This is a genomic window from Caulobacter sp. CCG-8, from assembly GCF_037402475.1.
GTDB lineage: Bacteria > Pseudomonadota > Alphaproteobacteria > Caulobacterales > Caulobacteraceae > Caulobacter.
Window position 1 is genome coordinate 111,816 of the sequence record NZ_JBBEUD010000010.1, and the last position, 57,671, is coordinate 169,486.

Here is a 57,671-nt window from a genome sequence, read left to right on the forward strand (position 1 = left end):
GGCTATCATTTCGTCAGCGGCGCGCTGATGAACACCCTGGCGCGGACGGGGCGGATCGACCGGCTGTCCAGCGGGCGCTGCCACTCGGATGACTTTCCGGCGGTCAAGAAGCGCATCGCCCGGTTCATGGCGGCGGGCTTCATCGCCCTGAAGGCGTGAAGCCCGCGCACCGTCAGGCCGCCCCCACGGCCCCGCCGGCCCGTTCTTCGCGTTCGTTTCGGGCGAAGATGCGGGCCAGCCACAGGAAGAGCGCCACCGCCAGCACGTAGAACGGCACCAGGGTGTAGAGCGCTATCTGCAGCGAGTTGTGCGGATGGCTGGCGCGGAAGAAGTCGCTGGCCGCGCCCACATAGGTCGGGCCCAGGCCCAGGCCGATGAAGTTCATCACCAGCAGCAGCAGGGCGCCGGACATCACCCGCTGCTCGGGCCGCACCTCCTGCTGCACCAGGGTCACGGCCGACGACAGGTAGAAGTAGTTCAGGAAGGTCGGGCCGCACAGGAAGGCCAGGGCCAGGGGCCAGGTCGGGGCCCAGACGAAGCCGATATAGAAGGGGATGGCCAGGGTCAGCGAGATGACCGGCGCCATGGCGTAGGCCACCTTGGACTTCTGGGTGAAGCGGTCGATCACCCGGCCCGAGACGAAGATCCCGGCGCTCATGCCGATCCCCACCACCAGGGCGTACCACAGCGCCACGTCGTGCAGGGCCATGCCCTTCTCGCGCATCAGGAACAGGGTGGTGAAGTTGCCCAGGCCGTAGGTGACGAACTGGGTCGCCCCGCTGCCCAGGGCGGCCAGCACCAGGGTCGGGCGCGAGAAGAACATCTTCAGCGTCGACCAGAAGCCGGCCTTCACGGGAGCCGCGCCGGCCGCGCCGTCCAGACCGCCGCGCGGCGGCTCCTTGACGACGAACGGCAGGATGGCCGCCGTCACGACGCCGATCACGCCCAGCACGATGAAGGCGTGGCGCCAGTCGAAGGCCGCGGCGATCGCCGCGCCGAAGGCGATGCCCAGCGCCGCCCCGATCGGCGGGCCCAGGTTGTAGATGCCCAGCGCCGTGCCGCGCCGGCCCGGCGGGAAGTAGTCGGAGATGATGGCGTAGGAGGGCGGCACGCCGCCGGCCTCGCCGAAGCCGACCGTCATCCGCGACACGGCGAACTGCGCGTAGTTGGCCGAGAGCCCGCAGGCCGCCGTCGCCGCGCTCCAGATGCCGCAGGCCAGGGACAGCACCGCCACGCGGTTGGTGCGGTCGGCCAGCCAGCCCACCGGGATGGCGATGAAGCAGTAGAACATCGCGAAATAGAGGCCGCCGATCAGGCCCAGCTGGCCGTCGGTGACGTGCAGGCTGTCCTGGATCGGCTTGGCCAGGATCGACATCAGCTGCCGGTCCAGGAAGTTCAGCACATAGACGAACCACAGCACGGCCAGGACGACCCAGGCGCGGCCGCCGACGGCGGTCGGGCGCGCGGGCTCGTCGATCTGGCGGGGGGAGGGCGAAACGCTCATCGGCCGGCCGCCGGGCGTCGTCGGCCCACCTGGACCTGGGGCGCGCGGACGGGGCCGCCACGCGTTGCACGGGTGATCTTCAAAAGGTTTCCTCCCAGCCGCCGTTTTTCGAGCTTGGCTTTCCCCGAGCATGCGCTCAAAAGGGATCGAAGATCAAGTTCACACGCATGAGAGTGAACATTGACAGCGGGCGGACTCGTCGGGCACGCTGGGTCGCAGCGTCGGCGCCAAGGATCGACGCCTGAAACGGGGAGGAAACATCATGCAGGCTGGGAAAAGGTCCATGGGTTCGCGCGTCCGCCGCGCTCTGGTCCCCGTGCTTTCGGTCCTCGCGCTTTCGGCTCCCCTTTCGACCTTCGCGGCGCCCGCCCTGGCGGCCGCGCCCGTCGTCCAGGCGCCGGCCGGGGCGCTGCGCGGCGTCGAGCAGGACGGCCTGCGGGTGTTCAAGGGCGTGCCCTACGCCGCCGCTCCCGTCGGCGCGCTGCGCTGGAAGCCGCCGGTCGCCGCCCCGGCCTGGAGCGGCGAACGCGACGCCCTGGACTTCGGTCCGGTCTGCTACCAGCCCAAGCCTCGTCCCGGCGGCATCTACAGCTCGACCCTCAAGGCGATGAGCGAGGACTGCCTGTCGCTGAACGTCTGGGCTCCCGATAACGCCAAGAAGGCCCCGGTGCTGGTCTGGATCCACGGCGGCTCGCTGATCGGCGGGGCCAGCAGCGAGAGCATGTACGACGGGACGGCCCTGGCCAAGCAGGGCCTGATCGTCGTCTCGATCAACTACCGCCTCGGCGTCCTGGGCTACATGGCCCACCCCGAGCTCAGCGCGGAGTCGCCCGACCACGTCTCGGGCAACTACGGCCTGCTGGACCAGATCGCCGCCCTGAAGTGGGTGAAGGCCAATATCGCCGCGTTCGGCGGCGACGCCTCGAACGTCACCATCGCCGGGGAGTCGGCGGGCGGCCTCAGCGTCATGTACTTGATGGCCTCGCCGCCGGCCCGGGGGCTGTTCCAGAAGGCCATCGCCCAGAGCGCCTACATGGTCTCGACGCCGCCGTTGCGCGAACCGAAGTACGGCCACGTCCCGGCCGAAGCCATGGGCGCGGCCACGGCCGGGAAGCTGGGCGCCAAGAGCCTGGCCGACCTGCGGGCCATGGACGCCGAGACCCTGACGACCGCCTCCCTGGCGGCCGGCTTCCAGACCTTCGGCGCCGTCGACGGCAAGGTGCTGCCCAGCCAGCTGGTCGACGCCTTCGACCGCGGCGAGCAGGCCCACGTGCCGGTCCTGGCCGGGTTCAACAGCGGCGAGATCCGCTCGCTGCGCTTCCTGGCCCCGCCGCCGCCCGCCGACGCGGCGACCTACGAGAAGACGATCCGCAAGCGCTACGGCGACCAGGCCGACGAGTTCCTGCGGCTCTATCCGTCCGCCGACCTGGCCGAGACCATGCTGCTGGTCCCGCGCGACGCCCTCTACGGCTGGACGGCCGAGCGGCTGGCGGCCAAGCAGACGGCGATCGGCCAGCCCGGCTACTTCTACCTGTTCGACCACGGCTATCCGGCGGCCGACGCGGCGGGCCTGCACGGCTTCCACGCCAGCGAGATCCCCTACGTCTTCGGCACGGCCAGCACGACGCCGCCGGCCTGGCCGAAGAACCCGAACACGCCCGCCGAGGCCAAGCTGTCGGCGGCCATGACGCAGTACTGGGCCTCGTTCGCCCGCGACGGCGTTCCCAAGGCGGCCGGCGAGCCCGCCTGGAAGCCGTACGGCAAGGACCGCGCCTACATGGCCTTCGCCGAGACGCCCCAGCCGGGCGTCCACCTGCGGCCGGGCATGTACGAACTGAACGAAACCGTCATGTGCCGCCGACGGGCCCAGGGCGACACGCCGTGGAACTGGAACGTCGGCATCCTGGCGCCGCCGCTTCCCGCCGCGACGCCCCAATGCCGCTGACCCTCCGGGCCGACAACCAGCTTCGATGAATAGAGTACCGATGATCGACGGTGATATGCAGGCGTTCGCGTTGACGCTGGACAAGTTCCTGGAGCACGCCGCCAAGTGGTGTCCCGACGCCCAGGTGGTGACCGCTAGGGACGGCGGGGCGATCGACCGGATCGGCTATGCCGACCTGCTCGTCCGCAGCCGCAAGGCCTCGGTCCTGCTGGCCGACCTGGGCGTGCGGACCGGCGACCGCGTGGCCACCCTGGCCTGGAACAGCCAGGCCCATGTCGAGGCCTGGTACGGCATCATGGGCATGGGGGCGGTCTGCCACACCCTGAACCCGCGCCTGACCGCCGAGCACCTGGCCGCGATGGTCGTCCAGTCCCAGGCCCGCGTCCTGATCGCCTCGGCCGATCTGGCGCCGCTGGCCGGCCAGATCCTGGAGCGCGTGCCCGGGATCGAGCACCTGCTGCTGATCGACGCCGTGCACGGGACGGCGGCCCAGGGCCGGGGCGTGCTCATGGAGCCGCTGCTGGAGGCGGCGACGGGCGAGGTGGCCTGGGGCCAGTTCGACGAGACCGCGCCGTGCGGCCTGTGCTTCACCTCCGGCACCACCGGCGCCCCCAAGGGCGTGACCTACACCCACCGGTCCAGCTTCCTGCATACCCTGCGGGCCCTGCAGGCCGATGTTATGGCGATCTCGGGCGCGGACACCGTCCTGGCGGTGGTGCCGATGTTCCACGCCAACGCCTGGGGCCTGCCGTTCGCCGCCCCCGCCGTCGGCGCCCGGCTGGTCCTGCCCGGACGCCAGGCCGACGGCGCCAGCCTGGCCCGGCTGATCGCCGCCGAGGGCGTGACCATCGGCGTCGGCGTGCCGACCGTCTGGCTGGGCCTGGTCGAGCACCTGGAAGCGGTCGGCGGCGAACTGCCGTCGCTCCAGCGCATCATCGTCGGCGGGGCGCCGATGGCCCCGGCCCTGATGGAACGCCTGGAGCAGCGCCTGGGCGTGCGGGTGCAGACCAGCTGGGGCATGACCGAGCTGTCGCCGTCGGGCACGGTGGCGCCGCTGAGCACGCTTTCCGAGGCCGCGGTCTCGGGGCGTCCGGCCATCGGCATGGACCTGCTGCTGACCGACGCGGACGGCGTGGCCCTGCCCCAGCAGCGCGACGTCGAGGGTCACCTGCGGGTGCGCGGGGCGGCCGTGATCCAGCGCTATTTCGGCCACGATGCGCCGGCGACCGACGCCGACGGCTGGTTCCCCACCGGCGACCTGGCGCGCATCGACGCCCAGGGCAACCTGATGATCACCGGCCGGGCCAAGGACCTGATCAAGTCCGGCGGCGAATGGATCAATCCCGCCGAGATCGAGGCGGTGGTCGGGGCCCTGCCCGAGGTGTCGCTGGCCGCCGTCATCGGCCGGTCCGACCCCAAGTGGGGCGAGCGTCCGATCCTGCTGGTCGAGACCCAGGGCGAGGTCAGCGACGAGGTCCTGCTGGCCTCGCTGCGCGGCCGCGTGGCCCCGTGGTGGGTGCCGGACGCGGTCTACCGCCTGCCGCGCATGCCGCTGGCCGCCACCGGCAAGATCGACAAGATCCGGCTGCGATCCGAGTATGGCGGCGGGTGAGGATGCGGCCTTCGCACTTGCGAAGCTGCGCTGCAGCATAATATACTCACTAACATCAGAATAAACGAATGCGAACGGGAGTTCGCCAAGTCGGGGAGACAATTCGATGTTGCTGCAAGGACGCGTCGCGATCGTAACCGGTGCGGGCGGCGGCTTGGGCCGCGCCCATGCGCTGTACCTGGCCAGCCAGGGCGCCAAGGTGGCGGTCAACGACCTGACCCAGGAGGCCGCCGACCGCGTGGCCGCCGAGATCGTCGCCGCCGGGGGCGAGGCGATCGGGGTCGCCGCCTCGGTGACCGACGAGGCCGCCGTCGGCGCCATGGTCGCGCGGGCCAAGGCCGTATGGGGCCGGATCGACATCCTGATCAGCAACGCCGGCATCCTGCGCGACAAGAGCTTCGCCAAGATGGACCTGGCCGACTTCCGCCTGGTGGTCGACGTCCACCTGATGGGCGCGGCGGTCTGCGCCAAGGCCGTGTGGGAGACGATGCGCGAGCAGGGCTACGGCCGCATCGTGATGACGACCTCGTCGTCGGGCCTCTACGGCAACTTCGGCCAGGCCAACTACGGCGCCGCCAAGATGGCGCTGGTCGGCCTGATGCAGACCCTGGCCATCGAGGGCGAGAAGTACGGCGTGCGGGTCAACTGCCTGGCCCCCACGGCCGCCACAGGCATGACCGAGGGCGTGCTGTCGGAAGAGAGCCTGGAGCGCCTGAACCCCGCCCTGGTCAGCCCGGGCCTGCTGGCCCTGGTCCATGACGACGCCCCGACCCGCGCCATCCTGTGCGCCGGCGCCGGCCACTTCGCGACGGCCAACGTCACCCTGACCGACGGCCGCTACATCGGCGGCGGCGCCGACGCGGGCGAGCAGGTGATCCGTCAGTGGGACGCCATCAGCGACCGCGCCGGCGAGATCGTCCCGGCCTACGGCTTCACCCAGGCCGAGCGCGAAGTCGCCAGCGCCGGCCTCATGGCCAAGGCCGTGGGGGTGCGCTCGTGACGCGCGACGCCGTCATCGTCTCCACGGCGCGCACGCCGATCGGCCGCGCCTATCGCGGGGCGTTCAACGACACCCCGTCGACCGTCCTGGCCGCCCACGCCCTGACCAACGCCGTCCAGCGGGCCGGCGTCGCGCCGGACGAGATCGAGGACTGCATCCTGGGCTGCTCGCTGCCGCAGGGCTACCAGGCCACCATCGGCCGCATGGCGGCGCTGCGGGCGGGCTTCCCGGTCACCGTTTCCGGCATGACGATGGACCGCCAGTGCTCGTCGGGCCTGATGACCATCGCCACCGCCGCCAAGCAGGTCATCGTCGACCGCATGGACGTGATCGTGGCCGGCGGCGTGGAGTCGATCTCGCTGGTCCAGACGCCGCAGATGCGGGTGGACCAGGATCCCGGCCTCGTGGCCCTGCATCCGGACGCCTACATGCCGATGCTGGACACCGCCGAGACGGTCGCCGCCCGCTACGGGATCAGCCGCGAAGCCTGCGACCTCTATTCGCTGGCCTCGCAGCAGCGCGCCGCGGCCGCCCAGGCGTCCGGTCGTCTCGACGCCGAGATCGTGCCGATGACGGCGACCATGAAGGTCGTCGACAAGGCCACCCAGGCCGTCTCGCATCGCGAGGTGACCCTGGACCGCGACGAGGGCGTGCGGCCCGAGACCACGCTAGAGGGCCTCTCCGCCCTCAAGGCCGTGCGCGAGAACGGCGTGGTCACGGCCGGCAACGCCAGCCAGCTGTCGGACGGCGCCTCGGCCTGCGTGGTCATGGAGGCGGGCCTCGCCGCCAAGCGCGGCCTCCAGCCGCTGGGCCGCTATGTCGGCATGGCCGTGGCGGGCACCAAGCCGGACGAGATGGGCATCGGTCCGGTCTTCGCCATCCCGCGGCTGCTGGAGCGTTTCGACCTCAAGATCGACGACATCGGCCTGTGGGAGCTGAACGAGGCGTTCGCCTGCCAGGTGCTGTACTGCCGCGACCGCCTGGGCATCCCGGACGAGCGGCTGAACGTCGACGGCGGCGCCGTCGCCATGGGCCACCCCTACGGCATGTCGGGCGCCCGGATGGTCGGCCACGCCCTGCTGGAGGGCAAGCGCCGGGGCGCGCGCCACGTCGTCGTCACCATGTGCGTGGGCGGCGGCATGGGGGCCGCCGGACTGTTCGAGGTTCTGTGATCTGAGGGGGCGCTTCGGCGCCCCTTCTTTTTGCCCCCAGTCTTTTTCCAAGAGCGCGACACGACGCTCGTCCAGGGAGGGATACCGATGAAGGCTCTGTCCAACCTGCTGCTGGGCCTGGCGGCCCTGGCCGCCGCCCATGGCGTCGCCATGGCGGCCGCGCCCGACCCGACCGTCCAGCATCCCGACTACGCCGATCCGGCCCTGTGGCTGTGCCGGCCCGACCTGCGGGACAACCGCTGCAAGGTCGACCTGGACGCCACCGTCGTCGCGCCCAGCGGCCGGCTGACGCTCGAGCGCTACGTCCCGGCCAAGGACCCGAAGATCGACTGCTTCTTCGTCTATCCCACCGTCTCCAACGACGCCGGCTGGATCTCGGACTTCTCGCCCGACGCGGCCGAGTGGGACGACATCAAGGTGCAGTTCGCCCGGTTCGGATCGGTCTGCCGCCAGTTCGCGCCGCTGTACCGCCAGGGCACCCTGCGCCGCCTGCGCTATCCGGCCGGCGGCGCCAAGCCGGTGGGCGAACAGCCGCCACCCGGCTTCGGCGGCTATGCCGACGTGGTCGACGCCTGGAACTGGTACCTGGCCCACGAGAACCACGGCCGGGGCGTGGTCCTGATCGGCCACAGCCAGGGAACGGCCATGCTGACCCGGCTGATCGCCGAGGAGATCGAGGGCAAGCCGGTCCAGAAGCAGCTGGTCTCGGCCCTGCTGATGGGCGGCCTGGTCATGGTCCCGCCCGACAAGGACGTCGGCGGCTCGTTCAAGTCGGTCCCGCTGTGCCACGCCGACACGCAGATCGGCTGCGCGATCACCTATGTCACCTTCCGCGATCGCCTGCCGCCGCCCGCCGTCTCGCGCTTCGGCAAGGCCCGCGACGGTCTGCGGGCCGCCTGCGTCAACCCCGCCGCCCTGGCCGGCGGCAAGGGGCAGCCGGAGTCCTACTTCATCACCAAGGGCTTCCTGAACGGCTCGGGCGGCGACATTCCGCCCGAATGGGTGCGGCCCATGCGGCCGATCCCGACCTTCTTCGTCAGGACGCCGGGCCTGGTCACCACCGAGTGCGTCCGCAGCGGCGACTTCGACTACCTGGCCCTGCACGTCAACGCCGTGCCCAGCGACCCGCGCACCGACGAACTGGGCGGCCAGATCATCCGCCACACGGGGGTGGACCTGTCGTGGGGCCTGCACCTGATGGACGTCGACCACTCGATCGGCACGCTGATCCGGATCGTCCGCAAGCAGGGCGAAACCTGGGTGGCCCAGGCGCCGAAGGGCTGAGCGTTTCGTCGAACCGTCACGCAGGCGTCACGCGTCTGTCGTGACGGCCCCTTAGCCCCGCCCAAACGCAAAGCGGGGCCTGGAATCATGTTCGATCATCTTCGCCTGGCCGCCGCCGCATCGGGCCTGGCCCTGGCCATGGGCATGGTCTCGCCGGTCCAGGCCGGCGTGGCCGCCCTGCCGCTCCGGCAGAACGGCGGGACCTGGGCGTCCGGCCACGTGCAGGGCGTCGCCGTCGATGTGAAGGGCGGCTACGTCTATTACTCGTTCACCAACCTGCTGGCGAAGTACGACTTCGACGGCAAGCTGATCGGCACGCTGGTGGGCTGGACCGGCCACCTGGGCGACCTGGATTTCAACCCCGCCGACGGCAAGGTCTACGGCTCGCTGGAATACAAGGAAGACAAGGCCTTCTACATCGCCGTGATCGACGTGGCCCGGCTGGACCGGATGGGCGTCGAGGCCGGCTCCAGCGAGATCTTCCGCACGGTCTACCTGCCCGAGGTGGTCAAGGACTACGCCGCCGACCTGAACGGCGACGGCGTCTTCGAAGGCGACGACGGCAAGTTCAAGGGCGACGTCGTCGCCTCGCCCGATCATCGCTACGACTGCTCGGGCATCGACGGCGTCAGCTTCGGCCCGGCGTTCGGCCAGGTGGACGGCAAGCGCTATCTGACCGTGGCCTACGGGGTCTACGGCAACACCAGCCGCACGGACAACGACCACCAGGTGCTGCTGCAGTACGACGTCGCCGACTGGGCCCGCTACGCCAGCCCGCTGACCGAGGCCGCCCCGCACCGCAACGGCCCGGCGGCCGTGCACGGGAAGTATTTCGTGCGGACCGGCAACACGCGCTACGGCGTCCAGAACCTGGCCTATGACGAGACCCAGAAGCGCTGGTTCATGGGCGTCTATCTGGGCCAGAAGCCGACCTTCCCGAACTACGGGCTGTACGCGGTCGAGGCGCGCGGGAAGCCCGTGAGCGGCGACCTGGTCGGCGTGTCCGGTCCGGACGGCAAGGGCTGGGAGCAGGGCGCGCTGCTGCCCCTGGCCGACGACGGGCTGAAGGACGCCGCCACCGGCGTGCGCGGCTGGAACCAGAAGGCCGACGTCGGCCTCCAGCCGGTCGGCCACGGCCTGTTCTACCTGGCGGTCAACGCCAGGATCGACGGCAAGCAGACCGCCGACCTCACCCTGATGCGCTGGACGGGCGACGCCCAGACGCCGTTCGTCCCGGCGACGGCGGAGGAGCGCGACGCCCTGGCCAAGGCGACCGCGCCGTGACCGCCCCGGCGCCACCGAAGGTTGGAGCGGCCCCGCGATCGTCCGTGAGCGTGCGGAAAGGGCCGAGTGTCACAATTGGCGGCTAGGCAGGGGACGGATTTCAAGCGGCGCCGTCCTGTCGTTCCCGACGGCGGGCCGCTCGGCGCAATATCCAGTCAGCGGGTCAGGAATGAGCGACGCCGACAGGCAAAGAACACGGTGGTTCCTGCGGCACATCCTGCCGCACGAACCCGCGCTCAGGGGGTGGCTGTCGCGCAGCGCGCCGCCGGGCGTCGATCCGGGCGACGTGATCCAGGAGGCCTACACGATCCTGGCCGAGCTGGAGAGCGTGGACGGGATCGTGCATCCCCGCGCCTACCTGTTCCAGGTGGCGCGCTCGGTCATCGTGCGCCATGTCCGCCGCGCGCGGATCGTCCCGATCCACACGGTCGACGACCTGGAGCGGCTGGAGCATGCGGACGAGGCCGCCTCGCCCGAGCAGCACACGATCGATCGGGACGAACTGCGCCAGCTGGCGCACGCGATCGCGGCGATGCCGCGCAAGACCCGCGAGGCTTTCGTCCTGCGCCGGGTGAAGGGCTTGTCCCAGCGTGAAATCGCGGCGCGAATGCGGATATCCGAGAACACCGTCGAGACTCACATTTCCCGCGGCATCTCGTTCTTGATTGATTGGTTCGGGCGTAGCGGAAACAGGCGGCCTCAAACCTCTAGGACTTTGGATGCGGAGATTGCCTCGCTAGATGGCCGAACGAGACACCAGTCGAGACATTGATCAGGCGGCGTCCGACTGGACGGCGCGGCTGGATCGTGGGCCGCTGACTTCGGGGGAGGAAGACGCGCTCCAGGCTTGGCTGGGTGGGGATCCACGCGCCAGGGGCGCGCTGCTGCGCGCGCGGGCCCTGTCGATGTTCAGCGAGTCGGCCCAGGCGCTGGGCGAGGACTTCGACCCGGCCGCCTTCGAGGAACCCGGGCCGCCGCGCTCCAGGCGCCTGTCGCGCCGCCAGGCCCTGGCCTGGACGGGCGGGGCGGCGGCCGCGGCCTCGCTGGTCGCCCTGGGCGTCGGCATGCCCGCGGCCGGGGCGGTGATCAGCACCGAGCGGGGCGAGATCCGCCTGGCGCCGCTGAAGGACGGCTCGACCGTGCTGCTCAACACCGAGACCAGGATCCGCGTGAAGTACAGCGCCGGCGAGCGCCTGGTCACCCTGCTCAAGGGCGAGGCCTATTTCTCGGTGGCGCGCGACGAGAAGCGGCCGTTCATCGTCGAGGTCGACGGCCGTCGCCTGAGCACCGCCCAGGCGGGGTTCCGGGTCCGCAAGCTGGGCGGCGATCCCGTCGACGTCCTGGTCAACCAGGGGCAGGTCGAGGTCGCCCCCCTGAAGCTGGCGGCGCCCGCCGACCCCGTGGCGCTGACGGCCAACACTCGGCTGGTCCTGTCCGATCCCATCGGCGGCCGGTCCGTCGCCGAGCGGCCCCAGGCCGTCGGGCCCGAGGCGGTCACCCGCGAACTGGCCTGGCGCGAGGGCAAGCTGGCCTTCGAGGGCGAGACCCTGAAACAGGCGGCCGACACCTTCGCCCGCTACAGCGACACCCGCATCCAGGTCCGCGATCCGGACCTGGCGCGCGAGCCGGTGACCGGCCTGTTCGCCGCCAACGACCCCGTCGGCTTCAGCCGGGCCATAGCGCGGGTGTTCGACGCCCGGCTCGAGCAGAAGGGCGACGAGGTTGTCCTGACCCGCGATCCGTCCCGCGCGACCGGGAGCCACTGAACGGGCGTCGACCAAGAAGTTTTTGTTACAAAATAGCGGAAGCCCCGGCCTGACGGCTCTCAACCGCGAACGTCGCGACCAACGCGACGATTGGGGGCTACCGCCAATGAATTCCCGCTACTCCGTCCTCGCCTGTGGGGCCGCCGTCGTCGCCCTGGCGATCGCCGCGCCGGCCTGCGCGCAGGACCGCATCTTCGACATTCCCGCCCAGTCCGCCGTCCGCGCCATCCCCGAGCTGGCGCGTCAGGGCCAGGTCCAGATCGTGGCGCCCGCCCGCCACCTGGAAGGGATCATGACGCCGGCCGTGAAGGGCCGCATGGACGTGCGCACGGCGCTGAACCGCCTGATCGCCGGCACGCCGCTTCGCATCGATTCCGACGACGGCCAGGTCATCACGCTGAAGTCGACCATCCAGGGCGCGTCCGACGCGACGCCGCAGGCGACGGGCGTCGGCGGCGTGCGCGGCCGCATCCTCAACACCGCGACCGGCGAATATGTCCGCAACGCCGAGATCCGCGTCGAGGGCACGAACATCGTCGCCTATTCCGAGGACGGCGGCGACTTTCGGCTGACCAACGTGCCGGCCGGCGACGTCACCCTGGTGGTCAAGTACACCGGCCTGGAAGAGACCCGCGCCGTGGCCAACGTCGCCGCCGGCCAGATGGCCACCGTAGCCTTCGAGCTGCGCCCGCAGTCCTACGCCGCCCGCGACGGCGAGGTCGAGGCGATCACGGTCGCCGCCAAGCGCGAGGGCCAGGCCGCCGCGATCATGGAGCGCCGCGCCTCCACCAACGCCAAGACCGTGGTCGCCGCCGACAACTTCGGCGCCCTGACCATGGGCGACGTCGGCGAGTTCATGAAGAACATGCCCGGCCTGTCGATCGACTACACCGAGGTGGACGCCACCGCCGTCCGCATCGGCGGCCTGGACCCCAAGTACTCGACCTTCACCACCGACGGCGCCCGCATGGCGACGGCGACCTCGAACAACAACAACGGCCGCCAGAACTCGTTCGAGCAGATGTCGATCACCGGCATCGACTCGATCGAGCTGAACAACACGCTGCAGGCCAGCATGGACGCCGACTCCCCCGGCGGCGCGATCAACATGCGCAGCAAGTACGCCTTCCAGCGCAGCAGCCGCCTGCTGCGCTTCCAGCTGGGCGGCGTCGCCACTTCGGACTCCAGTCTGGAGCGCAAGTACCTGCCGGACGACGAGAAGCACGCCTCGATCTATCCGTCAGGCCAGATCGGCTATGCCGACGTCTTCCTGGACGGCCGCCTGGGGATCGCGCTGAACGCCAGCTACAACGCCAACTTCGTCGAGCAGGACCGTATCCAGACCGACTGGTCCTACCTCGCCAACGGCCGGGTGCTGCCCTACCAGGTCATGTGGCGCCCGGGTCCGAAGCTGACCCACCGCAAGGCCGCCAACCTCAGCGTCGACTACAAGCTGACCGACCAGTGGGCGCTGAGCCTGCGCAGCAGCTACTCGTTCTACGACGTCGAGTACTTCAACCAGTACACCTACCTGATCTTCGGCACGGCCACGGCCACCCAGGCGACGGCGGCCTCGACGCCCACCCACATCGTCGTCAATCCGAACGGGACCAACACCCGCCTGCACACCCAGTATTCGCACCGCTACGCCGGCACGCCCTCGTGGCTGTTCGCCCCGAAGCTGGAATACCGCGGCGACACCTGGGAGGCCCTGCTGCGCGGCAGCTATTCCAGCTCGGAGTTCAATTTCCGGGACAATTCCAAGGGCTTCTTCCAGCGCACGGACAGCTACCTGACCCGCATCGGCTTCACGCTGGATCGCGCGTCCACCGATTCCAACGACTGGACCCTGCAGCAGACCGCCGGCCGGTCGTGGAGCGACCCGACCAGCTTCAATCGTGACGACGACATCGGCAACAACATCCGCACCGCCGAGTCCGACGCCCAGAACCAGATGTACGGCGTGAATCTGGACCTGAAGAAGAAGCTCGAGATCGGCTCGGTCCAGCTCAAGGTCCTGGCCGGCGCGACCTACCGGACCAACGTCTGGAAGACCAACGAGGGCGCGTACCAGCAATTCCAGTACATCGGCCCGACGCACGACCTGACCCAGAAGGCGCCCGAGGCCGTCATCCCCTGGACCCACTACTACAATTTCGAGATCCAGGGCTTCGACGCCGGCAACCTGAACGCCCAGAACTGGCGGGCCGACAGCAACTACGCCGTCTACGACATCTACAAGGAGCACCCGGACTACTTCGCGCCCGACCTGGCGGGCAACCTGAAGCGCCGGCTCGACAACAACAAGAAGGTCGGCGAGACGGTCAACGCCGCCTATTTCGAGCTCCAGCCGCGCGTGGGCAAGGCCCAGTTCGACCTTGGCCTGCGCTATGAAGGCACCGAGACCGACGCCCGGGTCGCCGATGTCCGCAGCGACAAGGAAGTGAAGGCCGCCGGCCTGGATCCGGCCACCGTGCCGGGCCTGCTCTACAAGTACCGCAACGGGACCTACGCCACCCGCAACGGCGAGTACGACGACTGGTTCTGGAGCGGCGGGGCCAAGTACGACTTCACCAAGAAGCTGGTCGGCCAAGTGGCCTTCAGCCAGTCGATCCTGCGTCCCGACTACGGCAACCTGGGCGGCGTGGTCTCGGTGGACGACACCAACCTGATCGTCACCGTGCCCAACCCGCAGCTGAAGCCCGAGCATTCGACCAAGTACTTCGCCAGCCTGCAGTACTATCTGGAGCCGTCGGGCATCATCGGCGTGTCGGCCTACCAGCTGGAGGTCAAGGACATGCAGGTGACCGGCTACGAGTTCTCCGATCCGACCCAGGTCGGCTACAGCCCCGACGACTATCCGGGCTATCGCTACCGCAGCGCCACGAACCTGCCGGGCGTCAGCATCAACCGCGGCGTGACGCTGGAATACGACCAGCAGATGACCTTCCTGCCCGGCGCGCTGCGGGGCCTGGGCCTGCGCGGCTCGATCACCAAGATCGATCCCGACGGCGAGCGCGTGAACATGCCCAAGACGGCCGCCAACTGGGGCCTGCGCTACAGCTACGGCAAGTTCGACGTCCAGCTGACCGGCAACGCCCAGGGCAAGTACCGGACCAGCGCCCTCAGCGCCACGCCGGCCACCTCGCCCAACGGCGTCCTTTACCACGACGCTCGCGAGCTCTGGAACGTCAGCGCCAGCTACAAGATCAACAAGCAGTTCGAGGTCATGCTGGCCGGCCGCAACATCTTCAACGCGCCGGACGTCATCTACTCCAACGTCCGCGACCGGGTGCAGCAGTACAGCATCTACGGTTCGATGTGGAACGTCGGGATCAAGGGCACCTTCTAGCCCCTCCCGCCCCTGGCGTCGGCGGTGCTCCCCTGCCGCCGACCCAGACTGGCCGCGCGCGCCCGAGGTGCGACGCGCGCGGCCGCCTTCTCCTTGCAAGCCATCCCGGGAGGCCCGCCGTGGTCCTGAACATCGATCGTCGCAGCCTCGTCCTGGGCGCCGGATTGGGGCTGGGCGCGCTGGGCCTGTCCGCCGGCCGGAGCCTGGCCGCCGTGATGCTGGGCGCCACGGGCTTCACCCACGCCGTGGCCAGCGGCGAGCCGGGGCCCGACGCCATGCTGCTGTGGACGCGCTATGTCCCGGCCACGAGCGACAACACGGTGCGGCTCGACGTCGAGCTGGCGCTCGATCCCGACTTCGCGAAGGTGGCGGCCGGCGGCGTGGTGCGCACCGGGGCCTACCGCGACTGGACCGCCAAGATCACCGTCGACGGGCTGAAGCCGGGGACCGTCTACTGGTACCGGTTCGTGGCCCCCGACGGCGCCCGCTCGCCGGTTGGCCGCACCAAGACCCTGCCGGTCGGCGAGGTCCCGCGCTTCAAGCTGGGCGTGTTCTCGTGCTCGAACCTGCCGGTCGGCCTGTTCAACGCCTACGGCCACGCCGCCGCCCGGCCCGACCTGGATCTGTGGCTGCATACCGGCGACTACATCTACGAATACGGTCCGGCCTCGATCAAGGAGGGCGATTGGGCCGAGGGGCGCCGCGAGCAGCTGCAGCCGTCCAACGAGATCCTGACGATCCAGGACTACCGCCTGCGCTACGCCTGCTACCGCGCCGATCCCGACCTGCAGCGGCTGCACCAGATGGCGCCGATGGTGGCCTTCTGGGACGACCACGAGTCGGCCAACGACAGCTGGGAGGGCGGGGCCCAGAACCACCAGCCGGCCGCCGAGGGCGACTGGAACGTCCGCCGCGCCGCCGCCATGCAGGTCTATCGCGAGTGGATGCCGGTGTCGGACGAGCCTTGGAAGGCCTATCCGATCGGGACCCTGGCCACCCTCTACCGCACGGAGTCGCGCCTGCTGGGCCGCACCAGGCCGGCCGACATCGGCGCCGCCTTCCGCGCCGCCGACCCCGACGCCGCCCTGAAGGCGTTCCGCGACGGGCCCTGGCAGGACCCCTCGGCGACCATGCTGGGCTCGACCCAGGAGAGCTGGCTGGCCCACCAGCTGAAGGCCAACGCCCGCGCGACGGCCTGGCAGCTGGTCGGCATGGGCACGATCCTGGGCCGCACGGTGATGCCGCAGGACGTCCTGGACTGGCTGCGGCCGGAGGTCTCCGAGAAGAAGGTCGCCGGCTATCGCAACGACATCCGCGCCGCCAAGCTGGACCTGCCCATGTGGATGGACCGCTGGGACGGCTATCCCGCCGCCCGCGCACGCCTGTTGAAGGCGGCCCAGGCGGCCGACGCCGATCTGGTGATGCTGTCGGGCGACAGCCACAACGCCTGGGCCTATGCGCTGAGCCAGGACGGACGCCCCGCCGGGGTCGAGTTCGCCGGCCACAGCGTCACCTCGGGCGGCGCCGAGGGCGATCTCGGAGCCGATCCGGCGGTCGTCGCCCGAGGCTTCGTCGCCGCCAATCCCGAGCTGAAATGGGCCGACACCAGCCGGCGTGGCTACATGATGATCGACCTCACGCCCCGGCGCGTGACGGGCGAGTGGCTGTTCATGCGGACGATCAAGGCCCGCGACACCGCCGTGGCCGACAGCCACCGGATGTCGGTCGAGCGCGGCCGCCGGGCCTTCGGCTAGGCCCGGGCCCTTCGGGGGCGATCGACGTTCGAACCCTCTCCCAACAAATCGTCATCCCGGGCCTTTGCCCGGGACCCCTCTATCCGCCGCAGGCGCGGATGGGTGGCGCGCCAGCGCGCCAAAGCGCTTCACGTGCGAGCTGAACCAGGGGTCCTGGGCACAAGGCCCGGGATGACGACAACAGGGGATGAAACCCCAAGGCCGCTAAACCTGCATTCGTCCTACCGCAGCGCCGCAACCTTGCCGCCGCCGACCATGGCGCCCTGGGTCGCGGGCGGGCCCTCGGTGCTCAGGTGGGGCTCCGGATTCCAGTCCAGGGTGAAGTCCGGCGACTGGGTGATGTACTTCAGCGACGACGACCCGTCGCCCCGCTCGTTCGACGGGATCGTCTGGATCGTCAGCACGGCCCCCGTGAAGGTCAGGTCGTAGTTCGCCGACAGGGCCAGCGTGCCGCGGGTGATCCCGTAGCCGCCGGGCGTTTCGCCGGCGTCGCGCGCCAGGGCGCCGGTGAAGGCGTCGCCCGCCACCAGCGAGCCCGCCGTGACCTGGTAGGTCAGGGCCGGATCGGGCTGGCCGAACTGCTTGGACAGGGCGTCGGCCGACACCGCCACCGAGCGGCGCAGGATGTCCAGTCGGCCGGTCCCCGAGACGAAGGCGTAGTTGGAGTCGGAAGACAGGGCGGCCAGGTTCGCGGTCAGGACGTAGGTCCCGGCGTTCTTGCTGGTGGCGCCCACCACCAGCGGGGCGCCGGACCATGTGACGGCGTCGGCCGCCAGGTCGCCGTTGACCAGGCCGGTGATGCCCGTCGAGATCGTCGGGATCGTGCCGTCATAGGTCATGGTCAGGCTGTTGGGCGTCACCGTCAGGGTCGGCTGGTAGGCGTAGACGAGGCGGTTGCCGGCGTTGGGCGTCACGGCGAACCGTTCGTTGAAGAAGTCGTACGCCGAACCGTAGAAGCTCTTTCCGGACAGGCCGTTGAAGCTGTTGCCCGCCGTCGAGCCCTGGGCGTTGCCGACCGCCTGGGTGTAGATCAGCCAGCGCCCGGCGGCGTTGCCCGCGGTCACCGCGTCGGCCCCCCGGGCGTTGGTGAACACCCCGTCGGACACCAGGGTCACGGCGTCGCCCGTCCCGTCGCCCCGGACCGTGCCGCCGGCGGCGAGGGTCATGCCGCCGTGCGAGGTGAGGGCCACGCGCCCGGTGCTGAACACGGCCCCGGTCACGGTCAGGGACCGGCCCTCGACCAGCCTCAGCACGCCGCCGCCGGTGTTGTTGAAGTCGCCCAGCTCGGCCACCTGGTTGAAGGCGCCGAGGTCGGCGCCGCCCACCGACGAGCCCTTCAGGGTCTTGGCGGTGATCGTGCCGGTCGAGACCTGGCCGATCGCGCCGTCCGACCGCAGGTCCACCGTCTGGCCCAGGGCGTTGACCGGGCCGTAGATGTCGTAGGCGGTGGCGGCGTGGAAGGCGAAGCCGCCCGACGCGACATTGACCGCGCCGAGGTAGTCGATCCGGTTGTCGCCCAGCAGGACGACGCCGGTTCCCGCCGTGACGTTCAGCGCGTTGGCGTCGAAGTTGCCCTGCTGGGTGATGTCGGTCGCCGCGTTCAGGGTCAGGTCGCCGCCGACATTGATCCAGTAGGGGGTGACGGTGTCGCCGAAGCGCAGGCCGCCCGCGGTCGAGGTCACCGCCAGGTCGCCGCCGACATCGGCCCAGACCAGCCGCGTCTCGCCGCCGCCGGTCACCTGGGCGTCGTCGCCCGCCGTCAGTTGCTCGAGGGTCAGAGGGCCGTTGGCGACCTTGACGGTCGCGCCTCGCGCCGCGTCGACCGTCGTCAGGTTCGCGCCGGTGATGTGGTCCAGATTGACGTCGACCCGGCCCGTCGCGCCGGTGACGTCGACCGTGGTCGCGCCGGTCGAGGTGACGAGGTTGGCGGCCGTGATCGCGCCCGGCGTCGCGGCCCCCAAGACGGCGTCGCCGTCGTAGGCCTTGACGATCACCTGCATGGGGCCCGCGCCGTTCATGATCGCCCCGCCCAGGCGGGCCGTGCCGAAGTCCGTGGCCCAGACCCGGGCGGTCGTCCCGGCCTGGATCAGGTCCACGTCGATGCCGCCGTCGATGCTGGTCGCCCCGACGAACTGCGGCCCGGTCAGCGTGCCCAGGTGTCCGCTGCCGACCTCGGCATAGATGTTGCCCGTGTCCACGGTGATGTCGCCGCCGTTGACGACGCCGTTCACGAACAGCTGGACGGCGCCGCCGTAGTGCAGGGTCTTGCCGGTGAAGTCGAAACCGCCGACCCGGTCGTTGATGGCCCAGGTGCCGAGCATGGACCCCTGCGGCGTCAGGGCGGCGTTGGCGAAATCGCCGCCGCGCAGATTGTAGTTCCCCCAGACGTCGAGGCTGGTGGCGACGTTCACCAGGCCGTTTCCGCCCTCCAGGGTCACGAGGCCGTCGCTCGCGACCGTGTCGAGGGCGATGCCTTCACCCGTCACGACCACCCGGCCGTCGTTCAAGCCGCTGCTCGCGCTCAGCTGCGCCGCGCCGGTCACCGCGCCGTCCGAGGCCAGGATGGTCAGCCAGTGGTCGGCATGGATGGCGGCGGTCCCCAGGTCCAGGTCGCCCAGCCTGTCGGTGATGCTGACGTCGTGGATGAGGCCGCTGGACAGGGTCGGGGTCAGCGCGTCGCCCAGGAAGTCGTGCGCGGCGATCGTGTAGTCGCCGCCGCTGATGGTGGTGAGACCGGTCTCCAGCGTGCCGTCCGCGGCGTCGAGGCTGACGTTGTAGCCGAGCACCTGGTCGATCTTCAGGTCGCCGCTGGTCAGGACCACCGTCGCGGCGCCCGTGGGGCTGGCGGAGACCAGGGCGATCGGGTTGCTGAGCGCATTGACGTTGACCACGGCGTCGCCGCCGTCGGAGACGACCTGCAGTCCGTCCGGAAGCGGTCCACAGCCGCAGCCCGCGCCCGAATTGGCGGCGGTGAACGCGTAGTTGTCGGTGACGATCGAGTTCCGGTCGTCGGCGCCGAAGGTCGCCTTGCCCGTGCCCGACGCGTAGACCAGGATGCCGTCTGTCGCCTCCGCGCCCCGCAGCGTCGCGTCGCCGCCGGCCTGCACGACGACCACGCCGTCGACGCCGGTGGCGCTGGCGCGGTTGACCAGGACGTCGCCGACCAGCGCCTGCGCCGCGACGCCCAGGTCGTCGCCCCGCGCGTCGTCGATGAAGATGTCGCCGTTGAACGCGACCGCCTGGACCAGGACGCCGGCCTGGGCCGACTGGATGTCGACATTGCCGTCGTAGGCCGCCACGTTGATCTGGCCGTCGGCCTGCAGCGACCCGACGTCGACCGTGCCGCCGATGACCGTCAGGTCATCGCCGCTGGAGATCTCGATGGCGGCCGTGCCGTCGATCAGGCCGTTGGCGCCGATCTGCACCGGGCCGTCGCCGTGGACCGTGCCCTCGATCGTCACCGTGTCGCCGCCCAGGTTCACCTCGTCGTCGCTGGTGACGGCGCTGGTCGAGGTCAGGTGCAGCAGGCCGTCGCCCTCGATATCGACCAGGCCGGCGCCGTGCACCGCGCCGGTGATGGTCAGGTCGTCGCCGCCGGCGCTGTAGAGCTCCACGTCGCCGTTGTTCGCCGTGGCCGAACCGACGGTCAGGGCGCCGTCCAGTGCCTCGACATAGATGTTGTTGCTGTTGGCCGTGATCGTCCCGAACGCGGCCGGGCCGGTGTTGATCGTCACATCGACGCCTTCGCCTTCCAGCGAGGTGATCGCCTCGCTGGTGTCGAGATAGGCGTGCGCGTCGCCGGTCGTCGACCGGATGGTGGCCGCGCCCGTGCTTCCGCCCGTGCGGCTGAACACGTTGTCGGTGGTGATGCTGGTGTAGTCGTCGGCGCCGAGGATGGCGTCGCCGGCGGCGACGAGGCTGAGGTCATGGCCGGCGCCCGAGCCGGTCAGCACGGCCTTGCGCAGGATCGCGCGACCCCCGATCGACCCGATCTCGATATCGCCGCCCGCCGTGGCCGAGGCCACGTCGATGTCGCCGTCCCCGAAGATGCCGACGCGGCCGCCCGCGACGACGTCGCCCACCGTGATCGTCCCGCCGACGTCCAACGAGAACATGTCGCCGGCGTGCAACGTCCCGCCGGAGTGGGTGAGGTCGCCGCTGGAGACGAAGAGGAGGACGCTTCCCGCCGAGTCGATGTCGTTGCTGACGTCGAAACCGTCGGCGTCGCGGATCGTGACCGCGCCGCTGGTGGTGTTGTTCACGACACCCAGGCTGGTGAAGGTGTTTTCCTGGTTCAGCGTGACGCCGGTCGCCGCCGTGACGTTCAGGACATCGGCCGAGATCACGCCGGCCGACTGGCTGATGGCGCCGTTGTCGGAGATCAGCGACACGTCCCCGCCCGAGGTGATGTTGCCGGTCAGGGTGAAGTTGTTGACGTCGCGATAGGTGAAGCTGCCCGTGCCGCTGTTGCTGGCCCCCAGGCTGGTGATGTTGTTGATCTGGCCCAGGGTGACGCCGGTCGCCCCGTTCAGGGTCAGGGTGGCGGCGGCGACCGAGCCGCCGCTCTCGGTGATCGCGCCGGCGGTCGAGGTGAACGAGGCCGTGTTGTTCGCGGAATAGAGGCCGCTGAGGTCGAAGCTGCCCGCCCCGCTGATCGTCAGGTTGCGGCTGCCGAAGGCCCCGGCCACGGTCGCGGTGGTCCCCGCCTGGATCGTCGTGTCTCCTGCAGTGACGCCGCCGCCACGGCTTTCGGCGGACAGCACGTTGACCGAGCCGTTTGTCGAGCGCACCAGCACGTGGCCGTCGTCGCTGCCCCCCGAGTATCCGCCCCACAGGTTGGCGTTGCCGGCCAGGACGTTGCCGCTGGTGGTGGTGATCTCGAGATCGTCGCCGGCGATGGCGTAGGTGGTGACGGTGGCGTTGCCGGTCGTGGCGGTGACGAAGAGGTCGCGCCCGGACTGGCCGGTCGTCAGGCTGGCGCTGGCGCCGCTGACCGTCAGGTCGCGGCTGGAGTCGCCCGAGCCGAGCGTCCCGGCGGAGGCGGCCGCCGCCTGGATGGTGATGTCGCCGGCCTGCGTGCCGGTCCCCTGGGTGACGGCCGAGCCGACATTGACCGCGCCGGTGGTCGAGCTGGCCAGGACGTGGGCGTCGTCGGCGGCGCCGACGCCCGTGGACTTCAGGGTGGCGCCGGAGGCCAGGACGGCGCCGCCGGCCGCCGTGATCTCGACATCGTCCCCGGCCGTGGCCGCCGTCGTGACGGTCGCCGTGCCGCTGGTGGCGGTGACGGCGATGTCGCGCGCGGCCGTGCCGTTGGCCAGGCTGGAGGTCGCGCCGGCGACCTTGATGTCGCGGGTGGAGTCGGCCGTGCCGAGGGTCGCGGTGGTCGCGGCCTGGATGGTGATATCGCCGGCCTGCGCGCCCGTGCCCTGGGTCAGCAGGGTGTTGCCGGCGTTGGCGAAGCCGGTGTCGGAGCGCACCAGGATGTGGGCGTCGTCGGTCGCGCCGGCGCCGGTCGACTTCAGATAGGCGCCGCTCGCCGTGACGTCGCCGTCGGCGGTGATCTCGATGTCGTCGCCGGCGAAGATGCGGTTGGTGACGAAGGCCGAGGTGGTGCCGGTGATGAAGACGTCGCGCCCGGCGTCGACGGTGCTCACGAACACCTGCGGCGCGCTGAGGGTGACGTCGCGCGCCGAATTGCCCAGGGTCAGTGACGCCGAGCCGTTGCTGGTGATCAGGATGTCGCCCGAGGTCGTGGTCGTGGCCGCGCCGACCGAGGTGTTGTTGGTCGACGAGACGGTCACGCCCGTCTCGCCGGTGATCTGGGTGACCGTCGCGCCGGGGCCGCCGGCCGTGACCGAGGCCGCGCCGCTGGTGGCGGTGACCTCGCTGGCGGTGATCGAGCCCGAGGTGGTCGAAATGCCCACCGTGGCGCCTTCGGCGATGCTGACGTTCAGGGCGCCGCTGGACGCGTTGAGCAGGACGTTGCCGCTGGCGTCGATCGAGGCGCTGGTGGCCGAGCTGATCGTGGTGATCTGGATCAGGGCGTCGGTCGCGGCGCGCAGGTTGGCCAGCGGATCGGCGGCGGCGACGAAGGCCGCGTCGTTCATCCCCGTGCCGCGGCTGAACAGGAAGCCGCCGGCGGTCATGGTCGCGCCGGGCGAGACGATCACCCCCTGGGGCGAATAGAACCAGACGTTGCCGGCGGTGGCCGCCCCGACCTTGCCGGTCACGACGCTGCCGTTGTCGAACTGGATCTGGCTGGTGGTCTTGTTCAGGACGAAGTCGCTGGCGGCGTCGAACAGGAAGTTCATCGCGTCGCCGCTGCTGAGGTGCAGGTCGGCCCAGTTGATCACCGTGCGGGGCGCGTTCAGGTCGATCTGCAGGGTGATCGCGTCGGGGAAGCTGATCGTCGGCTGCGCGCCGCCGCTGGAGACCGTGATGTTGGCGGCGCTGGGAATGCCCGGCAGGGTCCCGGCCACGGCCGGCGAGGCCAGCATCGCGACGCCGCCCAGGACCGAGCCGGCCAGCGCCGAGGCGGCCAGCAGCCGGGTCCGGCGCGTGACGCGCGGGGCGGGATGGGAGACGGGGCGGATCGGGGACGGGGTCATGGGAGGACGCTCCGGAAACTTCAGCAGGCTAGAACGCGGCGGACAGCGAGATCAGGACGCGCGACGAGGGCGCGTCGCCCACGCCGTAGGGACTGTCGAAGGGCTTGGCCCAGGTCAGGTCGAAACCCACCTGGCGGGTGACCTGGGCGCGCACGCCCACGCCGGCCGAGCTCAGGTCCAGCTTGTTGGCCCCGAAGCCGATATTGGTCAGCTCGGCGGCGTCGTAGAAGGCGTAGGGCCGCCAGGCGGACTTGCCGTTGTTCAGGGGCAGGGCGACGGTGGTGACCTCGAACGTGGCCGCCACGGCGCGGTCGGCCGAGGCCATCGAGGGGTCGTAGCCCCGCCCGATCGTCAGGTTGCCGACGCCGTACTCCTCGTAGGACAGCAGCGGATCGTCGGTGTGCTGCCAGGCGACCTTCAGCTTGCCGACCAGAGGTCCGGCGGCGCCGCCGATCTCGCCCTCGGCGCGGAACACCGTGGCGTCCGGCTTGGCCAGGAAGCGCGAGGCGTTCAGGTCGCCGTAGCGGCTGGCGCCCAGGTTGTGGATGCCCTGGCGGACCTCGATCACGCCGGTCATGGCCACCGAGTTGGCCGCCAGGCTGGCGGGGGCGTAGTGGCCGTCCAGGCGGGCGAAGAACACCCGCAGGCTGTCGTCGGTCAGCACGGCCACGCCGCCGCCGAACTCGACCTTCTGGTCGATCCAGTCCAGGCCGAACCCGATGTTGAGGTTACGGAGGCGGTGGCGCACCAGCGGATAGGTCAGGCGGATGCTGCCCGCGAAGGACTCGCCCTCCAGGTCCAGCGGCTTGAGCACGTCGCCCGGCTTGGTCCAGCCCCACGAGCCCGAGAGGTCGACCGACAGGCCATCGCCGCCGACATAGAAGCGCTCGACCGCCTGCAGGACCTGCTGCTCGTCGCTGGACAGGGTGCCGTAGGCCAGGATCGAGGTCCGCTCGCCCAGCGACGTGAAGCTGTTCAGGTCCAGCCGCGCCAGGGTCAGGTCGCGGCCGACGGTCTTGGAGCCGTAGTTCTGGGCCACCACCGCGCCGTCGACGGCGTCGCGCGTGATGGCGATGTCCAGGTCCAGCGCGCCGTCGCCCTGGGGCGAGGGCCGCAGCGCCGACTGGAGGCGCACGCCGGGCACGTCGGAGGCCAGCAGCAGGTAGCGCTGGGCGACGTCCAGGTCGAACGGCGCCAGGCCGCGCAGATGGTCGAGGAAGCGCACGACCTGCTTCTGGGCCGGGCCGGCGTCGCCGTGATAGGTCACCGACGCGATCCGCGCCTCGACCACGGTCAGGACCAGCTTGCCGTCGGCGATCTTCTGCTGGGGAATGACCACGGAGGCCAGCACGCCTCGGCGCAGGTACAGCGACGCGGCCCGGTCACGGATGTCGCAGACCACGCTCAGCGGCGCCTCGCGGCCGACGAACTCGGCATAGGTCGAGGCCAGGGCCTGATCGGAGATCGCCAAGGCTCCCGAGGTCGCGCCGTGGAACTCCACCGCCTTCAGGGTGACCTTGATGGGGCTGTCGCGGAAGGCGCAGGGGCCGGCCTCGACGCCCTTGAACAGGCTGCCGCGCGGCGCGGCCGCGATCGGCGCGGCCCGGGCCGGGTCCAGTTCCTGGCGGGAGGGCAGGGCCAGTTGCGCCTTCGCGGGGGAGGCGGCGAACAGGGCGGCGCCCAGGCACGCCATTGCGCTCGCGCCCGCGATCGCGCGGCGCATTCCGATGAGAATCTGCAACCCCACCCCTCCAACCACCGGTTGTGGTCCCGCCCTAACTCGGTGAAAGTATGACCCAAAACTTAACCGGATAACAGTGATCGCCGACCTGTAGGTTTTTTGACCAGCCGTTTCAACCCTGGGCGGGCGCCTTTCAACCGCCCGGGGGCGGCGGGTCGCGACGGCGGCCGGCGGCCCGGCGGATGGCCCCGGTGGATGGCCAAGGGGGCTTGGTAGTTCACCTGATATCGGGCGCCGGGACGCCCGGCTTAGCCTTGCCGGGACTTTCGGCGAGGTTGATGCAATGTCCGAACCGGCTGCCGTCAGCCGTCCCGCTGACAACACCAAGCCCCCGGCGCCCAAGCCCCCCGCGCCCAAGCCGCCGCCGCCGCGCAAGTCGCGGAAGACGCTGCTGATCGGCGTCGCCGCCCTGGTGGTGATCGGGGCGGGGGTGGGCGCCTATGTCTGGCTGACGCGGCCGGACCTGCCGCCCGGGTTCGCCGGCGGCAACGGCCGGTTGGAAGCCAACGAGATCTACGTCGCCACCAAGTATCCCGGCCGGATCAAGGAGGTGCTGGTCGACGAGGGCGCCACCGTCGAGGCCGGCCAGGTCGTGGCCCGGATGGACACCTCGGCCCTGGAGGCCCAGCTGCGCCAGGCCGAGGCCGAGATCTCCGCCGCCGAGGACGCCCGCCGCGTGGCCCTGGCCCAGGTGGCCGTCCGGCGCGCCGAATACGCCTTCGCCGCCCTGCAGAACAGGCGGTCCAAGGCGCTGGTCCAGACCGGCGCGGTCAGCAGCCGCGAGGCCGAGACCGACACCGCCAACATGCTGTCGGGCCAGGCCCAGCTGACCGGCGCCCAGGCCGAGGTGGTGCAGGCGGGCTCGTCGATCGACGCGGCGAAGGCCACGGCCGACCGGCTGCGCGCCGAGATCGCCGACGCGGTGCTGGTCGCCCCGATCCGGGGCCGGATCGAGAGCCGCCTGGCCGAGCCGGGCGAGGTGCTGCCCGCCGGCGGCCGGGTGTTCTCGCTGCTCGATCTGGCCGACGTCTACATGTACGTCTTCCTGCCCGAGAAGGTCACCGGCAAGGTCCGGCTGGGCTCGGAGGCGCGCATCGTCCTGGACGCGGCCCAGGAATATCCGGTGCGGGCGGTGGTCTCCTACGTGTCGCCCGCCGCCCAGTTCACGCCCAAGACGGTGGAGACCGCCGAGGAGCGCCACAACCTGACCTTCCGGGTCAAGCTGCAGGTGCCCAAGGAGCGGCTGCGGCAGTACGAGCCCCTGGTGAAGTCGGGCCTGCCCGGCATGGGCTATGTGCGCTTCGACGAGAAGGCCCCCTGGCCTGACCGGCTGCAGGCGACGACCTCGCCGCCGACCAACCTCTGGCAAAGCACCGGCGCAACGGCGGGCCCCAAATGAATCCCCCGGTTCTGGAACACGTCGCCAGCATCCGGAATCTCACCCACAAGTACGGCAAGGTGACGTCGCTGGACGGGGTCAGCCTCGACATCCCGGCCCAGAAGACCATCGGCCTGATCGGTCCGGACGGGGTGGGCAAGTCGACCCTGCTGGCGATCCTGGCGGGCGTGCGCAAGATGCAGTCCGGCGAGGTCGAGGTGCTGGGCGGCGACATTGGCGACGCCGGCTTCCGTAACAGCATCGCCGCGCGGGTCGCCTACCTGCCGCAGGGCCTGGGCAAGAACCTCTACCCGACCCTGTCGATCTACGAGAACATCGACTTCTTCGGCCGCCTGTTCGGGCAGTCGGCCGAGGAGCGGGCCTGGCGCATCGACGACCTGCTCTGGAGCACCGACCTGACCTCGTTCCGCGACCGGCCGGCGGGCAAGCTGTCGGGCGGGATGAAGCAGAAGCTGGGCCTGTGCTGCTCGCTGATCCACGACCCCGACCTGCTGATCCTGGACGAGCCGACGACGGGGGTGGATCCCCTGGCGCGCCGCCAGTTCTGGGAGCTGATCGAGCGCATCCGCGGCCGCCGCCCGCAGATGAGCGTCATGGTCGCCACCGCCTACATGGACGAGGCCGAGGGCTTCGAGTGGCTGGTGGCGATGAACGCCGGCCAGGTGATGGCCACCGGCACCGCCGAGGAGCTGCGCCAGCGCACCGGCCAGGACACCCTGGAGCGGGCGTTCGTGCGCCTGCTGCCCGAGGAGCAGACGCGCGGCCACAGGGAGCCGGTGATCACCCCCTGGGTGTCGTCCGAGGGCCCGCCGGCCATCGAGTCCCACGGCCTGACCCAGAAGTTCGGGGCCTTCACCGCCGTCGACCACGTCAATTTCCGCATCGAGCAGGGCGAGATCTTCGGGTTCCTGGGCTCGAACGGCTGCGGCAAGACCACCACGATGAAGATGCTGACCGGCCTGCTGCCGCCCAGCGAGGGCGAGGCCCTGCTGTTCGGCAAGCCGGTCAAGGGCGGCGACATCGAGTCCCGCCGCCGCGTCGGCTTCATGTCGCAGGCCTTCTCGCTCTACACCGAGTTGACCGTGCGGCAGAACATGATGCTGCACGCCCACCTGTTCGACCTGCCGCCCGACAAGGGCCAGGCGCGGGTGGCCGAGCTGATCGACGATTTCGGGCTGGCGGAGGTGGCCGACACCCTGGCCGAGAGCCTGCCCCTGGGCATCCGACAGCGACTGTCGCTGGCCGTGGCGGTGCTGCACGAGCCCGAGGTGCTGATCCTGGACGAGCCGACCTCGGGCGTCGATCCGGTGGCCCGCGACGGGTTCTGGGAACTGCTGATCCGCCTGTCGCGCGAGCGGGGGGTGACGATCTTCCTGTCGACCCACTTCATGAACGAGGCCGAGCGCTGCGACCGGATGTCGATGATGCACCGGGGCAAGGTGCTGGCCCAGGGACGGCCCGCCGACCTGGTGGCCGAGCGCGGCGCGCCCAATCTGGAGCACGCGTTCATTGGCTACCTGGAGGAGGCGGCCGAGGAGCTGGGCGGGGCGGCCGACGCCTCGGCCGGCCCGGCCTCGGAGCCGCCGGCGGACATGGGCCATTCGGTCCCGCCCAAGGGCTTCAGCGTGGGCCGGGTGTGGGCCTTCGCCCGGCGCGAGGCGATCGAGCTGCAGCACGACGCCGTGCGGCTCATCTTCGCCGTCATCGGCCCGATCCTGCTGATGATCGTCTTCGGCTACGGCATCTCGCTGGACGTCGAGAAGCTGGCCTTCTCGGTCCTCGACTACGACAACACCCCGGCCAGCCGGGCCTATGCCGACACCTATCGAGGATCGATCTATTTCGACGAGAAGGCGCCGCTGTACAGTTACGCCGAGCGCGACCGGCGCCTGCGCAACGGCGAGCTGCGCTTCGCCCTGGAGATCCCGTCGGGCTTCGAGAACGACCTGCAGGCGGGCCGCCAGCCGACCGTCAACGCCCAGATCGACGCCGCCGTGCCGTTCCGCGCCGAGACGACGCGCGGCTACATCGAGTCCGCCCACAAGGCCCACGACGTCCAGGTGCGCCGGGACCGCGGCATCCCGCCCGCCCAGACGGCGGTGAAGATCAATTCCCGGGCCCTCTACAACCAGGCCTTCCTCAGCGTCTACGCCATGGTGCCCGGCGACATCATGCTGCTGATCATGCTGATCCCCAGCATGCTGACGGCCCTGGCGGTGGTGCGCGAGAAGGAGCTGGGCTCGATCGCCAACTTCTACGCCGCCCCGGCCAGCCGGACCGAGTTCCTGCTGGGCAAGCAACTGCCCTACGTGGCCGTGTCGTTGGTCCAGTTCATCACCCTGGTGGCCCTGGCGGTGTTCGTGTTCGGCGTGCCGATCAAGGGCAGCATCGGCGTGCTGGCCCTGGGCGGGGTGCTGTACGTGCTGGCCAGCACGGGCTTCGGCCTGCTGATCTCGGTGTTCGCCGCCACCCAGACCGCGGCCATCTTCGCGGCGGCCATCATCTCGATCCTGCCCGCGGTGCAGTTCTCCGGCATGTTCGTGCCGGTCTCGTCCCTGACCGGCGGGGCGGCGATCGCGGCCAAGATCTTCCCCTCGACCTACTTCCAGGCCGTCAGCGTGGGCACGTTCACCAAGGCCCTGGGCATGGCCGCCCTGTGGCCCAACGTGCTGGCGCTGGCGCTGATCGCCCTGATCTATTTCGGGCTCTCGGTCGTCCTGTTGAAGAAGCAGGAGGCCTGATGCGATGCGCGCCGTCGGCCATATCTTCCAGCTCGGCCTCAAGGAGCTGCTCAGCCTGGCCCGCGACCCGGTGCTGCTGTTCCTGATCGGCTACGTCTTCACCTTCTCGGTCTACACGCCGGCCAAGAGCGCGGTGATGGACGTGATCAACGCCTCGATCGCCATCGTCAACGAGGACGACTCCAAGGCCGCCCGCCTGGTCGGCGACGCCATGCTGCCGCCGCTGTTCCTGCCCGCCCAGGAGATCGGCTTCGGCGACATCAACCGCGTCATGGACCGGGGGACGTTCACCTTCGTGGTCGACATCCCGCCGGACTTCGAGGCGAACATCATCGACAACGACCCGCCCACCGTCCAGGTCATCACCGACGCCACGGCGATGAGCCAGGCGGGGCGCGGGCCCTCCTACATCCAGCAGATCATCGAGAGCACCGTGGCCCACCTCTGGCCCGGCCGCACCGATCCGAACAACCAGCCGCTGGTGAGCCTGGAGACCCGGGCCCGGTTCAATCCGAACATGCAGCAGAGCTGGTTCGTGGCGGTGAACCAGGTGATCAACAACATCTCGGTGCTGGCCATCTTCCTGACCGGGGCGGCGGTGCTGCGCGAGCGCGAGCACGGCAACATCGAGCACCTGCTGGTCATGCCGCTGCGGCCGTTCGAGCTGATGTTCGCCAAGATCTGGGCCAACGGCATCGTGGTGATCCTGGCCGCCATGCTCTCGCTGTTCCTGGTGGTGAAGGGCGCGATCGGGGTGCCCATCGCCACGGGCTCGATCCCGCTCTTCGCCCTGGGCCTGGGCGTGTACCTGTTCTCGGTCACGGCCCTGGGCATCATGCTGGCGACGATCGTCAACTCGATGCCGCAGTTCGGGCTGCTGGCCTTCCCCGTCTACATCGTCATGAGCCTGCTGTCGGGCGGCCAGACGCCGCTCGAGAGCATGCCGATGGTGCTGCAGAAGATCATGCAGTTCGTGCCGTCGACCCACTTCGTCGCCTTCTCGCAGGCGGTCCTGTTCCGCGACGCGACGCCGGCGATGGTCTGGCCGGCCCTCCTGAAGATGTTCCTGATCGGCGCGGCCTACAGCGTCTACACCCTGTCGCGGTTCCGGAAAATGCTGGCCGCGGTCAAGTGAGAAGGGGTCTTTCGAAGATGAGCCCGCTCCGCATAAGCGCAACCCTGGTCCTGGCCGCGGGGGTCCTGGCGACCGCCGGCTGCAAGACGGTGGGACCCGACTACGTCCGCCCCGAGGTCAGCCTGCCGCCCGCCTATCGCGACGCGCCGGCGTCCACCGAGACCTCGGCCTCGCTGGCCGACCTGCCGTGGTGGGCGGTGTTCGACGACCCGACCCTGCAGGGGCTGATCGGCCAGGCCCTGACCAACAATCCCGACCTCCAGGTGGCGGTCGCCCGCATCGCCCAGGCCCGCGCCCTGGTCGGGGTCTCGGCCTCGCAGGGCAAGCCGCAGCTGGGCTATCGCGGCGACGTGGGCGCCCAGTCCGCGTACTCGCCGTCCGACAACGACACCCAGGACTACAGCAGCATCGGGGGCGCGCTCGACTTCGCCTGGGAGTTCGACCTCTGGGGCCGGATCAAGCGCTCGAACCAGGCCGCCGAGGCCAGCCTGCTCCAGCAGGAGGAAATCCGGCGCGGGATCCTGCTGAGCCTGACCAGCGAGGTGGCCGAGGGCTATTTCCGCCTGCTGGAGCTGGACCGCGAGATCGCCATCGCCGAGGAGAGCACCCGCACCTACGGCGCGACCTACGACCTGTTCAACCAGCGCTTCGAGGCGGGCCGCGACAGCCGCCTGCCGGTCGAGCGCACCCAGGCCAACCGCGACGCGTCCGAGGCGCGGATCGAGGAGCTCCGCCGCCGGATCGCCGTGCAGGAGAACGCCCTGAGCGTGCTGATGGGCGCGCCGCCCGGACCGATCGCGCGCGGTCGGCCCCTGGCGGCCCAGGCCCTGCCCGCCGCCCCGCTGGGCGCGACCACCGAGCTGCTGCAGCGCCGTCCCGACATCCGCGCGGCCGAGCAGGGGTTGATGCGGGCCAACGCCGAGGTCGGGGTGGCGGTGGCCAACAAGTTCCCGCGCCTGGGGCTTTCGGCCCTGGCCGGCCTGGTGGGCGCCAATGTCAGCGGCGACACCGGCACGTTCGGGATCGGCTCCGTCGGCCTGGGCCTGACCGGTCCGATCTTCACCGGCGGCCGGCTGGAGGAGATTTACAACAACCGCAAGGCCTATTGGGACGAGACCGTCGCCCAGTACCGCCACACGGCCCTGGTCGCCCTGGGCGAGACCGCCGACGCCCTGGCCGCCCAGAAGACGCTGGTGGCCCGTCGCGGGGCGCTGGAGCGGCAGGTGGCCTCGCTGCGCCGCTCGGTCGACCTGGCCCAGAGCCGCTACGACACCGGCCGCGCCGGCTATTTCGAGGTGCTGGAAGCCCAGCAGCAGCTGTTCCCCGCCGAGGAGGCCCTGGCCCAGACCCAGCGCGACCAGCTGATCGCGGTGGTCAATCTCTACAAGGCGCTGGGCGGGGGCTGGAAGCTGACCGACGACCAATGGAGCCAGCCGCAGACCGTGGCCGCCACAGGAGGATGAGATGGGCGGAAAGGTCGCCGAACGGGTTGATCCATGTCTGGTCACCAGGCTGAGGGCGGTGGCATGCTCGCAGGCGTCCCCCGCGCAGGAGCCCGACCATGCCTGAGACCCTCGACGCCCCGAAGGCCCAGGCCGCAGGTCGCAAGCACGAGAAGTTCGAGCACCTGCTGGCCCGCGCCCAGCGGCACCCGCCGCTGGTCACCGCCGTGGTCCATCCCTGCGACGCGGTCTCGCTGGACAGCGCGGTCGAGGCGGCGCGGCTGCGGCTGATCGAGCCGATCCTGGTCGGACCCGCCGCGCGCCTGGCCGAGCTGGCGGCGGCCGCCAAGCTGGACATCTCGCCGTTCGAGCAGGTCGACTCGGCCCACAGCCACGACAGCGCCGCCAAGGCGGTGGAACTGGTCCGGGCCGGCCGCGCCGAGGCGCTGATGAAGGGAAGTCTGCATACGGACGAACTGATGGGGGCGGTGGTGGCCCGCGACACCGGCATCCGCACCGAACGGCGGATCAGCCACTGCTTCATCATGGACGTGCCGGGCCATCCCACCCCGCTGGTCGTCACCGACGCGGCCGTGAACATCAACCCGACGCTCGAGGACAAGATCCACATCGTCCAGAACGCCATCGACATGGCCCTGGTCCTGACCGAGCAGAAGGGCGAGGGGGTGGTGAAGGTGGCCGTGCTCAGCGCCATGGAGACGGTCAATCCCAAGGTGCCCTCGACCCTGGAGGCGGCGGCCCTGTGCAAGATGGTCGACCGGGGCCAGATCAAGGGCGCGCTGATCGACGGTCCCCTGGCGCTGGACAACGCCATCAGCCCCGAGGCCGCGGCGATCAAGGGCATCGTCTCGCCGGTGGCCGGCCACGCCAACGTGCTGGTGGTGCCTGACCTGGAGGCCGGCAACATGCTGGCCAAGTGCATGTCGTTCCTGGCCGACGCCGACGCCGCCGGGATCGTGCTGGGCGCGCGGGTGCCGATCATCCTGACCAGCCGGGCCGACGCCAAGCTGACCCGCCTGGCCTCCTGCGCGGTGGCGTCCCTGCTGGGCGCCGCGCGTCGGACCACCGCCGCCATCGTCTAGAGGGAGAGTCCCCGATGAGCGCCTGCCTGGCGGTCCTCAACGCCGGTTCGTCGAGCCTGAAGTTCGCCGTCTACGACGCCGGGCCCGGCGAGACCGTGCTGCTGAAGGGCCAGTTGGACGGGATCGGCGTCTCGCCGCGCCTGGTGCTGAAGGACGGCCGGGGCGAGGTGCTGGAGGAGCAGAGCTGGCCGGCCGAGGGGTTCGACCACGCCGCCGCCACCCACGAGGTGCTGAACGCGGCGATCCAGCGCAAGGGCGACCGGACGGTGCTGGGCGTGGGCCATCGGGTGGTGCACGGCGGCCGCGACTACGCCAGGCCGGTGCGGATCGACGCCTCGGTGATCGCCGCCCTGCGCGCGCTGGAGCCCCTGGCCCCGCTGCACCAGCCGCACAACCTGGCCCCGATCGAGGCCATCGCCCAGGGCGCGCCGCACGTCACCCAGGTCGCCTGTTTCGACACCGCCTTCCATCGCGTCCAGCCGCCGCTGGCCCAGAGGTTCGCCCTGCCGCGCCGGTTCCACGAGGCGGGCGTGCAGCGCTACGGCTTCCACGGCCTGTCCTACGAGTTCGTCTCGACGCGTCTGCGCGACCTGGCGCCGGACCTGGCCTCGGGCCGGGTGATCGTCGCCCACCTGGGCAACGGGGCCAGCTTGTGCGCGATGCACGACGGGCGCAGCGTGGCCAGCACCATGGGCTTCACCGCCGTGGACGGGCTGATGATGGGCACCCGCTCGGGCGCCCTCGACCCCGGGGTGCTGATCCACCTGATCGACGCCTACGGCATGGACGCCCGGGGACTTGAGGACCTGGTCTACAAGCGCTCGGGCCTGCTGGGGGTGTCGGGGATTTCGTCCGACATGCGCGCCCTGCGGTCCTCGTCCGAGCCCGAGGCGGCCGAGGCCATCGACCTGTTCGTCTATCGGGTGGTCCGCGAGATCGGCTCGATGGCCGCCGCCCTGGGCGGGGTCGACGGCCTGGTCTTCACCGGCGGCATCGGCGAGAACGACGCCCAGGCCCGCGAGGACATCGTCAGGGGCTGCCGCTGGCTGGGGCTGGACATCGACGAGGCCGCCGACCGCTTCGGCCGGCAGGCGCGCCAGATCAGCCCCCACGGCGCCCGCGCCGCCGTCTGGGTCGTGCCCACCGACGAGGAACGGATGATCGCCCGCCACACCGCCGCGCTGCTCAGCCTGGCGCCGGCGTCGAGCTGAGACCGGTTCTCAACAGGGGGGCGCTCCGAGGGTTAGCCGGCGCAGATCTCGGGTCTTACCCTAATGGCTTGGCCGACAGCTCGGCCGGACACTGCCGTCGCACGAAACAGAGGGGCGGGGGCGCCTTCGGCGGCCCTCTCCAAAAGGGCGAGGCGATGGACAAGATGGCGGAGGGGGCGATCGTCCCCGAACTCGACACGCGTGAACCCCCGGCGGGCTCCGACCGCCGCGCCTTCATGATGCGCAGCGCCCTGGCGCTGTCGATCGGCGCCCTGACCGGCTGCCAGCCCAAGGACGTCTCCAACATCCCCGCTAAGGCGCCCGGCGCCCCGGGCGGCGGCGGGGCGCCCGCCCTGGATCCCAGCCTCGACGTGGTCAAGAAGTCCAAGGGCCCGGTGATGACCACGGCCCAGGAGTTCTACAAGGTCGGTCCCGGGCCCTCGTCGTCCCACACCATCGGGCCGATGCGGATCACCTACGACTTCTATCAGCGCTGCACCAGGCTGCCGGCGGACCAGCTGGCGCAAGCCACGGCGCTGAAGGTCAATCTGTTCGGCAGCCTCAGCGCCACGGGCAAGGGGCACGGCACCGAGCGCGCCGCCCTGGCCGGCCTGGTGGGCAACGAGCCGGCCACGGTCGATCCCGCCTTCCTCGACGGCCTGGCGGCCAATCCCGACCAGACCTTCACGGTCAAGCTGGGCGGCAAGGACATCCCCGTCTCGCTGAAGGACATCGTCTACGACGCCACCAAGGGCGACTTCCACCACCCCAACACCATGACCTGCAAGCTGCTGGCCGGCGACAAGGTGCTGCTGGAGCAGGAGTACTATTCGGTCGGCGGCGGCTTCATCGAGTGGAAGGGCTACGAACCGCCCAAGAAGAACCCGCCGAAATATCCCTATGCGCGGATCAGCGAGGCCCTGGCGCACTGCAAGCGCGACAACATCACGCTGGCCCAGCTGGCCATGGCCAACGAGACCTCGATCACCGGCCAGAGCGAAGCCGAGGTGAACGCCTTCCTCGACAAGATCCTGGGGGCCATGGACGCCACGGTGAAGACCGGCCTGGCCGCCCCGACCTCGACCCTGCCGGGACCGATCAAGCTGAAGACCAAGGCGCACGACGTCTATGTCAACGCCCAGGGCCAGGAAGGCACCGCGCGCCGGGCGATCGCCCTGGTCTCGGCCTACGCCCTGGCGGGCTCGGAGGAGAACGCCCGCGGCCACCTGGTGATCACCGCCCCGACCGGCGGCTCGGCCGGGGTGCTGCCGGCCGTCATCTACTCGCTGGGTCCGGCGGGGGCGAAGATGTCGAAGGACAAGCTGCGCGAGGCCCTGCTGGCGGGCGCGGTCGTCGGCTATCTCTGCAAGCACAACGCCACCCTGTCGGCGGCCGAGGGCGGCTGCCAGGCCGAGATCGGCGTCGCCTCGGCCATGGGTGCGGCGGCCATCGCCCAGGCCTACGGCGCCCCGCCGCAGGTGGCGGCCAACGCCGCCGAGGGGGCGCTGGAGCACCATCTGGGCATGACCTGCGATCCGGTGGCCGGCTTCGTCCAGGTGCCCTGCATCGAACGCTGCGCCTTCGGGGCGGTGAAGGCCTGGACCGGCTACCTGATCGCCACCAACGAGATCCCGGTCAATCGCCGCGTGGACTTCGACAGCACGGTGGACGCCATGGCCCTGACCGCCAAGGAGATGAACTCCAAGTACAAGGAGACCTCCGAAGGCGGTCTCGCCGTCTCCGTCACCCTGTGCTGAGGCGACGATGGCGCGGCGGATCGCCAGTGCTGGCGGCGTCGGCGGCGTGATCGTCGTCGCCTGGCTGGCGACCTCGATCTTCTATTTCTACCAGTACATCCTGCGCTCGGCGCCCGGGGTGATGATGCCGCAGCTGTCCGACGCCCTGGGCCTGTCGACGGCGGGACTGGCCGCCCTGGTGGGCCTTTTCTACTACGGCTACGCGCCGTTCAGCCTGGTGGCCGGCGTGGCCATGGACCAGTTGGGCGCGCGCAAGGTCGTGCCCCTGGGCTGCGCGATCGTCGCGGTCGGTGCGCTGCTGTTCGCCACCGGCGACAGCAAGCTGGCGGCGGCCGGACGGCTGCTGCAGGGCGTGGGCGGGGTCTTCGCCCTGATCGGCGCGGCCTATATCGCCACCACCAACTTCCCCGCCTCGAAGGCCGCCACCTTGATCGGCGTGACCCAGATGTTCGGCATGGCCGGCGGCTCGGCGGGCCAGTTCCTGGTCGGGCCGGCCATCGCCGGCGGCGTCGGCTGGCGGACCTTCTGGCTGGCCATGGGCGTGGCGGGCGCGGTCATCGCCGTCCTGCTGATCCTGGTCATGCCCGGCGGCCGCAAGAGCGGGAACCGCAACTGGGTCGGCTCGGCGGCCAGCGCCATCTGGCAGGTGGGGACCAATCCGCAGTCGATCCTGTGCGGCCTGATCTCGGGCCTGTTCTTCATCCCCACCACCATCTTCGACATGGTCTGGGGCGTGCGCTTCCTGCAGGAGGCGCACGACATGCCCTACGGCGTGGCGGTGCTGCGCTCGGCCTCGGTGCCGTTCGGCTGGATCATCGGCTGCCCCCTGGCGGGCCTGCTCTCGGACCGGATGGGACGACGCAAGCCGGTGATCGTCGGCTCGGGCGTGCTGCTGGCCACCTGCCTGGCGATGATCCTGTACGGCCCGCCGAACCTGTTCCCGCCCTTCGCGCTGGGCCTGGCGACGGGGATCGCCTCGGGCGCGGCCATGCTGCCCTACACGGTGATCAAGGAGGCCAACCGCCCCGAGCACAGCGGCACGGCCACCGGGGTGGTCAACTTCATCAACTTCTCGTTCTCGGCCCTGCTGGGGCCGGTGTTCGGCGGCTGGCTGCTGGCGGCCTCGAAGGGCGGCCCGCGCGAGCTGGAGCACTACCAGGCGGCGTTCTCGCCGCTGCTCTACGGGGTCGCCCTGGCGGTGCTGCTGACCCTGCTCCTGAGGGAGACCGGGACCCGCGCCCGGTCCGCGGCGCCGCCGTCCGTCACCCCCAGTCCAGCCTGATCCCAGTCTTCGGAGGCGTGCATGAGCGACTCGATCCTGAAGCCTTCCCCCACGGCCGAAAAGGCGCCGCCGGCCTTCGCGGCGGGCCTGTGGTCGCGCGAGATCGACGTGCGCGACTTCATCCAGGAGCACATCACGCCCTATGACGGCGACGAGTCGTTCCTGGAGGGCCCCACCGCGCGCACGACCGCGATCTGGGCCCGGCTGCAGGCCATGTTCGTCGAGGAACGCAAGAAGGGCGTGCTCGACATCTCGCAGATCCCCAGCACGATCATCGCCCACGAGGCCGGCTACATCGACAGGGACAACGAGGTCATCGTCGGCCTGCAGACCGAGGCGCCGCTGAAGCGGGCGATCATGCCCAACGGCGGCTTCCGCATGGTCCTGACTTCGCTGAAGACCTACGGCTACGAGCCCGACCCGGCGGTGGTCGAGACCTTCAGCAAGTACCGCAAGACCCACAACGAGGGGGTGTTCGACGCCTATACCGAGGCCGTCCGCCGCTGCCGCTCGTCGCACGTCCTGACCGGCCTGCCGGACGCCTACGGGCGGGGGCGGATCATCGGCGACTACCGCCGCGTGGCCCTCTACGGCGTGGACCGGCTGATCGAGGCCAAGCGGGCCGAGAAGGCCGCGCTGGACGACGCCTGGTCCACCGACGAGATCATCCGCGACCGCGAGGAGCTGTCCGAACAGATCCGCGCCCTGGCCGAGCTGAAGGTGATGGCGGCCAAGTACGGCTTCGACATCTCCGGCCCGGCGACCACGGCCAAGGAGGCCGTGCAGTGGCTCTACTTCGGCTACCTGGCCGGGGTGAAGGAGCAGAACGGCGCGGCCATGTCGCTGGGCCGGGTCTCGACGTTCCTGGACATCTATTTCGAGCGCGACCTGGCGTCCGGGGCGCTGACCGAGAGCCTGGCCCAGGAGATCATCGACGACTTCGTGATCAAGCTGCGGATCGTCCGGTTCCTGCGCACGCCCGAATACGACGACCTGTTCTCGGGCGATCCCACCTGGGTGACGGAGTCGATCGGCGGCCTGGGCGACGACGGGCGGGCGCTGGTGACCAAGACCAGCTTCCGCTTCCTGCAGACCCTCTACAACCTGGGCCCCGCGCCCGAGCCGAACCTGACCATCTGGTACTCGCCGCGCCTGCCCGAGGGCTTCCGCCGCTTCACCGCCAAGGTGGCCATCGACACCAGTTCGATCCAGTTCGAGAGCGACGAGATCATGCGCCGCGAGTGGGGCGACGACGGGGCCATCGCCTGCTGCGTCTCGCCCATGCGGCTGGGCCACCAGATGCAGTTCTTCGGGGCCCGCGCCAACCTGGCCAAGTGCCTGCTGTACGCGATCAACGGCGGCCGCGACGAGGTCAGCGGCGAGCAGATCGCCCCGCCGTTCGAACCGGTCCAGGGCGACGACCTGGACTTCGAGGACGTGCTGGTCCGCTACGAGCGGATGATGGACTGGCTGGCCGGGACCTATGTCAGCGCCATGAACGTCATCCACTACATGCACGACAAGTACGCCTACGAGCGGATCGAGATGGCGCTGCACGACTACGCGCCGTTCCGGACCATGGCGTTCGGCATCGCCGGCATGTCGGTGGTGGCCGACAGCCTGTCGGCCATCAAGTACGCCAAGGTGAAGGTCGTCCGCGACGAGACCGGCCTGGTCGTCGACTACCTGATCGACGGCGCGTTCCCGGTGTTCGGCAACAACGACAACCGCGTCGACCACCTGGCCTCGTGGCTGGTCAGCACCTTCATGGAGAAGCTGCGCAAGTACCCGACCTACCGCCACGCGCGGCACACCCAGTCGGTGCTGACCATCACCTCGAACGTGGTCTACGGCCGGGCGACCGGCAACACGCCCGACGGGCGGCGCAAGGGCGACCCGTTCGCCCCGGGGGCCAATCCGATGCACGGCCGCGACACCCACGGCATCCACGCCTCGGCCGCCTCGGTGGCCAAGATCCCCTATCGCGACGCCGAGGACGGCATCTCGCTGACCACCACCCTGGTGCCCAGCGGGCTGGGGCGGACGGCGGAGGACCGGATCACCAACCTGACCGGGATCCTCGACGCCTTCTTCGGCTCGACCGGCTACCACATGAACATCAACGTCCTGAACCGCGACACCCTGCTGGACGCCATGGAGCATCCGGAGAACTACCCGTCGCTGACCATCCGGGTGTCGGGCTATGCGGTGAACTTCGTGCGGCTGACGCGCGAGCAGCAGCTGGACGTCATCAACCGCACCTTCCACGGCGGCTGACGTGGCGGAGGCGGGCCAGGACAAGGCGCCGGCCCTGGAGGCCGCCAACGAGTTCGAGCTGCGGGTCGGCCTCAGCCGGCACGTGCCCGAGATGAACATCCGCACGGGCCTGGCCACGGGCGAGATCGGCTTCCTGCACTCGTTCACCACCGGCTCGGCGGTGGACGGGCCGGGGATCCGGCTGGTGGCCTGGCTGGCCGGCTGCATGTTCCGCTGCCGCTTCTGCCACAACCCCGACACCTGGACGCTGACCAACGGCCTGCCCGTGCCGTTCGAGCGGGCCGTGGAGGAGCTGCGGACCTACGCCAACGGCCTGAAGGTGATGGGCGGGGGGCTGACCCTGTCGGGGGGCGAACCCCTGATGCAGGCCCGCTTCGTCGCCCGCCTGTTCGCCGCGGCCAAGGCCATGCGGGTGCATACGGCGATCGAGACCAACGGGTTCTACGCCGAGCGCCTGTCCGACGAGGAGCTGTCGAACATCGACCTGGTGATCCTGGACATGAAGGGCTTCACGCCGGCGCAGCACGAGCGGGTCACCGGCGTGGTCGACAATGCCCGCGTCATCGCCTTCGGCGAGCGCCTGGCCCGCCTGAAGCGGCCGATGTGGCTGCGGTTCGTGCTGGTCCCGGGCCTGACCGACGTCCCCGGCGAAGTGGCCGCCCTGGCCGACTACGCCGCCGGCCTGGGCGTGGTCCAGCGGGTCGAGGTGCTGCCCTTCCACCAGATGGGGGCCTTCAAGTGGGCCCGGCTGGGATTGGACTACGACCTGGAGGCCACGCAGCCGCCATCGGCCCAGCAGGTCGCGGCGGCGATCGGCGTCTTCCGGGCGGCGGGGCTCGACGCCTGCTAGGGCGCGCCGGCGGGCTTCAGGGTCGGCTTCTCGCGCTCCACGGCGCAGGGGCCGGTGGTCTGCTTCAGGCCCGAGGCGCCGACCGTCTTCCACGATCCCCGGCCGCTGGCCCGGTCGACGCTGAGCGTCAGGATCAGCGAGGCCGAGGCGATGACGCCCTCGAGCTTGGCGCGATCCGCCGTGCAACTGAAGACCTCGCACAGATTGGGTCCGAACCGCTTATCGGCCGGCTTCCATTCCTGCAGCAGCCGGGGCGCGACGCGGAAGGTCCGCGTGGTCTGGGTCGTGCTGTCGATCCGGCATCGCAGGATCAAGGCGTCGCTCGTCGGAGAGTCGGCGAGGGCAAGGGCCAGCAGGGGGACGAGCAGGGCGGTCGACGGCACGGGGAGCCTCCGATTTCGCCCCATCATGCGCCGCGGGGACCTAGATGCCCCTTGGGTGAACACCTGAGAGACGCTGGAGGTTTATGCGGATGGCGCTCCACCACCTTTGGGTGTCTGTTTCAGCATTGAAACGAACGGTTGGGCGCTGTTCGTGCGGGGGGAGTCCCTTCGTCGAAGGGACGATCGATCCGGAGAAACCCTCGTCCTAGTCCATGGTTGGTGTTGAGGGGCGTTGAGGGGCGAGGTTTCGCGAAGGCGACCGCGTGAGCGGGCCTGTCCCCCTGTCCTGCCGGCGGTCGCGCGCGGCTTCGGTCGAGCGCGGCGCTTGTCCACAGGGAGGGGCGAGGATGCTGCGTATTCTGATTGCCGACGACCACGAGCTGGTCCGTCGAGGTGTTCGAAACGTCATCGAGGACCATCCCGGCTGGATGGTCTGCGCCGAGGCCTCCGACGGCCAGCAGGCCCTGGAACTGGCCCTCCAGGAAAAACCCGATGTGGCCATCCTCGACGTGTCGCTGCCGATCCTGAACGGGGTGGCCCTGACGCGCCTCCTGCAGAAGGAGTGCCCCAAGATCCGCGTCCTGCTGTTCACGATGCACGACGACGACGAGACGGTCAGCAGCGCCCTGGCGGCGGGGGCGCGGGGCTATGTCCTGAAGTCCGACACCGGCACCAACCTGGAGGGCGCGATCTCGGCCCTGCACGTCAACCGCCTGTACTTCTCGTCGCCGGTCTCGGAGCTGCTGCTCTACGCCGCGCTGAACGAACGCAAGAAATCGCGGCTGGAGAGCTTCACCACCCGCGAGCTGGAGGTCGCCCAGCTGATCGCCGAGGGCAAGGTCAACAAGGAGATCGCCCGCCAGCTGAAGATCAGCATCAAGACCGTGGAGAGCCATCGGGCGGCGGGCATGCGCAAGGCCGGGGTGCGGACCGCGGCGGCGTTCGTCCGCTTCGCGATAAAGCACAAAATGATCCAGGCCTAGGTCGGCGCCAGGGTCGCCTCCGGGTTCGGCCTGATACCCCCCTCGCCGCGATCTCGAAACACTTCGCGTGTGCGGAGGCGATCGGTGACCAAGCAGATTTTCAAGCCGCGAGGCCAGAACACCACCCGCGCGATCGCGGCCAACGTGTTTTCGCTGTGCTTCCCTCTGTTCCTGGTCGACGCGGTGCGGCGGGTCCATCCCGTCGCGCTGCAGCAGTTCCACCTGCTGCCGCCCGACGGCGCGGACCTGGCGCCGGGGCTGCTGGAGGACGACCCCCGCATCGTCATCGCCAGCGCCTGGATCGACCTGACCGACGGCCCCGTGGTGCTGCACCTGCCGCACACCCACGGGCGGCATTTCGACCTCACCCTGATCGACACCGCCGGCGAGCCGTTCGCCAGCCTGGGGACCCGCACGGACAACGACGACGGCGTGGACGTCGCGGTGGTCGGCCCGCGCTGGAGCGGCGAGGTCCCGCACACCCACCTGGCCCGCCGCGCGCCCAGCGACGCCTGCTGGGCGGTCAGCCGCATCCACGCCCATTCGCCGCTGGACCGCCCCGAGGCCGAGGCCGTCTCCCGGAACCAGCACGTCAGCTCGCTGGGGCGGCGGGCCGAGCATCGCACCGACCACGTCACCAGCCTGGAGCCGCCCGCCGTCTCCAGCCTTCGGCAGGTGATCGAGCTGGGGCCGGCCGTGTTCTTCCATCGCCTGGACTCGGTGCTGGATCGCGCGCCGATCGGCTTCGAGCGGTCGGTGCGACCCCTGATCGACCAGTTCCGCCGCGACCTGGACGGACCGCCGCCGGTCTCCAGCTGGTCGCCGGACCTGGCCGAGGCCCTGGAGCTGGGCTTCGCCGACGGGCTGGCGGCGATCCGGGCCGCGACGGCCGCGATCTCGGAGAGCCGGGGCATCGGCTGGCACGCGGTGGCCGTGCCGCAGCACGACGAGTCCGGCGCGTCCCTGGCCCAGGCCGGCCGCGCCTATTCCAGTCTCGGCGCCCCCGCCCGCGAGGAATTGCTGACCCTGGTCTGCGAGCACGACGGCCACGGCCGTCCGCTGCGCGGCGACCGCAGCTCGCGCCTGCGCTTCCCGCCCGACGGCCTGCCGCCGGTGCGCGGGTTCTGGCGACTGCACACCCGCCCGACCGCCTCGGGGGACAAGCGGCACGGGATCGGCGACCGCAACGACCTCAGCCCCGACGACGACGGCGCGCTGAGCCTGATCATCCACGACCTGCCGCCGGCCCCGGGCGACCTGGGCAACTGGCTGGCCGCCCCGCACGGCGAGATGTGCCTGATCATGCGGCTCTACGCGCCGCGCGGCGAGGCCCTGTCCGGCGCCTGGCGCATGCCGCCGATCGAGATCGTGGACCTGGACGTGGACGGCTCCAGGCCGGGGGTCGCGCCGTCCGAAAGTCTTAAGCCAAACAGGAGGACTCCGTCGTGAGACCACTGCCCTTCGTCGCCTGCTGCGTCCTGAGCGTCGCGGCGGCGGCCTTACCCTCCCTGACCCTCGCCCAGGCGACGCCAGCCCCCGCGGCGCCGAAGCCCGCCGCCGCGCCGGCGGCGACGCCGAACACCGGGCCGGCGACGCCGACGGTCGAGCCCGAGGCGCGCCAGGCGCTGGAGCGGATGAGCGCCTATCTCGGCACGCTGTCCAGCTTCGAGATCAAGACCCAGACCACCGTCGACGTCATCACCGAGATCGGACAGCGCGTGCAGATCGACGGGTCGGCCCACTACAAGGTGCGTCGCCCCAACGGCTTCGTCATCGACGTCGTCACCGACATGAAGACGCGCAGCTTCTTCTACGACGGCAAGTCGTTCACGGTGTTCTCGCCCCGGCACGACTACTACGCGACGGTCCCCGCGCCGGACACCATCATCAAGACGCTGGACGTCCTGTGGGACCAATTCGGCCTGGCCCTGCCGCTGGAGGACCTGTTCCGCTGGAACGACACCAAGAGCCGGCGGGCCGAGGACCTGAGCAGCGGCTTCCTGGTGGGCCCCGCCACGATCGACGGGGTGCTCACCAACCAGTACGCCTTCCGCCAGGGCGAGGTGGACTGGTCGGTGTGGATCGAGCAGGGCGACCGCCCGCTGCCGCGCAAGCTGCTGATCGTCGATCGCTCCCAGGCCGAGCAGCCCGCCTATGTGGCGCGGCTGGCCTGGACCCTGAACCCGACCTTCCCGGCCGACACCTTCACGTTCAAGGCCGGTCCCAACGCCAAATCCATCCGCATGAGTACGCTCGAGACCGATACCGGGAGCACGCCATGAAAGTCCGTATCCCCCATGTGATCGCCATCACGGCCGGCGTCGCGGCCTCGATGATCATCTATGTCGACGCCGCCGACGCGGGGCGGGGCGGCGGCCGCGGTGGCGGCGCGCGCGGCGGCGGCATGAGCAGCATGAGCCGAGGCGGCGGCGGGGGCTTCAGCCGCGGCGGCGGCTCCTCGTCGTTCGGCGGCGGCAGCCGGTCCAGCTACAACCGGGGTTCGTCCTCGGGCAGCAGCTTCAGCCGGCCGTCCACCGGCTCGCGTCCCAGCGCGGGGACGCGTCCCAGCACCGGGGCGGGGGCGGGGGCGGGCGGCGGCCTGGGCGGCGGCGCGGCCCAACGGCCCAGCGGCGGGTCCGGGCTGGGAAGCGGGGCCGGCGCCGGCTCAAGGCCGTCCACCGGCTCGCGGCCGTCCACGGGCGATCGGGCGGCGGCCGGCGGTCGCACCGATGCGGGCGGCCGGGGCGATCGCGGAGACGGCGGCCGGGGCGACCGGGGGGATCGCGGCGACAGGGGGGATCGCGGTGATCGCGGCGACCGTCCCGACCGCGGCGACAACACCATCGGCGGCGGCGACCGCAACACCAACATCAACAACAACACCAACATCAACATCGATGACGGCTGGGGCGGCTGGGACGACGGCTTCTATCATCCGATCGCGGCCGGGATGGTGATCGGCGCCACGGCGGCGGTGACCGCGGCGGCCCTGACCCCCTACCCCTATTACGGGGCGGCCTACTATTCGCTGCCGGCCGGGTGCGGGGGCTATCCGTACTACGGCCACTCCTACTACCGCTGCGACGGATACTATCTGGAGCCGCGCTACGAGGGCGACACGATCGTCTACGTCAACGTGCCCGATCCGGCCTCGGCGGAGGGCAAGGCCGCCGCCCCGGGCAAGACGACCTCGTCGGCGCCCACGCCGACTCCGACGCCGACCAACCCGCCGCCGACCCAGCCCTAGGGCGGCGGGGCGGGCGGCGGGGCGGACACCGGCGGCGGTCCCAGGATCGCCTTCAGCGAGAACGCATCGGTCGAGGTCGGGATGGTCAGCAGCATCTGCAGGCCGATCAGCCAGGTCACGATCGACACGGCCGCCAGGGTGAAGCGCACCGAGGTCTGGCGGAAGACCTGGCCGATGCCGCCGAAGAACATCGCCGTGGCCAGCACCACGCCCGCGCGGTTGTAGGCGTAGGAGGTGCGGCTGGCCGCCTCGCCCAGGGCGAACTGGGTCTCGGCCTCCTTCTCGGCGCGTTCGGCCTCTTCGAAGCCCGGCGTACGGTAGCCGGTCATGGCGAACGGGGTCGGCGGGGCCTTGGGGTCGTCCAGCGGGCGGGTGGCCAGCCAGGCCTCGAACTGGTCGTGGAAGTTGGCCGGCATGCGGGTGCGGTAGAACTGGGCCAGGGCGTCGTTGCCCCGGCTCTTGGCCTCGATCCAGTCGCTGAACAGGTCGATCTGCACCGAGCGGACCATGTCGCCTTCGAACCGGGCCCGCGAGGCGGCGCCGCGTTCGAAGTTCGCCCGGCCGAAATGCACGCTCTGCATGCCGTTCCAGATCGCGCCCTGGTGACTGGCCCACGACGCCATCAGTCCGGCGACGGACAGGACGACGGCCGTGACCGTCTCGACCAGCCTGGCCCCGGCCGAGGTTTCGGCGTTGTCGTTGGCGTCGGGCCGACGGGCCATCCTTGGCTCTCCCTGAGGGTCTCAAAGAACGGCCCCGCACGCGTGCGGGGCCCAGTAAGGAGGTCTGGAAACCTCCTAGTCCGCCGTCTGAGGGGAGGAGGGCGGACGGTTCAAACTCGCGCCCGGCGGAGGCCGTGACGATCCGTGATTACCCTGACGTCGAGGGCGGAGCCGCCCGGGCTTGCCGGCTCGCGGCGACGACGCCGGGAAGCGCACCGTACCGGCCCCGGCGGGCAGGACGGCGACCACGACCGTGCCGGTTCCGGGGCAGGTGATCTCGATCCGCCCCTTCAGCTGGGCCGCGCGGGCGCGCATGCCCGCGATGCCGACCCCGGAGTCCAGGCCGGCGCCGTCGCCCCGCAGCAGGGCCGCGACGCCCTTGCCGTCGTCGCTGACCCGGACGGTCAGGACGCCGCCGTGGCTGATCAGCTCGACGTCGGCGTGCTGGGCTTCGGCGTGGCGGTAGACGTTGGAAAGCGCTTCCTGGACGATGCGGTAGGCCGCGTGCTGGACCGGCGGCGGGGCGGCGTCGACCGGGCCGCGGGTCAGGAAGCTGGCGGTGAGACCGGTGCGGGCCCCGAAGCCGTTGACGAAGCCGCGCACCGCGTGGGCCAGGCCGTTCTGCGCGAGGCCCGCCGGCTTGATCAGGTAGGAGAGGACGCGGATCTCCTTCATCACCTCGCCGACCGAGATCTCCATGTCGTCCAGCACCGCGTCGGCCTTGTCGCCCGAGACCAGGGGCCGCAGGCGTCCCAGCGACAGGTTGAGCGCCGCCAGGTGCTGGCAGGTGGAGTCGTGCAGCTCGATGGCGATGCGCACGCGCTCCTCCTCCTGGGCCGCCAGCAGGTCGCAGGCCCGCGCCGGCGACGGCCGCGCCTTCGGCAGGGGCAGGTCGTCGTGCACCACCACGAACGCCGGCTGGGGACTGAACGGCAGGGGGCTGATCCGCACATGGCGGCGGTGGGGCAGCTCGCTGTCCGTCACCGTGTAGTGGTGGGTGAACGAGGAACTGCGACCGCTCAGCAGGTCCTGGACGCCGTTGCGGAACGCGCTCCGTCCCAGGACCGGGCTGATCCGCGTGCAGAAGTCCAGATAGGGCTCGCCCAGGCCGGCGTGACGCGACGCGCCCGAGCGGCGTGCGGCGTCCCTCCAGGCGGGATTTACCGCGATCACCACGCCGGCCTCGTTGATCAGGGCCGTCTCCTGGACCAGCGCCTTGGAGACCGTGGCCAGAAGCCTGGCGGCGGCGCGACTGGCGGGCTTCAGCATCGGGACGGAGTCGAACGAGGCCTGCACCGGCGCGAGGGCCGATCTGGCCCGCCGCAGCATGCCGGTCACCGCCAGCCCGAGGGCGGCGGGCGGGGCGGGCGACGCGATCCCCTGATGGCCGCCGAACAGGGGCCACAGCAGCGGCAGCGTCTGGTCGAGCCGATGGGACATCTCAAGCGTCCTTCCACTGGCCTCTCCCGACAGAAAGCAAGTCCAAGGCCCGCCTCCGTGCGCGGGCCGTCCACTGCAAACGGCTACTTGGGCGGGGCTGGAGCCGGTTGCCCGGTGTCGCTGATCGGCGACCGCGCCTTCAGTTCGTTGAGGCCGCGAAGGCTCAGCTCGGCCCATCGCTCGACCACCCGCCGGAAGTCCATGCGGTTGGTGACGCGGTTGCGCTGTCCGTAGGTGTTGTCGCCGACGACGCGCCGGTCGACGGCGCGGCCCAGCAGGGCGCCGGTCTGGGAGTCCCGCACCTCGATGAAGTAGGTCGCCTCGCCGGCGTCGTTGGCGAAGCTGTAGGTGCGGCCGGGGTCCATGGTGTCCGGCGCCGAGACGCGGACGTTGAGCACGCCCGTCCTCAGCCACAGCACGTCGGGCCCGGCCTCGGTGACCACCGGATAGCCGCCCTTGTTGAACTCCTCGGCGAAGATCTCGCTGGCGCCGGCGACGCCCTGGGTGATGGCCTTCTGGACGTCCTTCTCGGAAATGTCCCGCGAAACGCCGAGGCCCTGGCTGTTGTAGTCGCGACGCCAGTTCTTCTCGAAGGTGACCTCGGTGGGGTCCAGCTTGACCTTGGTGTAGCCGGTGAAGGTCGCGCCCGGGGCCAGGTAGACCAGGTCGAAGCCCTTGGTCTTGACCTGGATCAGGCCGTCCCAGGTCTGAGGGGGCTTTGCGGCCAGCGCCGGTGCGGCGGTGGCGACGGTGAACGCCAGGAACACCGCCGGGATGAGCTGTCGACGATCCATTTTCTCGGCCTCGATCTGCTGTGGCCAAGCATCGCCATGACGGCCGGGATCACCATCGGGGAAAACCCTCGGGCCGGCGCCGTACACCCCGCGCCGGCGTATCAGGCGCATACCGCGTCAGAAGGCGTAACGCAGGCGCATGGCCACGACGTCCAGGGTCTGGCCGATCTGGACGCCGACCGGCGGGGTCGTCGGGGCGGGGCCGAAAGGCTCGGGATCGGCGGGGCTGGCGGGGTTCAGGCGGTCCACCTTCACATGCATGGCGTTCAGCATCAGGCGGATGCGGTTGGAGGGGTACCAGTTCAGCGCCAGGCTGAGGATGGCCTGGTCGCCGCCCCGGACCCCGCCGGGCGGGGGCGGCGCGCCGGGGGCGCCGGCGTAGGAATTGGCGTCCATCCGGCTGTAGCGCGCGGCCAGCTCCCAGGCGCCCCAGCCCCCGGCCCGCAGGGGACGCCGGGTCAGGGGACGTCCGAACACCGCGCGCGTCTGGTCGAAGCGCCGCGCCTCGCCCGTCAGCATCCAGCTGCCCTCGATGTAGAAGCCGAAGAAGCGCGGGTCGCGCGGGAGGTCGCGGGACGAGCGCTCGACCGCGAAATGGAAGGCCTCGGCCTGCAGGAACAGGTTGCGGCGGCGCGCGGCGAACTCCAGGCCCAGCACCCGGACGTGGTGGGCGACGATGTCGCCGGTGTCGAGCAGGGGCGTGTCGTCGACGCGCACCTCCGGCGTGGCCTGCAGCCGCACGCCGAACCCCGGCGTCCGGCCGTCCTGAGGGTCGCCGGGCGACAGCACGTAGATCAGCGATCCGCCCAGGTGGTAGCTGGAGTCCGCCGACGGATAGAAGGCCCGCGAGGTCCGCACGATCACCGCCGACTTGGGCGAGGTCTCGTCGTCCTCGTGCAGGACGGGTCCCGTCAGGCTGACCGCGGTCATCCAGTTGCGGGTCGCGCGCCGCACGGTCACGCCCAGCCGGCCGTCGCCGCCGCCCAGGCCGCGCGCCAGGTTGGCGGCCGTCGCCCGCTCCAGGAACGGGTTGGCGTCGGTGCTGGTCGCATCCTCCATGTTGGTCAGCTGGGGATAGGCCCCGGCGATGAACACCCAGGGCGCGAAGCGGCTGTAGCGGGCCCAGACCTCGGCGACGCGGGCCTCGCCGTGCTCGTCGCGGCCGCCGATGTCGAACATGGCCCGGTAGGACAGGTTCTCGCCCCACTGGCCCTCGCCGCCCAGGCGGGCCTTGCGCAGGTAGGAGCCGTCGGCCAGGGCCCGGGCGTCCAGGGTGTCGCCGCTGCCGATGGCGCCGCGCCGGAAGTCGGTCTCCGGCGGTCCGGCGGCGGGCTGGGTGTAGTTCGCGCCGTCGAGCTGGATGTAGCCCCGGAAGGTCCACGGACCCAGGCTGAAGTCCTGGTCCAGCACCGACAGCAGCTTCAGGGGCACGACCAGCAGGGCGTGGGGCGCCTCGGCCTGGTCCTCGGCCGTCGGCTGCTGCTGCGGGGCTTGTTCGGCGGAGGGCGTCGTCGCGGGAGGTCGGGCCGCCTCGGCCGGCGCCTCCGTCGTGGCGAGCGCCGCCGCGACGAGCAGCGCCAGGGTCAGGCGAGGTCTCCGGCGTCGAGGGGGCGGGCGGGGGTCATGGGAAGCCTCCAGGTTGGCGCCCACGGTCGGGTGGGCCGCGGGCCCGGGCCATCCGGCGGATACCCCAGCCGCCGGGCCGCAGGCGCCCGAGCCGGGGCCCGCGTCCCGGCCGCGCCGACCGTTCCGGCGCTCGCGAAAGGCGCGAGGGTTACGGGCAATCGACCTCGGGTCGTATCAGGTCCCCACCGGATACGTTCGCTCCGGAGCCGCTTCTAGCCTCTGCCGGAGACGCGTGGATCAGCCGCGCCGGTCACCGGGTCCAGTACATAGGGGCGACACGATGGGAACTCTCCACGGGCGGCTCGGGCCGCGATTGCTGATGGCGACCGCGCTGGTCGGGGGCCTCGGCATGGTTCAGGCGGCTCACGCCCAGGACGCGCCGAACTTCGAGGTCTACGGCTTCGCCCAGGTCGACTTCACCCAGGACTTCAACCGCGTCGACCCGGCCTGGGACGACGCCCTGCGGCCCTCGAAGATCCCGACGACGCAAGGCACGTTCGGCGACAACGGCCAGACCTCGATCAGCGTCAAGCAGAGCCGGTTCGGCGTGAAGGCCCAGCAGGACATCGCCGGCAAGCCGCTGTTCGTGAAGTTCGAATTCGACCTGTTCGGGGTCGGCGGCGACGCCGGCCAGACCACCTTCCGTCTGCGCCACGCCTACGGTCAGTGGGGCCCGGTCCTGGCCGGCCAGACCAACAGCGTGTTCATGGACGGCGACATCTTCCCCAACACCATCGAGTACTGGGGTCCGACGGGGATGGTGTTCCTGCGCAACCCGCAGATCCGCTACACCTTCGGTTCAGGCCCGGGCCAGTTCGCGATCGCGGTCGAGAAGCCCGGCAACGACATCGATCCGGGCAACATCCGCACCGTCTCTCCGGAGCTGGGCGCCAACATCCGGGGCGACGAGAGCCTGCCCGACCTGACCGGCCACTATCGCTACCAGGGCGACTGGGGCCACGTGCAGCTGGCGGGCATCCTGCGGCGGGTGGGCTACGAAACCGTCGGCACGACCGACAACAAACCCAAGAACACCAAGCTGGGCTGGGGCGTGAACGCCACGTCCAACATCAAGGTCGGAGCCAAGGACGTCGTCCATCTGGGCGTGGTCTACGGCGAAGGTATCGCCAGCTACATGAACGACGGCGGCACCGACATGGGCCCCGAAGCGGCGACCGGCGTCACCCTGCCGCTGCCCACCCCCGTGCCGCCCGGCTCGCTGCGCGGCGACGTGCTGCCGCTGCTGGGCCTGACGGCCTACTACGACCACTACTGGAACGACCAATGGTCCAGCTCGGTCGGCTGGAGCATGACCAAGGTCGACAACACCGATTTCCAGGAAGCCACGGCCTACACGTACGGCCAGTACGCCTCGGCCAACCTGCTCTACACGCCCGACCCGCGGATCCTGATCGGCGGCGAGCTGCTGTGGGGCGAGCGCAAGGACTTCAACGACAACAAGGGCGACGACCTGCGGGTGCAGGTGTCGTTCAAGTACAGCTTCTCCAGCAAAGATTTCCGCTAGGCGGCTCACGGGAGACGATCCGATGATGCAGACCAACGCTTCCCGCCGCGACCTCGCCAGGGGTCTCGCCGTCCTGGGTTTCGGCCTGACCGCCGGCGCCGGCCTGGCCGCGGCTCCGCCCGCTCAGGCCCAGGCCTCGGGCGCCGCCGCCGCGGCGGTCAAGGCCGCCTACGACAAGTACAAGGGGCTGCAGGAAGGCAAGAACGCCGACTACATCCCCGCGCTCGCCAAGGTGCCGTCGAACTATTTCGGCATCGCCCTGGCCACGCCCCAGGGGGCGCTGGCCACCGCCGGCGACATCGAGCCGACCTTCTCGATCCAGTCGATCTCCAAGGTCTTCACCCTGGCCCTGGTGTTCCAGGAATCCGGCGAGGACCTGATCGAGAACAGCATCGGGGTGGACGCCACCGGCCAGGTGTTCAACTCGATCGTCGCGGTCGAGCAGTACCGCGGCAAGGAGATGAACCCCCTGGTCAATCCCGGCGCCATCGCCACCACCGGCATGGTCAAGGGCACGCCCGACGAGGTCTGGAAGAAGATCCTGGCCCTGCATTCCGACTTCGCCGGCCGTCAGCTGTCGGTCGACGAGGAGGTCTACAAGTCCGAGGCCGACACCAACCAGCGCAACCGGGCCATCGGCGCCCTGATGTGGGCCTACGAGCGGTTCAAGAGCGACCCGGCCGTGGCCACCGACATCTACACGCGCCAGTGCGCCATCGCCGTCAACGCCAAGGACCTGGGCAACATGGCCGCCACCCTGGCCAACGGCGGCAAGAACCCGATCACCAAGAAGCAGGTGATCGATCCCAAGCACGTTTCCCGCCTCCTGGCGGTTATGGCGACCGCCGGCCTCTACGACGACAGCGGCAAGTGGCTGTTCCACACCGGCCTGCCCGCCAAGAGCGGCGTGGGCGGCGGGCTGATCGCCGTGTCGCCGGGCAAGTTCGGGGTCGGCACCTTCGCGCCGCCGCTGGACGCCGCCGGCAACAGCGTGCGCGGCCAGAAGGCGATCATCGACATCTCGAACGCCCTGGGCGGCAACCCGTACGAAGCCAAGCCGATCTGATCGGCCCGAGGTGAAGTTCATGCCAAGCTTTGCGTATCGGCGTCCGGCCCGGCTGGGCGCGGCGTCCTCCCTCGCCTGCGCCGCGGCCGGCCTGGTGCTGGCGGGCGCGGCGAGCCCGGCCCTGGCGCAGGACCTCCAGTCCACGGCGCCCCCGCCGCCGCCGGTCGCCAGCGCCGAGGACCTGGCGGCCATGCGCCGCGAGCTCCAGGCCCTGAGGTCCGAGAACGAGGCGGCCAAGGCGGCCGAGGCCGCGCGCGCCAAACGCATCGACGCCCTGGACGCCCAGCTCTCCTGGGCCGCGGGCGCCCCGCCGCCGACGGCGCCGGTCGCCACGACGACGGCCGCGTCCGACGACATCGTGCGGCTGCCGACCCGAGCGGCCGAGGACGCCGCCCCGCCGGCGCGCTGGGGCGGCTTCGAGCCCGGCAAGGGCCTGATCCTGATGCGCTCCGACATCGGCGAGGTCGACCTGGGCCTGGTCAGCTACCTGCGCTACCTGAACCAGCACCAGCTGGACAAATCCTATGTGGACGCCTTCGGGCGGACCAAGACCGTCACGCCGCGCGAGGACTTCCAGCTGGCCAAGGTGCAGATCACCGTGCGCGGCTGGCTGTTCGATCCGCGGTTCGGCTACAACGCCTATGCGTGGACCTCGCAGACCGCCCAGGGCCTGGGCGCCCAGGTGGTGTTGGCCGGCAATCTCAACTGGAAATTCAACGACGCCCTGCGGGTCTATTTCGGCATCCAGTCGGTGCCGTCGACGCGTTCGACCAACCGGACCTTCCCGTACTGGCTGCGCAACGACAACCGGCCGATCGCCGACGAGTTCTTCCGGGGATCGTACACCCAGGGCATCTGGGCCGACGGCAAGCTGGCCAAGGGCCTGGAATACCGGGTGATGGTGGCCAACAACCTGAGCGCCTTGGGGGTCAACGCCGGCCAGCTGGACGCCAAGCCCAACACCTGGTCGGGCGCCCTGACCTGGATGCCGACCACCGGAGAGTTCGGCCCGGCCAACGGCTTCGGCGATCCGGAGAACCACGACAAGGTCGCGACCCTGTTCAGCGTCCACTACACGCGCAGCACCGAGACGCCGCAGTCGCAACCCAATACCGAGTCCATCGAGAACACCCAGCTGCGGCTGTCCGACGGCACCCTGTTGTTCGCCAACGAAGCCTTCGGCACGCCGGGCCGGATCACCGAGGCGCGCTACCAGATGGTGGCCCTGGACGCGGCGGTGAAGCACCGGGGCTATGCGCTGGAGTTCGAGTACTATTCGCGCTGGCTGGACAACTTCAAGGTCAACGGGATCGTCCCGGTCACCGACCTGCACGACACCGGCTTCCAGCTCCAGGCCTCGGCCATGCTGATCCCCAAGACCCTGATGCTCTATCTGTCGGGCTCCAAGATCTACGGCGGCTACGGCGACCCCTACGACGTCGCCCTGGGCGTCAACTACTACCCGTTCCAGCGTCGGGACCTGCGGGTCAACGTGATGGGGCTCTACACCGACCGTTCTCCCGTCGGCTACACGGCCTATCCCGTCCCGGTCGGCGCGAACGGCTTCACCCTCGTCTCGGACTTCTCCCTCGCCTTCTAGGACCAGGAGGTCGCGATGCCTCGCCGATTTCTCTTCGCCGCCCTGGGGCTCCCGCTGGCGCTCGTCGCCGCGCAGGTCGCGGCCCAGACCCCGGTCCCGACCCCGAAGGGCTGTCAGTTCAGCGACAGCCACTTCCACCTGACCAACTACATCCAGGAGGGGCCCTCGGCCGCCGAGGTGCTGAAGCTGATGGGCGACCGGGTGTGCCGCACCACCCTGTTCGGCATCCCGCTGCAGCAGGAGTGGTCGCACCTGGAGAGCGGCGACATCGCCCCGACCTACTATCTCGAGGCCGACGCGCCGCTGTACTACTACTCGTTCACCGACGCCCAGATCGCCCTGCAGTACCGCGCCCTGTCGCCGGAGCAGCAGAAGCGGGTCGATCCGATGATCACCGGCTTCAACCCGGCCGACATGTACGCCGCCGACCACGTGCGGCGGGTGCTGACCCTGTTCCCCGGGGTCTTCACCGGCATCGGCGAGTTCTCGGTGCACAAGGAGTTCGTCTCGCCCAAGATCGCCGGCGGCGGGGCCAGCCTGACCGACCCGTCGCTGGACCGCCTGCTCGACTTCGCCGGCGAGGTCGGGCTGGTGGCGATCCTGCACAACGACATGGTCCGGCCCTTCACCAAGGACGCCAAGGTCCGGGGCTATTTCGACCAGCTGACGGCGCTGTACGCGCGCCATCCCAATACGACGATCATCTGGGCCCATGCCGGCATGGGGCGGGTCGTCCAGCCGGTGAAGTCCGAGGCGACCTATTTGGAGGAGATCCTCTCCAACCCCGCCATGAAGAACGTGATGTTCGACATCTCGTGGGACGAGGTGGCCAAGTACCTGGTGGCGACCGACGAGTCCTCGACCCTGGCGGCGGCCCTGATCAACAAATACCCGGACCGCTTCCTGTTCGGCAGCGACGTGGTCGCGCCCCGCTCGCCCGAGCAGTATTTCGCCGTCTACGAGGCCTACAAGCCGCTCTGGGCCAAGCTGACGCCCGAGACGCGCGAGAAGGTCCTGAAGGGCAATTACGAACGTGTTTTCGACGCCGCCCGGGTCAAGGTGCGGGCCTGGGAAAAGGCCAATGCGCGACCATAGGATTCGGCAAGCCCAGATTCGGGTGAACTGAGGTCTAGGCTCAGGTCTACACCTGATAGGTCTTGTCCGCCCGGGCGCCAAACTCCTCGCCGAGTTTGGCAAGAGCTGGGAGATCCAAGATGGGTCATTATCTTTCGGGCGTCGCGGCCGCCGTCTTGGTCGCTGGTGGGCTGGCCCTGAGCGGTTGCGCCACCGAGCAGTACGTCGACGAACACGTGGCCGCCGTGAACGCCCGCGTCGACGCCGTCGACGCCAAGGTGAACGCGCTGTCGACGCGGGTCGACGGCGTGGACAAGTCCGCCCAGGCGGCGCAGTCGCGGGCCGACGAGGCCTACGGCCTGGCGCGGGGCAAGATGGTCCGCACGGTGGTGAGCGAAAGCGACACCATCAATTTCGAGACCGCCAAGTGGGACCTGTCGGACGAGGCCAAGGCCACCCTGACCGCCTTCGCCGAGCGCCTGAAGGCCGACAACAAGAAGGTCTTCGTCGAGATCGTCGGCAACGCCGACCCGCGCGGCGACAGCGACAAGAACCGCATCCTGGGCGAGAAGCGCGCCCTGGAAACGCGCCGCTTCCTGTTCAGCCAGGGCATCCCGCTGGCCAGCATGGAGACGGTGTCGTGGGGCGAGGAACGCCCGGCCGCGACCGGCGACACGCCCGAGGACCTGGCCGCCAGCCGTCGTGTCGTGCTGCGCATCATCGAGTAGGCGTGAACGGCGCGCGGGTCGTTCCGCGCGCCGCCTCCGGTCCCCCGTCTTCCACCCTCAGGTCCGCACCGGATACCGGGCGGCGGGTTCGGCGGGAATGCTCGCCCTCGTCATCGTATCGGCATGGAGGACGAGCATGCGCGGGTCGGAGTTCATGGCCGCTCTCGGAGCGGTCGGGGTCGTTTGCCTGGGAGCCGGCGCGGCCGTCGCCCAGAGCGCGCCCTGGGACGGGTTCTATGTCGGCGGCAATGTCGGCGCGTCGTGGGGCGACACCACGCTGAGCATGAAGGCGGCGGCCGGTTCGGGCGGAATGGTCATCCCGCCCGGCGACATCGGCCTGATCAACGCCCCGATCTCGGAGGACGACGACAACGACGTCGGGTTCACCGGCGGCTTCCAGGCGGGCGTCAACTACTGGACGGGGGCGTGGCTGATCGGGATGGAGACCGACATCGGCTACTACAATCTGGGCGAGGACCGCGAGAAGACCTACCGGTCGGGGCTGGCGATCAACCCGCCGGTCGATTTCACGATCGAGCAGAAGGTGAAGACCGACTGGATGTGGACCCTGCGTCCCCGGATCGGCTACGGCAACGACACCTGGCTGGTGTACGCGACGGGCGGCGTGGCCGCGTCGGACATCAAGCTGTCGACCCGCTACCGCGACACCCGCACGACGCCGATCACGGGCAACAACGAGAAGTCCGACGTCAAGTGGGGCTGGACCGCTGGCCTCGGCGGCGCCTACGCCCTGAGCGACAGGACCGCGATCCGCGGGGAGTGGCTGTACACCGACTTCGGCACGATCAAGTCCCAGGCCACGGTCGGGTCAAGCTACGCCACCCTGAGCTCTGAGGCGGACGTGCGCGGCAACCTCTTCCGGCTCGGGTTCGACTACACCTTCTAGGGGCCTTGCGGCGAAGCCTGCGGACGGCATAACTGTTACCGTTATCATCCGCGAAGGATGAAACGGGAGGACGCATGGCTGTCGAAGGTGGAGCGCGGCGCGCGCGGGCTGGGCTTTGGGCGCGGTGGATCGCGCCGCTGGCCGTATTGGCGATGACGGCGGGCGCGGCCCAGGCCGCCCAAGCCGCGACGCCGGTGAAGATGGCCCTGACCTTCGACGACCTGCCGGCCCACAGCGCCCTACCGCCCGGCGTCAGCCGCATGGACGTGGCGGGTCGGCTGCTGGCCGCCTTCCACGACGCCAGGACGGGGCCGGTCTACGGCTTCGTCAACGGCGTGCAGGAGGAAAAGGAGCCGGACTCGGTGGGCGTGCTGTCGCTGTGGCGCGCGGCCGGCCATCCGCTGGCCAACCACACCTGGTCGCACATGAACCTCAACACCAACGGCCTGGCCGACTGGGAGGCCGACCTCGTCCGCAACGAGTCGCTGCTGGAAAAGCACATGGCCGGCCAGGACTGGCGCTGGGTGCGCTATCCCTATCTCAGCGAAGGCGAGACGCCCGAGAAGCACGCGGCGGCCCGCAAGGTGTTGAAGACCCGCGGCTACCGCATCGCCGGGGTGACGATGAGCTTCGGCGACTACGCCTGGAACGAACCCTACGCCCGCTGCATGGCCAAGGGCGACACGGCCGCCGTGGCGGTGCTGGAGGCCAGCTACCTGAAGGCCGCCAAGGACAGCCTGGACTTCGAGCGCGGCCTGTCGGCGACGCTGTACGGCCGCGACATCCCCTATGTGCTGCTGATGCACGCCGGGGCCTTCGACGCGCGGATGATGCCCAGGCTGCTGAAGCTGTACCAGGACAACGGCGTGACCTTCGTCGGGCTGGAGGAGGCCGAGCGCGACAAGTTCTACGCCGCCGACTTCCACGCCGAGGCCACCGCCGTCCCCACGACCCTGGAGGAGGCCATGAAGGCCAAGGGGCTGCCGGTGCCGTCGCAGCCCGCCTGGGGTGGGGCGGAACTCGACAAGATGTGCCGCTAGGCTTCGACCAAGGTCGGGGTCCTGTCGGATCCCGGAGTCACGCAGGATGAACCCGGGCTCCGGCGTTGGCCGGAGACCGCTCGAGAATGGTGAGGCGTCCATGAAGTCCTTCGAGAACGGCGTCGATCGCCGGCGCCTGCTGGCCGGCGGCGCGGCCGTCGCCGGAAGCCTGGTCCTGCCCTGGGCGGCGCGCGCCGACGCCCCCTCTGAAGCCGTCGAGATCGAGGTCGCCGAAGGCCGCCTGCGCGGCGTGCGGACCGGCGGCGTCGACGCCTACAAGGGCGTGCCCTATGGCGACAGCGTCTCGGGACCGAACC

41 protein-coding genes (2 of these 41 cut by a window edge) are annotated in these 57,671 nt (G+C 70.3%); 33 read left to right on the forward strand and 8 right to left on the reverse strand.

From position 1 onward, the window contains the following. A protein-coding gene (locus tag WAE60_RS11910) for a TetR/AcrR family transcriptional regulator (protein WP_337686646.1) crosses the window boundary here: on the forward strand, window positions 1–159 show its 3' portion. The gene continues 519 nt to the left of window position 1, outside the view; only the last 159 of its 678 coding nucleotides appear in the window; its start codon lies beyond the left edge, outside the window; the stop codon is at window positions 157–159. A gap of 13 nt (window positions 160–172) precedes the next feature. Here the strand turns inward: WAE60_RS11910 and WAE60_RS11915 are convergent, their stop codons facing one another. Next, the gene (locus tag WAE60_RS11915) at window positions 173–1,504 is read right to left on the reverse strand and encodes an MFS transporter (RefSeq protein WP_337686648.1); all 1,332 of its coding nucleotides are present in this window, start codon (window positions 1,502–1,504) and stop codon (window positions 173–175) included. A gap of 283 nt (window positions 1,505–1,787) precedes the next feature. Between WAE60_RS11915 and WAE60_RS11920 the strand changes: the two genes are divergently transcribed. The 10 genes from WAE60_RS11920 to WAE60_RS11965 all read left to right on the forward strand — a co-directional run bounded on the left by WAE60_RS11920 (window position 1,788) and on the right by WAE60_RS11965 (window position 16,673). Continuing rightward, window positions 1,788–3,449, forward strand: a complete 1,662-nt coding sequence (locus tag WAE60_RS11920; protein ID WP_337686649.1) for a carboxylesterase family protein — start codon at window positions 1,788–1,790, stop codon at window positions 3,447–3,449. A gap of 40 nt (window positions 3,450–3,489) precedes the next feature. Beyond that, window positions 3,490–5,061 (forward strand): AMP-binding protein, encoded by a 1,572-nt coding sequence (locus WAE60_RS11925; RefSeq protein ID WP_029908117.1) that lies wholly within the window; start codon window positions 3,490–3,492, stop codon window positions 5,059–5,061. 106 nt (window positions 5,062–5,167) lie between these two features. Beyond that, window positions 5,168–6,061: an SDR family NAD(P)-dependent oxidoreductase gene (locus WAE60_RS11930; protein ID WP_337686652.1), complete on the forward strand. Its 894-nt coding sequence runs from the start codon at window positions 5,168–5,170 to the stop codon at window positions 6,059–6,061. Beyond that, the gene (locus tag WAE60_RS11935) at window positions 6,058–7,233 is read left to right on the forward strand and encodes an acetyl-CoA C-acyltransferase (protein WP_337686654.1); all 1,176 of its coding nucleotides are present in this window, start codon (window positions 6,058–6,060) and stop codon (window positions 7,231–7,233) included. Before WAE60_RS11930 ends, WAE60_RS11935 begins: the two co-directional genes overlap by 4 nt. A gap of 87 nt (window positions 7,234–7,320) precedes the next feature. Further along, window positions 7,321–8,517, forward strand: a complete 1,197-nt coding sequence (locus WAE60_RS11940) for a DUF3089 domain-containing protein (RefSeq protein ID WP_337686655.1) — start codon at window positions 7,321–7,323, stop codon at window positions 8,515–8,517. An 87-nt stretch (window positions 8,518–8,604) separates the two neighbouring features. Further along, a complete protein-coding gene (locus WAE60_RS11945) occupies window positions 8,605–9,801 on the forward strand; it encodes a hypothetical protein (protein WP_337686656.1) in 1,197 nt (398 codons plus the stop codon). 169 nt (window positions 9,802–9,970) lie between these two features. Further along, window positions 9,971–10,573: a sigma-70 family RNA polymerase sigma factor gene (locus tag WAE60_RS11950; protein ID WP_337686657.1), complete on the forward strand. Its 603-nt coding sequence runs from the start codon at window positions 9,971–9,973 to the stop codon at window positions 10,571–10,573. Beyond that, entirely contained in the window at window positions 10,542–11,567 is a 1,026-nt protein-coding gene (locus WAE60_RS11955) for a FecR domain-containing protein (RefSeq protein ID WP_337686659.1), read from the forward strand. Before WAE60_RS11950 ends, WAE60_RS11955 begins: the two co-directional genes overlap by 32 nt. 106 nt (window positions 11,568–11,673) lie before the next feature. Then, a complete protein-coding gene (locus tag WAE60_RS11960; RefSeq protein ID WP_337686660.1) occupies window positions 11,674–14,919 on the forward strand; it encodes a TonB-dependent receptor in 3,246 nt (1,081 codons plus the stop codon). Window positions 14,920–15,038: 119 nt separating this feature from the next. Further along, entirely contained in the window at window positions 15,039–16,673 is a 1,635-nt protein-coding gene (locus WAE60_RS11965) for an alkaline phosphatase D family protein (protein WP_337686661.1), read from the forward strand. A 221-nt stretch (window positions 16,674–16,894) separates the two neighbouring features. Here the strand turns inward: WAE60_RS11965 and WAE60_RS11970 are convergent, their stop codons facing one another. Further along, the gene (locus WAE60_RS11970) at window positions 16,895–23,281 is read right to left on the reverse strand and encodes an MBG domain-containing protein (protein WP_337686662.1); all 6,387 of its coding nucleotides are present in this window, start codon (window positions 23,279–23,281) and stop codon (window positions 16,895–16,897) included. Window positions 23,282–23,309: 28 nt separating this feature from the next. Continuing rightward, the gene (locus WAE60_RS11975; protein WP_337686663.1) at window positions 23,310–24,974 is read right to left on the reverse strand and encodes a ShlB/FhaC/HecB family hemolysin secretion/activation protein; all 1,665 of its coding nucleotides are present in this window, start codon (window positions 24,972–24,974) and stop codon (window positions 23,310–23,312) included. 331 nt (window positions 24,975–25,305) lie between these two features. Here WAE60_RS11975 and WAE60_RS11980 point away from each other — a divergent pair, with 331 nt between their 5' ends. From WAE60_RS11980 to pflA, 10 genes are all read left to right on the forward strand, one after another. Further along, complete coding sequence (locus tag WAE60_RS11980; protein WP_337686665.1) at window positions 25,306–26,421, forward strand: HlyD family efflux transporter periplasmic adaptor subunit; 1,116 nt, start codon at window positions 25,306–25,308, stop codon at window positions 26,419–26,421. Further along, complete coding sequence (rbbA, locus tag WAE60_RS11985; protein ID WP_029908093.1) at window positions 26,418–29,162, forward strand: ribosome-associated ATPase/putative transporter RbbA; 2,745 nt, start codon at window positions 26,418–26,420, stop codon at window positions 29,160–29,162. The genes WAE60_RS11980 and rbbA overlap by 4 nt, the downstream gene beginning before the upstream one ends. Before the next feature lie 4 nt (window positions 29,163–29,166). Next, window positions 29,167–30,297, forward strand: a complete 1,131-nt coding sequence (locus WAE60_RS11990; RefSeq protein WP_029908091.1) for an ABC transporter permease — start codon at window positions 29,167–29,169, stop codon at window positions 30,295–30,297. 17 nt (window positions 30,298–30,314) lie between these two features. Next, complete coding sequence (locus WAE60_RS11995; RefSeq protein ID WP_337686666.1) at window positions 30,315–31,760, forward strand: efflux transporter outer membrane subunit; 1,446 nt, start codon at window positions 30,315–30,317, stop codon at window positions 31,758–31,760. A 98-nt stretch (window positions 31,761–31,858) separates the two neighbouring features. Continuing rightward, on the forward strand, window positions 31,859–32,842 hold the full coding sequence (locus WAE60_RS12000) for a phosphate acetyltransferase (protein WP_337686668.1): 984 nt from the start codon (window positions 31,859–31,861) through the stop codon (window positions 32,840–32,842). Window positions 32,843–32,856: 14 nt separating this feature from the next. Then, complete coding sequence (locus tag WAE60_RS12005; RefSeq protein ID WP_337686669.1) at window positions 32,857–34,053, forward strand: acetate/propionate family kinase; 1,197 nt, start codon at window positions 32,857–32,859, stop codon at window positions 34,051–34,053. 155 nt (window positions 34,054–34,208) lie between these two features. Further along, entirely contained in the window at window positions 34,209–35,810 is a 1,602-nt protein-coding gene (locus tag WAE60_RS12010) for an L-serine ammonia-lyase (RefSeq protein ID WP_081916524.1), read from the forward strand. Between the two features lie 7 nt (window positions 35,811–35,817). Next, complete coding sequence (locus WAE60_RS12015) at window positions 35,818–37,092, forward strand: MFS transporter (RefSeq protein ID WP_337686670.1); 1,275 nt, start codon at window positions 35,818–35,820, stop codon at window positions 37,090–37,092. A gap of 21 nt (window positions 37,093–37,113) precedes the next feature. Continuing rightward, a complete protein-coding gene (gene pflB / locus WAE60_RS12020; RefSeq protein ID WP_337686671.1) occupies window positions 37,114–39,369 on the forward strand; it encodes a formate C-acetyltransferase in 2,256 nt (751 codons plus the stop codon). Between the two features lies 1 nt (window position 39,370). Beyond that, complete coding sequence (pflA, locus tag WAE60_RS12025; RefSeq protein ID WP_337686673.1) at window positions 39,371–40,219, forward strand: pyruvate formate-lyase-activating protein; 849 nt, start codon at window positions 39,371–39,373, stop codon at window positions 40,217–40,219. Here pflA and WAE60_RS12030 read toward each other — a convergent pair. Further along, window positions 40,216–40,602 (reverse strand): hypothetical protein, encoded by a 387-nt coding sequence (locus WAE60_RS12030; protein ID WP_337686675.1) that lies wholly within the window; start codon window positions 40,600–40,602, stop codon window positions 40,216–40,218. The two genes, pflA and WAE60_RS12030, sit on opposite strands and share 4 nt — an antisense overlap. 347 nt (window positions 40,603–40,949) lie before the next feature. Between WAE60_RS12030 and WAE60_RS12035 the strand changes: the two genes are divergently transcribed. The 4 genes from WAE60_RS12035 to WAE60_RS12050 all read left to right on the forward strand — a co-directional run bounded on the left by WAE60_RS12035 (window position 40,950) and on the right by WAE60_RS12050 (window position 44,832). Next, window positions 40,950–41,585 carry a response regulator transcription factor gene (locus WAE60_RS12035; protein ID WP_029908072.1) on the forward strand — a complete coding sequence of 212 codons (636 nt, stop codon included), beginning with the start codon at window positions 40,950–40,952 and terminating at the stop codon, window positions 41,583–41,585. 84 nt (window positions 41,586–41,669) lie between these two features. Beyond that, the gene (locus tag WAE60_RS12040) at window positions 41,670–43,034 is read left to right on the forward strand and encodes a DUF1254 domain-containing protein (protein WP_337686676.1); all 1,365 of its coding nucleotides are present in this window, start codon (window positions 41,670–41,672) and stop codon (window positions 43,032–43,034) included. After that, the gene (locus WAE60_RS12045) at window positions 43,031–43,867 is read left to right on the forward strand and encodes a DUF2092 domain-containing protein (protein ID WP_337686678.1); all 837 of its coding nucleotides are present in this window, start codon (window positions 43,031–43,033) and stop codon (window positions 43,865–43,867) included. Before WAE60_RS12040 ends, WAE60_RS12045 begins: the two co-directional genes overlap by 4 nt. Further along, complete coding sequence (locus WAE60_RS12050) at window positions 43,864–44,832, forward strand: hypothetical protein (protein WP_337686679.1); 969 nt, start codon at window positions 43,864–43,866, stop codon at window positions 44,830–44,832. The genes WAE60_RS12045 and WAE60_RS12050 overlap by 4 nt, the downstream gene beginning before the upstream one ends. On the opposite strand, the gene WAE60_RS12055 is transcribed toward WAE60_RS12050, so the two are convergent. The 4 genes from WAE60_RS12055 to WAE60_RS12070 all read right to left on the reverse strand — a co-directional run bounded on the left by WAE60_RS12055 (window position 44,829) and on the right by WAE60_RS12070 (window position 49,438). Continuing rightward, window positions 44,829–45,554 carry a hypothetical protein gene (locus WAE60_RS12055; RefSeq protein WP_337686680.1) on the reverse strand — a complete coding sequence of 242 codons (726 nt, stop codon included), beginning with the start codon at window positions 45,552–45,554 and terminating at the stop codon, window positions 44,829–44,831. The genes WAE60_RS12050 and WAE60_RS12055 overlap by 4 nt on opposite strands. A gap of 75 nt (window positions 45,555–45,629) precedes the next feature. Continuing rightward, complete coding sequence (locus WAE60_RS12060; RefSeq protein WP_337686682.1) at window positions 45,630–46,994, reverse strand: sensor histidine kinase; 1,365 nt, start codon at window positions 46,992–46,994, stop codon at window positions 45,630–45,632. 83 nt (window positions 46,995–47,077) lie between these two features. After that, window positions 47,078–47,788, reverse strand: a complete 711-nt coding sequence (locus WAE60_RS12065) for a DUF3313 family protein (RefSeq protein ID WP_337686683.1) — start codon at window positions 47,786–47,788, stop codon at window positions 47,078–47,080. A 117-nt stretch (window positions 47,789–47,905) separates the two neighbouring features. Further along, window positions 47,906–49,438: a porin gene (locus WAE60_RS12070; protein WP_337686685.1), complete on the reverse strand. Its 1,533-nt coding sequence runs from the start codon at window positions 49,436–49,438 to the stop codon at window positions 47,906–47,908. A 325-nt stretch (window positions 49,439–49,763) separates the two neighbouring features. Here WAE60_RS12070 and WAE60_RS12075 point away from each other — a divergent pair, with 325 nt between their 5' ends. The 8 genes from WAE60_RS12075 to WAE60_RS12110 form a co-directional block, all read left to right on the forward strand. Continuing rightward, entirely contained in the window at window positions 49,764–50,939 is a 1,176-nt protein-coding gene (locus WAE60_RS12075) for a DcaP family trimeric outer membrane transporter (protein ID WP_337686687.1), read from the forward strand. A gap of 22 nt (window positions 50,940–50,961) precedes the next feature. Beyond that, a complete protein-coding gene (gene glsA, locus WAE60_RS12080) occupies window positions 50,962–52,005 on the forward strand; it encodes a glutaminase A (protein WP_337686689.1) in 1,044 nt (347 codons plus the stop codon). Between the two features lie 19 nt (window positions 52,006–52,024). Continuing rightward, window positions 52,025–53,605 carry a hypothetical protein gene (locus WAE60_RS12085; protein WP_337686691.1) on the forward strand — a complete coding sequence of 527 codons (1,581 nt, stop codon included), beginning with the start codon at window positions 52,025–52,027 and terminating at the stop codon, window positions 53,603–53,605. Between the two features lie 15 nt (window positions 53,606–53,620). Next, window positions 53,621–54,700: an amidohydrolase family protein gene (locus WAE60_RS12090; protein ID WP_029908051.1), complete on the forward strand. Its 1,080-nt coding sequence runs from the start codon at window positions 53,621–53,623 to the stop codon at window positions 54,698–54,700. A 119-nt stretch (window positions 54,701–54,819) separates the two neighbouring features. Next, a complete protein-coding gene (locus WAE60_RS12095; protein ID WP_029908048.1) occupies window positions 54,820–55,407 on the forward strand; it encodes an OmpA family protein in 588 nt (195 codons plus the stop codon). Between the two features lie 154 nt (window positions 55,408–55,561). Continuing rightward, window positions 55,562–56,314, forward strand: a complete 753-nt coding sequence (locus WAE60_RS12100; RefSeq protein ID WP_337686693.1) for an outer membrane beta-barrel protein — start codon at window positions 55,562–55,564, stop codon at window positions 56,312–56,314. 74 nt (window positions 56,315–56,388) lie between these two features. Beyond that, complete coding sequence (locus tag WAE60_RS12105; protein ID WP_337686694.1) at window positions 56,389–57,354, forward strand: polysaccharide deacetylase family protein; 966 nt, start codon at window positions 56,389–56,391, stop codon at window positions 57,352–57,354. Window positions 57,355–57,454: 100 nt separating this feature from the next. Further along, window positions 57,455–57,671 carry the beginning of a carboxylesterase family protein gene (locus WAE60_RS12110; protein ID WP_337686695.1) on the forward strand. 1,445 nt of this gene lie beyond the right edge of the window, so 217 of the gene's 1,662 nt are visible here — the first part of the coding sequence; its start codon is at window positions 57,455–57,457; its stop codon lies off the right edge, out of view.

Excerpts from the sequence above, each read along its gene's own strand:
- WAE60_RS11915 (WP_337686648.1), bottom strand. The coding sequence starts at position 1,504 with ATGAGCGTTTCGCCCTCCCCCCGCCAGATCGACGAGCCCGCGCGCCCG.
- WAE60_RS11920 (WP_337686649.1), top strand. The coding sequence starts at position 1,788 with ATGGGTTCGCGCGTCCGCCGCGCTCTGGTCCCCGTGCTTTCGGTCCTC.
- WAE60_RS11925 (WP_029908117.1), top strand. The coding sequence starts at position 3,490 with ATGATCGACGGTGATATGCAGGCGTTCGCGTTGACGCTGGACAAGTTC.
- WAE60_RS11930 (WP_337686652.1), top strand. The coding sequence starts at position 5,168 with ATGTTGCTGCAAGGACGCGTCGCGATCGTAACCGGTGCGGGCGGCGGC.
- WAE60_RS11940 (WP_337686655.1), top strand. The coding sequence starts at position 7,321 with ATGAAGGCTCTGTCCAACCTGCTGCTGGGCCTGGCGGCCCTGGCCGCC.
- WAE60_RS11945 (WP_337686656.1), top strand. The coding sequence starts at position 8,605 with ATGTTCGATCATCTTCGCCTGGCCGCCGCCGCATCGGGCCTGGCCCTG.
- WAE60_RS11950 (WP_337686657.1), top strand. The coding sequence starts at position 9,971 with ATGAGCGACGCCGACAGGCAAAGAACACGGTGGTTCCTGCGGCACATC.
- WAE60_RS11955 (WP_337686659.1), top strand. The coding sequence starts at position 10,542 with ATGGCCGAACGAGACACCAGTCGAGACATTGATCAGGCGGCGTCCGAC.
- WAE60_RS11960 (WP_337686660.1), top strand. The coding sequence starts at position 11,674 with ATGAATTCCCGCTACTCCGTCCTCGCCTGTGGGGCCGCCGTCGTCGCC.
- WAE60_RS11970 (WP_337686662.1), bottom strand. The coding sequence starts at position 23,281 with ATGACCCCGTCCCCGATCCGCCCCGTCTCCCATCCCGCCCCGCGCGTC.
- WAE60_RS11975 (WP_337686663.1), bottom strand. The coding sequence starts at position 24,974 with ATGGCGTGCCTGGGCGCCGCCCTGTTCGCCGCCTCCCCCGCGAAGGCG.
- WAE60_RS11980 (WP_337686665.1), top strand. The coding sequence starts at position 25,306 with ATGTCCGAACCGGCTGCCGTCAGCCGTCCCGCTGACAACACCAAGCCC.
- rbbA (WP_029908093.1), top strand. The coding sequence starts at position 26,418 with ATGAATCCCCCGGTTCTGGAACACGTCGCCAGCATCCGGAATCTCACC.
- WAE60_RS11990 (WP_029908091.1), top strand. The coding sequence starts at position 29,167 with ATGCGCGCCGTCGGCCATATCTTCCAGCTCGGCCTCAAGGAGCTGCTC.
- WAE60_RS11995 (WP_337686666.1), top strand. The coding sequence starts at position 30,315 with ATGAGCCCGCTCCGCATAAGCGCAACCCTGGTCCTGGCCGCGGGGGTC.
- WAE60_RS12000 (WP_337686668.1), top strand. The coding sequence starts at position 31,859 with ATGCCTGAGACCCTCGACGCCCCGAAGGCCCAGGCCGCAGGTCGCAAG.
- WAE60_RS12005 (WP_337686669.1), top strand. The coding sequence starts at position 32,857 with ATGAGCGCCTGCCTGGCGGTCCTCAACGCCGGTTCGTCGAGCCTGAAG.
- WAE60_RS12010 (WP_081916524.1), top strand. The coding sequence starts at position 34,209 with ATGGACAAGATGGCGGAGGGGGCGATCGTCCCCGAACTCGACACGCGT.
- WAE60_RS12015 (WP_337686670.1), top strand. The coding sequence starts at position 35,818 with ATGGCGCGGCGGATCGCCAGTGCTGGCGGCGTCGGCGGCGTGATCGTC.
- pflB (WP_337686671.1), top strand. The coding sequence starts at position 37,114 with ATGAGCGACTCGATCCTGAAGCCTTCCCCCACGGCCGAAAAGGCGCCG.
- WAE60_RS12035 (WP_029908072.1), top strand. The coding sequence starts at position 40,950 with ATGCTGCGTATTCTGATTGCCGACGACCACGAGCTGGTCCGTCGAGGT.
- WAE60_RS12050 (WP_337686679.1), top strand. The coding sequence starts at position 43,864 with ATGAAAGTCCGTATCCCCCATGTGATCGCCATCACGGCCGGCGTCGCG.
- WAE60_RS12055 (WP_337686680.1), bottom strand. The coding sequence starts at position 45,554 with ATGGCCCGTCGGCCCGACGCCAACGACAACGCCGAAACCTCGGCCGGG.
- WAE60_RS12060 (WP_337686682.1), bottom strand. The coding sequence starts at position 46,994 with ATGTCCCATCGGCTCGACCAGACGCTGCCGCTGCTGTGGCCCCTGTTC.
- WAE60_RS12065 (WP_337686683.1), bottom strand. The coding sequence starts at position 47,788 with ATGGATCGTCGACAGCTCATCCCGGCGGTGTTCCTGGCGTTCACCGTC.
- WAE60_RS12075 (WP_337686687.1), top strand. The coding sequence starts at position 49,764 with ATGGTTCAGGCGGCTCACGCCCAGGACGCGCCGAACTTCGAGGTCTAC.
- glsA (WP_337686689.1), top strand. The coding sequence starts at position 50,962 with ATGATGCAGACCAACGCTTCCCGCCGCGACCTCGCCAGGGGTCTCGCC.
- WAE60_RS12085 (WP_337686691.1), top strand. The coding sequence starts at position 52,025 with ATGCCAAGCTTTGCGTATCGGCGTCCGGCCCGGCTGGGCGCGGCGTCC.
- WAE60_RS12090 (WP_029908051.1), top strand. The coding sequence starts at position 53,621 with ATGCCTCGCCGATTTCTCTTCGCCGCCCTGGGGCTCCCGCTGGCGCTC.
- WAE60_RS12095 (WP_029908048.1), top strand. The coding sequence starts at position 54,820 with ATGGGTCATTATCTTTCGGGCGTCGCGGCCGCCGTCTTGGTCGCTGGT.
- WAE60_RS12100 (WP_337686693.1), top strand. The coding sequence starts at position 55,562 with ATGGCCGCTCTCGGAGCGGTCGGGGTCGTTTGCCTGGGAGCCGGCGCG.
- WAE60_RS12105 (WP_337686694.1), top strand. The coding sequence starts at position 56,389 with ATGGCTGTCGAAGGTGGAGCGCGGCGCGCGCGGGCTGGGCTTTGGGCG.